Annotated in this window: 58 protein-coding genes and 3 rRNA genes; 46 read left to right on the forward strand and 15 right to left on the reverse strand. The window is 39.8% G+C overall.

The window, feature by feature from the left end; translation table 11 throughout:
- The 4 genes from ATS76_RS06400 to glsB form a co-directional block, all read left to right on the forward strand.
- A 23S ribosomal RNA gene (locus tag ATS76_RS06400) occupies positions 1–497 on the forward strand; the annotation flags it as partial.
- A 211-nt stretch (positions 498–708) separates the two neighbouring features.
- A 5S ribosomal RNA gene (gene rrf / locus ATS76_RS06405) occupies positions 709–823 on the forward strand.
- Between the two features lie 59 nt (positions 824–882).
- Positions 883–997: ribosomal RNA gene (gene rrf, locus ATS76_RS06410) — 5S ribosomal RNA — on the forward strand.
- A gap of 637 nt (positions 998–1634) precedes the next feature.
- Positions 1635–2558 (forward strand): glutaminase B, encoded by a 924-nt coding sequence (gene glsB / locus ATS76_RS06415; RefSeq protein WP_058551500.1) that lies wholly within the window; start codon positions 1635–1637, stop codon positions 2556–2558.
- Positions 2559–2573: 15 nt separating this feature from the next.
- Here the strand turns inward: glsB and ATS76_RS06420 are convergent, their stop codons facing one another.
- On the reverse strand, positions 2574–3878 hold the full coding sequence (locus ATS76_RS06420) for an inosine/guanosine kinase (RefSeq protein WP_006791599.1): 1305 nt from the start codon (positions 3876–3878) through the stop codon (positions 2574–2576).
- Between the two features lie 178 nt (positions 3879–4056).
- Here ATS76_RS06420 and tadA point away from each other — a divergent pair, with 178 nt between their 5' ends.
- A complete protein-coding gene (tadA, locus tag ATS76_RS06425) occupies positions 4057–4554 on the forward strand; it encodes a tRNA adenosine(34) deaminase TadA (RefSeq protein WP_058551501.1) in 498 nt (165 codons plus the stop codon).
- Positions 4555–4564: 10 nt separating this feature from the next.
- Here tadA and ATS76_RS19270 read toward each other — a convergent pair whose 3' ends face one another.
- The gene (locus ATS76_RS19270) at positions 4565–4732 is read right to left on the reverse strand and encodes a hypothetical protein (protein ID WP_201023493.1); all 168 of its coding nucleotides are present in this window, start codon (positions 4730–4732) and stop codon (positions 4565–4567) included.
- Positions 4733–4912: 180 nt separating this feature from the next.
- Positions 4913–6328: a membrane-bound lytic murein transglycosylase MltF gene (mltF, locus tag ATS76_RS06430; protein WP_058551502.1), complete on the reverse strand. Its 1416-nt coding sequence runs from the start codon at positions 6326–6328 to the stop codon at positions 4913–4915.
- Positions 6329–6539: 211 nt separating this feature from the next.
- On the opposite strand from mltF, the gene purL reads away from it, so the two are divergent.
- The 4 genes from purL (at position 6540) to ATS76_RS06450 (ending at position 13564) form a co-directional block, all read left to right on the forward strand.
- Complete coding sequence (gene purL, locus ATS76_RS06435) at positions 6540–10430, forward strand: phosphoribosylformylglycinamidine synthase (protein ID WP_058551559.1); 3891 nt, start codon at positions 6540–6542, stop codon at positions 10428–10430.
- Positions 10431–10567: 137 nt separating this feature from the next.
- A complete protein-coding gene (locus tag ATS76_RS06440) occupies positions 10568–13024 on the forward strand; it encodes a YdbH domain-containing protein (protein ID WP_058551503.1) in 2457 nt (818 codons plus the stop codon).
- A gap of 2 nt (positions 13025–13026) precedes the next feature.
- Entirely contained in the window at positions 13027–13224 is a 198-nt protein-coding gene (locus tag ATS76_RS06445; RefSeq protein WP_033025578.1) for a YnbE family lipoprotein, read from the forward strand.
- 10 nt (positions 13225–13234) lie between these two features.
- Positions 13235–13564, forward strand: a complete 330-nt coding sequence (locus tag ATS76_RS06450; RefSeq protein WP_058551504.1) for a YdbL family protein — start codon at positions 13235–13237, stop codon at positions 13562–13564.
- A gap of 30 nt (positions 13565–13594) precedes the next feature.
- Here the strand turns inward: ATS76_RS06450 and ATS76_RS06455 are convergent, their stop codons facing one another.
- Together ATS76_RS06455 and waaA are read right to left on the reverse strand one after the other, a co-directional pair.
- Positions 13595–14143, reverse strand: a complete 549-nt coding sequence (locus ATS76_RS06455; RefSeq protein ID WP_058551505.1) for a DUF1415 domain-containing protein — start codon at positions 14141–14143, stop codon at positions 13595–13597.
- On the reverse strand, positions 14140–15423 hold the full coding sequence (waaA, locus tag ATS76_RS06460) for a lipid IV(A) 3-deoxy-D-manno-octulosonic acid transferase (RefSeq protein WP_058551506.1): 1284 nt from the start codon (positions 15421–15423) through the stop codon (positions 14140–14142). The genes ATS76_RS06455 and waaA overlap by 4 nt, the downstream gene beginning before the upstream one ends.
- Positions 15424–15605: 182 nt before the next feature.
- Between waaA and ATS76_RS06465 the strand changes: the two genes are divergently transcribed.
- Both ATS76_RS06465 and hldE read left to right on the forward strand, forming a co-directional pair.
- The gene (locus tag ATS76_RS06465; protein ID WP_058548704.1) at positions 15606–16196 is read left to right on the forward strand and encodes a D-sedoheptulose-7-phosphate isomerase; all 591 of its coding nucleotides are present in this window, start codon (positions 15606–15608) and stop codon (positions 16194–16196) included.
- Entirely contained in the window at positions 16196–17635 is a 1440-nt protein-coding gene (hldE, locus tag ATS76_RS06470; protein ID WP_058551507.1) for a bifunctional D-glycero-beta-D-manno-heptose-7-phosphate kinase/D-glycero-beta-D-manno-heptose 1-phosphate adenylyltransferase HldE, read from the forward strand. Before ATS76_RS06465 ends, hldE begins: the two co-directional genes overlap by 1 nt.
- Positions 17636–17704: 69 nt before the next feature.
- On the opposite strand, the gene ATS76_RS06475 is transcribed toward hldE, so the two are convergent.
- Positions 17705–19252: a capsule assembly Wzi family protein gene (locus tag ATS76_RS06475; RefSeq protein WP_058551508.1), complete on the reverse strand. Its 1548-nt coding sequence runs from the start codon at positions 19250–19252 to the stop codon at positions 17705–17707.
- A 169-nt stretch (positions 19253–19421) separates the two neighbouring features.
- Between ATS76_RS06475 and ATS76_RS06480 the strand changes: the two genes are divergently transcribed.
- Both ATS76_RS06480 and ATS76_RS06485 read left to right on the forward strand, forming a co-directional pair.
- Positions 19422–20495, forward strand: a complete 1074-nt coding sequence (locus ATS76_RS06480; RefSeq protein ID WP_058551509.1) for a hypothetical protein — start codon at positions 19422–19424, stop codon at positions 20493–20495.
- Positions 20492–21577: a glycosyltransferase gene (locus tag ATS76_RS06485; RefSeq protein ID WP_058551510.1), complete on the forward strand. Its 1086-nt coding sequence runs from the start codon at positions 20492–20494 to the stop codon at positions 21575–21577. Before ATS76_RS06480 ends, ATS76_RS06485 begins: the two co-directional genes overlap by 4 nt.
- Here the strand turns inward: ATS76_RS06485 and ATS76_RS06490 are convergent.
- Positions 21566–22288, reverse strand: coding sequence for a 3-deoxy-D-manno-octulosonic acid kinase (locus tag ATS76_RS06490; RefSeq protein ID WP_058551511.1), 723 nt, complete (start codon positions 22286–22288; stop codon positions 21566–21568). The genes ATS76_RS06485 and ATS76_RS06490 overlap by 12 nt on opposite strands.
- Before the next feature lie 122 nt (positions 22289–22410).
- Here ATS76_RS06490 and ATS76_RS06495 point away from each other — a divergent pair, with 122 nt between their 5' ends.
- The 6 genes from ATS76_RS06495 (at position 22411) to glpG (ending at position 27680) form a co-directional block, all read left to right on the forward strand.
- Positions 22411–23469, forward strand: coding sequence for a glycosyltransferase family 9 protein (locus tag ATS76_RS06495; RefSeq protein WP_058551512.1), 1059 nt, complete (start codon positions 22411–22413; stop codon positions 23467–23469).
- On the forward strand, positions 23469–24032 hold the full coding sequence (gene gmhB / locus ATS76_RS06500) for a D-glycero-beta-D-manno-heptose 1,7-bisphosphate 7-phosphatase (protein WP_058551513.1): 564 nt from the start codon (positions 23469–23471) through the stop codon (positions 24030–24032). Before ATS76_RS06495 ends, gmhB begins: the two co-directional genes overlap by 1 nt.
- A 168-nt stretch (positions 24033–24200) precedes the next feature.
- Positions 24201–25394: a glycine C-acetyltransferase gene (locus ATS76_RS06505; RefSeq protein ID WP_058551514.1), complete on the forward strand. Its 1194-nt coding sequence runs from the start codon at positions 24201–24203 to the stop codon at positions 25392–25394.
- A gap of 50 nt (positions 25395–25444) precedes the next feature.
- Complete coding sequence (gene tdh, locus ATS76_RS06510; RefSeq protein WP_058551515.1) at positions 25445–26470, forward strand: L-threonine 3-dehydrogenase; 1026 nt, start codon at positions 25445–25447, stop codon at positions 26468–26470.
- Between the two features lie 68 nt (positions 26471–26538).
- The gene (gene glpE / locus ATS76_RS06515; RefSeq protein WP_004588558.1) at positions 26539–26856 is read left to right on the forward strand and encodes a thiosulfate sulfurtransferase GlpE; all 318 of its coding nucleotides are present in this window, start codon (positions 26539–26541) and stop codon (positions 26854–26856) included.
- The gene (glpG, locus tag ATS76_RS06520; RefSeq protein WP_058551516.1) at positions 26853–27680 is read left to right on the forward strand and encodes a rhomboid family intramembrane serine protease GlpG; all 828 of its coding nucleotides are present in this window, start codon (positions 26853–26855) and stop codon (positions 27678–27680) included. The genes glpE and glpG overlap by 4 nt, the downstream gene beginning before the upstream one ends.
- A gap of 2 nt (positions 27681–27682) precedes the next feature.
- Here glpG and ATS76_RS06525 read toward each other — a convergent pair whose 3' ends face one another.
- The gene (locus tag ATS76_RS06525; protein WP_058404929.1) at positions 27683–28081 is read right to left on the reverse strand and encodes a flagellar basal body-associated protein FliL; all 399 of its coding nucleotides are present in this window, start codon (positions 28079–28081) and stop codon (positions 27683–27685) included.
- 167 nt (positions 28082–28248) lie between these two features.
- Here ATS76_RS06525 and ATS76_RS06530 point away from each other — a divergent pair, with 167 nt between their 5' ends.
- Entirely contained in the window at positions 28249–28788 is a 540-nt protein-coding gene (locus ATS76_RS06530; RefSeq protein ID WP_058551517.1) for a chorismate--pyruvate lyase family protein, read from the forward strand.
- Positions 28785–29663, forward strand: coding sequence for a 4-hydroxybenzoate octaprenyltransferase (gene ubiA, locus ATS76_RS06535; RefSeq protein ID WP_058551518.1), 879 nt, complete (start codon positions 28785–28787; stop codon positions 29661–29663). The genes ATS76_RS06530 and ubiA overlap by 4 nt, the downstream gene beginning before the upstream one ends.
- Before the next feature lie 5 nt (positions 29664–29668).
- Here ubiA and ATS76_RS06540 read toward each other — a convergent pair whose 3' ends face one another.
- The 3 genes from ATS76_RS06540 to ATS76_RS06550 form a co-directional block, all read right to left on the reverse strand.
- Complete coding sequence (locus tag ATS76_RS06540; protein WP_058551519.1) at positions 29669–30289, reverse strand: 2OG-Fe(II) oxygenase; 621 nt, start codon at positions 30287–30289, stop codon at positions 29669–29671.
- Positions 30290–30384: 95 nt separating this feature from the next.
- Entirely contained in the window at positions 30385–31269 is an 885-nt protein-coding gene (locus ATS76_RS06545; RefSeq protein ID WP_058551520.1) for a LysR family transcriptional regulator, read from the reverse strand.
- Positions 31270–31618: 349 nt separating this feature from the next.
- Positions 31619–32050 carry a DUF2721 domain-containing protein gene (locus ATS76_RS06550; RefSeq protein ID WP_006791572.1) on the reverse strand — a complete coding sequence of 144 codons (432 nt, stop codon included), beginning with the start codon at positions 32048–32050 and terminating at the stop codon, positions 31619–31621.
- A gap of 81 nt (positions 32051–32131) precedes the next feature.
- Between ATS76_RS06550 and ATS76_RS06555 the strand changes: the two genes are divergently transcribed.
- From ATS76_RS06555 to tsaD, 3 genes are read left to right on the forward strand one after another with little or no spacing between them, the layout of a single operon-like run.
- Complete coding sequence (locus ATS76_RS06555) at positions 32132–32479, forward strand: putative signal transducing protein (protein WP_058404934.1); 348 nt, start codon at positions 32132–32134, stop codon at positions 32477–32479.
- The gene (locus ATS76_RS06560) at positions 32472–33062 is read left to right on the forward strand and encodes a YjaG family protein (protein WP_058551521.1); all 591 of its coding nucleotides are present in this window, start codon (positions 32472–32474) and stop codon (positions 33060–33062) included. Before ATS76_RS06555 ends, ATS76_RS06560 begins: the two co-directional genes overlap by 8 nt.
- Positions 33063–33119: 57 nt before the next feature.
- Positions 33120–34133 carry a tRNA (adenosine(37)-N6)-threonylcarbamoyltransferase complex transferase subunit TsaD gene (gene tsaD, locus ATS76_RS06565; RefSeq protein WP_058404936.1) on the forward strand — a complete coding sequence of 338 codons (1014 nt, stop codon included), beginning with the start codon at positions 33120–33122 and terminating at the stop codon, positions 34131–34133.
- Positions 34134–34142: 9 nt separating this feature from the next.
- Here the strand turns inward: tsaD and plsY are convergent, their stop codons facing one another.
- Positions 34143–34754 carry a glycerol-3-phosphate 1-O-acyltransferase PlsY gene (gene plsY, locus ATS76_RS06570; RefSeq protein WP_058551522.1) on the reverse strand — a complete coding sequence of 204 codons (612 nt, stop codon included), beginning with the start codon at positions 34752–34754 and terminating at the stop codon, positions 34143–34145.
- 244 nt (positions 34755–34998) lie between these two features.
- Here plsY and folB point away from each other — a divergent pair, with 244 nt between their 5' ends.
- From folB to ATS76_RS06585, 3 genes are read left to right on the forward strand one after another with little or no spacing between them, the layout of a single operon-like run.
- Entirely contained in the window at positions 34999–35358 is a 360-nt protein-coding gene (gene folB / locus ATS76_RS06575; protein WP_058404938.1) for a dihydroneopterin aldolase, read from the forward strand.
- Entirely contained in the window at positions 35359–35847 is a 489-nt protein-coding gene (gene folK / locus ATS76_RS06580; protein WP_058551523.1) for a 2-amino-4-hydroxy-6-hydroxymethyldihydropteridine diphosphokinase, read from the forward strand.
- A complete protein-coding gene (locus ATS76_RS06585) occupies positions 35844–36644 on the forward strand; it encodes an undecaprenyl-diphosphate phosphatase (RefSeq protein ID WP_058551524.1) in 801 nt (266 codons plus the stop codon). The genes folK and ATS76_RS06585 overlap by 4 nt, the downstream gene beginning before the upstream one ends.
- A 50-nt stretch (positions 36645–36694) precedes the next feature.
- On the opposite strand, the gene ATS76_RS06590 is transcribed toward ATS76_RS06585, so the two are convergent.
- The gene (locus ATS76_RS06590; RefSeq protein ID WP_058551525.1) at positions 36695–37483 is read right to left on the reverse strand and encodes a hypothetical protein; all 789 of its coding nucleotides are present in this window, start codon (positions 37481–37483) and stop codon (positions 36695–36697) included.
- 247 nt (positions 37484–37730) lie between these two features.
- Between ATS76_RS06590 and mpl the strand changes: the two genes are divergently transcribed.
- The 5 genes from mpl to trmB are packed head-to-tail and all read left to right on the forward strand — an operon-like array spanning position 37731 to position 42073.
- On the forward strand, positions 37731–39086 hold the full coding sequence (mpl, locus tag ATS76_RS06595; protein ID WP_058551526.1) for a UDP-N-acetylmuramate:L-alanyl-gamma-D-glutamyl-meso-diaminopimelate ligase: 1356 nt from the start codon (positions 37731–37733) through the stop codon (positions 39084–39086).
- Between the two features lies 1 nt (position 39087).
- Positions 39088–39708, forward strand: coding sequence for a flavin prenyltransferase UbiX (locus ATS76_RS06600; RefSeq protein ID WP_058405099.1), 621 nt, complete (start codon positions 39088–39090; stop codon positions 39706–39708).
- Entirely contained in the window at positions 39708–40637 is a 930-nt protein-coding gene (locus ATS76_RS06605) for an ABC transporter ATP-binding protein (RefSeq protein WP_058551527.1), read from the forward strand. The genes ATS76_RS06600 and ATS76_RS06605 overlap by 1 nt, the downstream gene beginning before the upstream one ends.
- Entirely contained in the window at positions 40638–41405 is a 768-nt protein-coding gene (locus tag ATS76_RS06610) for an ABC transporter permease (protein WP_058551528.1), read from the forward strand.
- Positions 41405–42073, forward strand: coding sequence for a tRNA (guanine(46)-N(7))-methyltransferase TrmB (trmB, locus tag ATS76_RS06615; RefSeq protein WP_058551529.1), 669 nt, complete (start codon positions 41405–41407; stop codon positions 42071–42073). Before ATS76_RS06610 ends, trmB begins: the two co-directional genes overlap by 1 nt.
- A gap of 33 nt (positions 42074–42106) precedes the next feature.
- Here the strand turns inward: trmB and ATS76_RS06620 are convergent, their stop codons facing one another.
- Positions 42107–43990 carry a bifunctional diguanylate cyclase/phosphodiesterase gene (locus ATS76_RS06620; protein ID WP_058551530.1) on the reverse strand — a complete coding sequence of 628 codons (1884 nt, stop codon included), beginning with the start codon at positions 43988–43990 and terminating at the stop codon, positions 42107–42109.
- Positions 43991–44263: 273 nt separating this feature from the next.
- Between ATS76_RS06620 and panP the strand changes: the two genes are divergently transcribed.
- Positions 44264–45892, forward strand: coding sequence for a pyridoxal-dependent aspartate 1-decarboxylase PanP (panP, locus tag ATS76_RS06625; protein ID WP_058551531.1), 1629 nt, complete (start codon positions 44264–44266; stop codon positions 45890–45892).
- 52 nt (positions 45893–45944) lie between these two features.
- On the opposite strand, the gene argE is transcribed toward panP, so the two are convergent.
- Positions 45945–47090, reverse strand: a complete 1146-nt coding sequence (gene argE / locus ATS76_RS06630) for an acetylornithine deacetylase (RefSeq protein ID WP_058551532.1) — start codon at positions 47088–47090, stop codon at positions 45945–45947.
- 221 nt (positions 47091–47311) lie between these two features.
- Between argE and argC the strand changes: the two genes are divergently transcribed.
- From argC to ATS76_RS06695, 13 genes are all read left to right on the forward strand, one after another.
- Positions 47312–48322 carry an N-acetyl-gamma-glutamyl-phosphate reductase gene (gene argC / locus ATS76_RS06635; protein WP_058551533.1) on the forward strand — a complete coding sequence of 337 codons (1011 nt, stop codon included), beginning with the start codon at positions 47312–47314 and terminating at the stop codon, positions 48320–48322.
- On the forward strand, positions 48322–49089 hold the full coding sequence (gene argB / locus ATS76_RS06640) for an acetylglutamate kinase (RefSeq protein WP_058551534.1): 768 nt from the start codon (positions 48322–48324) through the stop codon (positions 49087–49089). Before argC ends, argB begins: the two co-directional genes overlap by 1 nt.
- A gap of 7 nt (positions 49090–49096) precedes the next feature.
- Positions 49097–50029: an ornithine carbamoyltransferase gene (locus tag ATS76_RS06645; RefSeq protein WP_058551535.1), complete on the forward strand. Its 933-nt coding sequence runs from the start codon at positions 49097–49099 to the stop codon at positions 50027–50029.
- Positions 50026–51228 carry an argininosuccinate synthase gene (locus ATS76_RS06650; RefSeq protein ID WP_058551536.1) on the forward strand — a complete coding sequence of 401 codons (1203 nt, stop codon included), beginning with the start codon at positions 50026–50028 and terminating at the stop codon, positions 51226–51228. The genes ATS76_RS06645 and ATS76_RS06650 overlap by 4 nt, the downstream gene beginning before the upstream one ends.
- 48 nt (positions 51229–51276) lie before the next feature.
- Positions 51277–53142 carry an argininosuccinate lyase gene (gene argH, locus ATS76_RS06655; RefSeq protein ID WP_058551537.1) on the forward strand — a complete coding sequence of 622 codons (1866 nt, stop codon included), beginning with the start codon at positions 51277–51279 and terminating at the stop codon, positions 53140–53142.
- Between the two features lie 259 nt (positions 53143–53401).
- On the forward strand, positions 53402–53608 hold the full coding sequence (locus ATS76_RS06660; protein WP_058551538.1) for a hypothetical protein: 207 nt from the start codon (positions 53402–53404) through the stop codon (positions 53606–53608).
- 16 nt (positions 53609–53624) lie between these two features.
- The gene (locus ATS76_RS06665) at positions 53625–54158 is read left to right on the forward strand and encodes a hypothetical protein (protein WP_058551539.1); all 534 of its coding nucleotides are present in this window, start codon (positions 53625–53627) and stop codon (positions 54156–54158) included.
- Between the two features lie 351 nt (positions 54159–54509).
- On the forward strand, positions 54510–55016 hold the full coding sequence (locus ATS76_RS06670) for a hypothetical protein (protein ID WP_058551540.1): 507 nt from the start codon (positions 54510–54512) through the stop codon (positions 55014–55016).
- A gap of 21 nt (positions 55017–55037) precedes the next feature.
- Positions 55038–55550 (forward strand): hypothetical protein, encoded by a 513-nt coding sequence (locus ATS76_RS06675; protein WP_442960104.1) that lies wholly within the window; start codon positions 55038–55040, stop codon positions 55548–55550.
- Positions 55550–56080 (forward strand): hypothetical protein, encoded by a 531-nt coding sequence (locus tag ATS76_RS06680; protein WP_058551542.1) that lies wholly within the window; start codon positions 55550–55552, stop codon positions 56078–56080. Before ATS76_RS06675 ends, ATS76_RS06680 begins: the two co-directional genes overlap by 1 nt.
- Complete coding sequence (locus tag ATS76_RS06685; protein WP_058551543.1) at positions 56080–56610, forward strand: hypothetical protein; 531 nt, start codon at positions 56080–56082, stop codon at positions 56608–56610. The genes ATS76_RS06680 and ATS76_RS06685 overlap by 1 nt, the downstream gene beginning before the upstream one ends.
- Positions 56610–57140: a hypothetical protein gene (locus ATS76_RS06690; RefSeq protein WP_058551544.1), complete on the forward strand. Its 531-nt coding sequence runs from the start codon at positions 56610–56612 to the stop codon at positions 57138–57140. The genes ATS76_RS06685 and ATS76_RS06690 overlap by 1 nt, the downstream gene beginning before the upstream one ends.
- 29 nt (positions 57141–57169) lie before the next feature.
- Positions 57170–57655 carry a hypothetical protein gene (locus tag ATS76_RS06695; protein WP_082664328.1) on the forward strand — a complete coding sequence of 162 codons (486 nt, stop codon included), beginning with the start codon at positions 57170–57172 and terminating at the stop codon, positions 57653–57655.
- The last annotated feature ends 16 nt before the right edge of the window (positions 57656–57671 follow it).

Here is a 57671-nt window from a genome sequence, read left to right on the forward strand (position 1 = left end):
TGGAAGGGCCATCGCTCAACGGATAAAAGGTACTCCGGGGATAACAGGCTGATACCGCCCAAGAGTTCATATCGACGGCGGTGTTTGGCACCTCGATGTCGGCTCATCACATCCTGGGGCTGAAGTCGGTCCCAAGGGTATGGCTGTTCGCCATTTAAAGTGGTACGCGAGCTGGGTTTAGAACGTCGTGAGACAGTTCGGTCCCTATCTGCCGTGGGCGTTTGAGAATTGAGAGGGGTTGCTCCTAGTACGAGAGGACCGGAGTGAACGAACCGCTGGTGTTCGGGTTGTCATGCCAATGGCATTGCCCGGTAGCTACGTTCGGAACTGATAAGCGCTGAAAGCATCTAAGCGCGAAGCAGGCCTCGAGATGAGTTCTCACTAGACTTTTAAAGTCTCTGAAGGGCCGTTGAAGACTACAACGTTGATAGGCAAGATGTGGAAGTGGTGTGAGCCATTAAGCTAACTTGTACTAATTACCCGTGAGGCTTAACCATACAACGCCAAACGCGTTTTGTGTGATAGTTGAACAAGCGAAGAAGTTAATATAACTAAAGTAGATATTACTTAGAAAGACTTAAAAAATATTATCAGATATTTTCCAAATTTATGAGGTGACTCTTAGCGCGTAGCGTTAACGTTGAGGCACCTTACGCAAAGGAAAAATAAGCACTACGTGCTTGTGATTAATCCTTTGCACCTAATTTGCTTGGTGACAATAGCGTTTTGGACCCACCTGACTCCATGCCGAACTCAGTAGTGAAACGAAACAGCGCCGATGATAGTGTAGCATTTGCTATGTGAAAGTAGGACATTACCAGGCTTCAAATTTAGTCGAAGGACTTTAAACTAAATAAAAATAAGAAAATTGAAAAGAATTTTCTTGGTGACAATAGCGTTTTGGACCCACCTGAATCCATGCCGAACTCAGTAGTGAAACGAAACAGCGCCGATGATAGTGTAGCATTTGCTATGTGAAAGTAGGACATTACCAGGATTTAATTAAGAAAACCCGTTACAGTAATGTGACGGGTTTTTTGCTGTCTGGGGTTTAGTAAATAGCCAAGAGCCAAGAGCTCATGCCGAACTCAGTAGTGAAACAAAACAGCTCGAAGACGAGCCCTGCGGAAGGCCGCCCCGACGCCAAGATAGTATCCAATTTGCTATGTGACTCTCCACCGCTGTGGGCACCAAGACATTACCAGGATTTAATTAAGAAAACCCGTTACAGTAATGTGACGGGTTTTTTGCTGTCTGGGGTTTAGTAAATAGCCAAGAGCCAAGAGCTCATGCCGAACTCAGTAGTCAAACAAAACAGCTCGAAGGCGAGCCCCGCGGAAGGCCGCCCTGGCCAACGATAGTATCCCATTTCACTGTGACTCTTCACCGCTGTGGGCACCACGACATTATCAGGATTTAATTAAGAGAAACCCGTTACAGCAATGTAACGGGTTTTTTGCATCTATGCGCGCGTAAACGCACCAACTTAAAGCGTCAAGCCGAGCCTCACTAACGAGGTTAGCGTCTGGTTTTATCCCCAAAATTTAATAAATATTTTTCATTCAACTAAACTAGCTCGTTTAATCAGAGACATGGTAATATTTTCATTTGCCTAAACCTATTTGAGGTGTTAATTGCCTACTACAGATTACCAACATGTATTAAATGAAATCACTCAAGAAGTTGCCCCTTTATTATCTAAGGGAAAAGTAGCCGATTATATCCCTGCACTTGCTGAGGTTGATCCTGAGCAGTTTTCTATTGCTATATATACTACTGAGGGTGACATAATTTGCGCAGGTGATTGTTCGCAGCGCTTTACTATTCAATCAGTATCTAAAGTGATGACATTAACTATGGCGTTACAGCGTTATGGTGATGAACTTTGGAGTAGAGTAGGTAAAGAGCCTTCAGGTACTGCTTTCAACTCGCTTACTCAGCTTGAATTTGAAAAAGGCATACCGCGTAACCCATTTATAAATGCGGGTGCTATTGTTACCTGTGATGCGCTTTATAGCCGTTTGTCTGCACCTATGCACTCTATGCTCGAAACATTCAGGTTGCTATCAGGTAACCGCGGTATTGTGATTGATAAAAAAGTGGCTAACTCTGAGTATGAATTTAGGCACCGTAATGCTGCTATGGCACATTTAATGAAATCATTTGGTAATTTTGAGAATGAAGTTGATGATGTGCTTTGGTCATACTTTAATTTTTGCTCTATTGAGCTTAATTGTGTTGAACTAGCTAAGGCATATAATTTTTTGGCAAATAAAGGTATTGATCAACTCTCTGGTAAGCGTGTTTTAAGTAGTCGTCAAAATAAACAGCTTAATTCATTATTATTTACCAGTGGTCTGTATGATGCTGCAGGCGATTTTGGATATAGAGTGGGTATGCCCGGAAAGTCAGGGGTTTCAGGTACTATTCTTGCGGTATTACCGAATAAATTTACTGTTGCAGTTTATTCGCCAGGATTAAACTCGTTTGGTAACTCAGTCGCGGGGATAGCAGCATTAGAGCTGCTATCTAAAAAGCTCGATATTTCTATTTTTTAGAAAGGTATAGGGAGCTTATTGCTCCCAATAAACTTGCTCTAAACAATCTTCACGCTCAGGCAAACCACGGGATAACCTCGGCGAGTGTTGCACAAGTACCTCATAACTTGCTCTGTTTGCATATTTACTAATTTGTGCAAGAGATGAATATGTAATGGCTTGTTGATCGTGCTTCGCTGAGTTTGCCACATTAAGTTTGTGATAAACATTTGCTGATAAATCATGTAGTACAGCGGCTAGGGCGCAATCGCCTGCACCATTTGTATTTTTGATTGAGTCAGGTCCGCCCATAAAAGGGGCCGTGTGGCTGTAAGCTCTTATAGGTTTTTCGCAATCAGCTTTACGCATAGCGCGTGAAAATTCATAACGGTTAAAGTCTGCAATAGCGCCTGGCAGTAGTGGATATTCAGTTTCACGTTTAAAGCTGTCATCAACGTGGCCTGCCATAAATAACCCTTTCTCACCTGCGGTACATATAACAAGATCCACCCAGTCTAGTGCTTTGTCTGCAGCTAACAGCGGGTCTTCAAACCCTGTAATAGCAAAGCCTTCTTCTTCGTTCATAGCAAGAATGTCTACATGCTTTTCAACAAAGTTTGCCCACCATGCAGGATCTTGCTCTATTAAAAACTTAGTGCCTAGTGTTAGAACAACAGGAACGCCAGCATCATTAGCATATTTAACAGCTTGCATGGTTGCATCTGTCATGGTTTCGTCATCTTGTGTACGCATAAGGTATGCACTAATGACTAAAGCCGATGAGTTTTCTATTAACGATTTATCTATTGATTCTGGACGTAGGTAATTCATTAAACCCGCACTAATTGCAAAGGTGCGTTCGCCCGTTTCATCAATCAGGGTAAAGCAACGGCCAATCGGTCCGTCAACAGGCTGTAAATAATCTAAATCTACACGGCTTGAGGTATTACATAAAAAGCGATATGCGTAGCTTCCTATTTTAATGTTTTCGCTCATTACACCTAATAAAACAGAGCGATCATCGGCAAGCACAGAGTAGTTGTGCATTGTGTTACCAATGGTTCCACCTGCAAATTCATAATCAACCATGTCGTTTAATTTTAAACGATCGTACAGAGCATTTGTTATATCACTATCAATAACCTGTGACATGCCTCTGCGTAGTTGAAACTCATCAAGGAAAGCTTGATCAACTTTTGCTTCGATATCAACAACGATTTGATCGATACCCGTAATATAGCTACGTTGTAATCTATCTGTTGCGTTAAGTTGATTAGTTAGTGGATCTTTGGCTTCCACTGGAAAATAATGTTTATGCCTGCGGCGTCCAGGAAATTTCATTCGCTACCCGTGTTGTGAGCTAAATAAAAAAAGCGTGAGATTATAACGTAAATCAGCGGCAGTGAGCCATTATTAACAGCTAAATAGTGTTTTATTTTTGCAATAAAGTAATCAATGGCACGCTTTAGGGTTTTAACTAGGTATAATTAAAGCATAAAAGGCAACTGAAGAAGAAATAATGAACAAGCCATTTGACGACGCTTATTGGATGGAGCAAGCGCTTTTATATGCAAAACAAGCAGAGTTGCTTAACGAAATTCCCGTTGGTGCTGTTTTAGTAAAAGATAATCAACTTATAGCGGCGGGATACAATCGTTCTATTACAGATAATGACCCTTCAGCTCATGCTGAAATGATTGCTGTGCGAGAAGCCGGTAAAGTGCTAAATAACTATCGGTTAATTGATTGCACCTTATATGTAACACTTGAGCCATGCTCAATGTGTGCAGGTCTGTTAGTACATGGCAGAATAAAGCGTTTAGTCTTCGGCGCCACAGATGCAAAAACCGGCTCAGCAGGTTCTATTATGAACTTACTGCAAGAACCAAGACTTAACCATCAAGTTGAAGTTGTTAAAGGGGTATTAGCTGATGAATGCGGAAACACTATTTCTGAATTTTTCAAACGAAGAAGAGCACAAATTAAAGCAGCCAAAAAAGCTGCTCGTGAAGCTTAAAAATACCTTATCAATTGCCCGCAGGTAGGGTGTCTGATGCTTCCATTTGCTGCATTGCAAACATTCTGCGACGCCATATTATTTTTTTATGTAAACCACGTAACATGATACGACGACGTGTTGCCGTTGAATAAATAACGTTTCTTTTTAATTTTTGCGTGCGTCTACGTTTTAGCATGTGTTCTCCTAATGCGTGAGAGTGAGAAAGGCACAAGGCATATCTTTGTAAATATTAAGATATACAATTATCACACATTAGTGATCATTTCATGACAAGTAAACAGATATTTTAGTTACTCACTGCTTTAGAGTTGTAATCTTTTATAAATACTAAATTTACTACTAATTCATTGAACCGCTATGGCGATTCACTTTGTTTTATATTGCTGTCGCTATTATGCTCTGTAGTGGTATTTTCTTCTGTCATTGCATTGTTTTCATCAAGCCATACCAGTGCGTCGTAGTATCTGCGAATATTATCAACATAATGAACTGCAACGTCACCACGAGCATAGCCATAGCGTGTTTTACGGTAATAACGTTTTTTGATTAATAGCGGTAAACGCTTTTTCACATCGGCCCATTTATCAGGACTTGCCCCTTGTTGCTGGGTGATAATACGCGCGTCGTTTACATGGCCCCAACCAACATTATAAGCCGCTAAAGCAAGCCACGTTCTGTCTGGCTGAGGTATTCTATCAGGAATACGGGTTATTAATTTGCTTAGATACTGAGCACCACCACGAATGTTTTGTTCTGGCTCAAGGCGATTAGTTACACCAACTTGTTTAGCTGTACTGCGTGTAAGCATCATAATACCACGAACCCCCGTTGGTGATTTAGCGCGAGGGTTCCACATCGACTCTTGGTAACTTAATGCAGCGAGTAAACGCCAATCAAGATCTCCTGCGTATTGTTCAAACCATGGCTGATATGTAGGTAACGTTTCTTTTATTGCTTCTATGTAAGCCAATGTATTTACATAGTTAAACTGGCGCACATGACCAAAATATTTTTCTTCGAGTACATAAAGTTGGTTGTTTTGTTTTACTTCACCAAAAAATGGCACGAGCAAGGCGTATAACGAGTCATCTTTTGACTTGCGAAGTATCCACGCTATTGGATCATTACGGCTGACTGAAAAGCCAATACTTAAATTAGGATGATAGCGCCTAAAAAGCGATAAAGTATGCGAATCGGCTAGGGTATAGTCTATTTCACCATCTATAACAGCTTGAAGTAGTTCCTCTTCATCAAACTCTTCACTCTCGGTCCAGGTGAGTGATGGGTTGTTTTTTTGCGCTTTTTGTAGAGTAAGAGAGTGGCTACTTTTGGCTATAACCGTAAAGTTACCCTCCAAATCTTCAAATTTACGAGGACGAACACGACCTTGTTTGTAGACTAGTTTTTGGCTTATTGTTCTGTAGGTAGGGCCATAGCGGTATTGCTGTGCACGCGTTTTATTGTATGTAAGGCCTGAGGCAATTAGGTCTAAGTCACCACTTTCTAAGCGCTCAAACATATCAGATAAATTAAAAAAAGGGACTATTTCCAGTTCAACACCTAAGTAATCGGCAAACGCTTGAGAAAGCTCATATTCAAAGCCTTGCTCGCCTTGTACTGCTTGATAATAATTACTCGCACTTGCCAACGTGCCCACACGTATTTTGTTTTGCTCTTTAATTTGGGCAAGTTGAGTTGGCTGTTCTTGCATATTACATGCACATAACAGCATAACTAAAGTAATGATTGTTATTAGCTTTTCTTTGAACATTGTGTGCCCCTTTAACACGCTAACACCCGTTATAACAAAACTTAACCATTTCGTCACTTTCCTATTTATTTTATTAGTAGGGAAGAGAATAAATAAAGCGTAAGAAGTTAATTTTATGAAAAGCGTAATTTGGAGTTAAATATGATGGCTAATTGGACTATAATGCGTGCCTAAAATATCGTTCAATCCCTAACCCCGGATGAAATTATCTATGTTGATCCTTCGTGGTGCACCAGCACTGTCAGAGTTCAGAGTTAATAAAATTTTAGCGCGTTGCCAGCAATCGCAACTTCCAGTCACTAACGTATATGCCGAATATGCTCATTTTGCCGATTTAACATCGCCTTTGAGTGTTGATGAGCAGACCAAGCTTGAAAAGCTATTAACTTACGGTCCAACTATTGCCGAGCATACCCCAGCTGGCACATTAGTACTTGTTACACCTCGCCCTGGTACCATTTCGCCTTGGGCATCTAAAGCAACCGATATAGCGCATAACTGTGGCCTTAAACAGGTCCACCGTGTAGAGCGCGGTATTGCTTATTATATAGAAGGTGAGCTAAGTGCAGAGCAACTTGGACAAGTAACGGCGTTATTACACGACCGTATGACCGAAGCTACACACACTGAGCTTGAAGCCGCAGCGCAGTTATTCCGTAATGATTCTCCTCGTGAAATGTCATCAGTTGATATTTTAGGTGGTGGTCGCGAAGCGTTAGCTGCCGCAAATGTTGAGCAAGGTTTTGCTCTTGCCGATGACGAAATAGACTACTTAGTAGAGAACTTTAAAAAGCTAGGTCGTAATCCTAACGACATAGAATTGTTTATGTTTGCCCAAGCAAACTCAGAGCATTGTCGTCATAAAATATTTAATGCTGATTGGACAATTGATGGCATTGAACAGCCAAAATCGCTGTTTAAAATGATCAAAAATACCTTTGAGCACAACCCTGAAAATGTACTGTCTGCTTATAAAGATAATGCAGCCGTAATGAAAGGCTCAAAGGCGGGTCGCTTCTTCCCAAATGCGCAAGGTGAATATGCGTATCATCAAGAAGACATAGAAATACTAATGAAAGTAGAAACGCATAACCATCCAACGGCTATTGCACCGTTTTCGGGCGCGGCTACCGGTTCAGGTGGTGAAATTCGTGATGAAGGCGCAACAGGGCGTGGCTCTAAGCCTAAAGCCGGTTTAGTTGGCTTTACGGTTTCTAACTTACGTATACCAGGTTACGAACAACCATGGGAAAGCGACTTTGGCAAGCCTGGTCGTATAGTCAATGCCCTTGATATTATGATGGATGGCCCACTGGGCGGTGCTGCATTTAATAATGAGTTTGGTCGTCCTAATTTATTAGGTTATTTCCGCACGTACGAAGAAAAAGTAACAAGCCACAATGGTGAAGAGGTGCGTGGTTATCACAAGCCTATTATGCTTGCCGGTGGTTTAGGAAATATTCGCTCTGATCATGTTCAAAAAGGCGATATTCCAGTAGGCGCAAAACTTATTGCACTAGGTGGCCCTGCAATGAACATTGGTTTAGGCGGTGGTGCAGCATCAAGCATGGCATCGGGCCAATCAAACGAAGACTTAGACTTTGCTTCTGTTCAACGTGAAAACCCTGAAATGGAACGTCGTTGCCAAGAAGTAATCGACAAATGTTGGCAGTTAGGCGACGAAAACCCAATTGCATTTATTCATGATGTAGGCGCTGGTGGTTTATCAAATGCATTCCCAGAACTGGTAAACGATGGTGGCCGTGGTGGTAAATTCCAACTACGCGATATTCCTAACGATGAGCCAGGCATGGCACCTCATGAAATTTGGTGTAATGAATCGCAAGAGCGCTATGTACTTGCTGTAGCTGTTGAAGACTTTGATCGTTTTGAAGCCATTTGTAAGCGCGAACGCGCACAGTACGCAGTAATTGGTGAAGCCACAGAAGAGCGCCATTTAACCGTAGCAGATAGCCATTTTGATAACAGCCCTGTTGATTTACCGCTAGATGTATTATTAGGTAAAGCGCCTAAAATGCACCGCAATGTAACATCACAGCAAGTAACAGGCACAGCCATTGATGCAAACGCTATTGACGTAGCAGATGCTGCGCAGCGCTTATTACGCTTACCTACAATTGCAGAAAAAACGTTCTTAATTACCATTGGCGACCGCTCAGTTACCGGTTTAGTTGCACGGGATCAAATGGTTGGCCCTTGGCAAGTCCCTGTTGCTAACTGTGCAGTGACCGCGGCAACGTACGATACTTACCACGGTGAAGCTATGTCACTCGGGGAACGTACTCCGGCGGCACTATTAAATTTCGGTGCTTCGGCGCGTTTAGCGGTGGCTGAATCGTTAACTAATATTGCCTGTGCAAACATTGGCAGCCTTGAGAACATTAAGCTATCTGCTAACTGGATGGCCGCAGCGGGTCACCCAGGTGAAGACGCAGGCCTTTACGAAGCCGTAAAAGCGGTTGGCGAAGAGCTTTGCCCTGCACTTGGTTTAACTATACCTGTAGGTAAAGATTCTATGTCGATGAAAACGACATGGAAAAATGAAGACGATAGTGCTGAGCAATCAGTAACGTCGCCGTTATCGCTTATTATTACAGCCTTTGGCCGTGTTGACGATGTACGTAAAACAGTAACGCCACAGTTACGCACTGATAAAGGCGACACATCGCTTATTTTAGTTGATTTAGGTGCTGGCAAAAACCGCATGGGTGCATCAAGCCTTGCACAGGTTTACAAGCAGCTTGGTGATGTTACACCAGATGTAGATAGCCCTGAGTTACTTAAAGGCTTTTATAATGCTATGCAGGCACTTGTAGCAGATAGCAAACTACTTGCTTATCATGACCGTTCAGACGGTGGTTTATTTACTACCGTAACTGAAATGGCATTTGCAGGGCACACAGGTGTAACCGTTGATTTAGCCGGTTTAACAGGCTCAGACTTAGAAGCACTTTATAACGAAGAGCTTGGTGCAGTAATTCAAGTTGCTAACAGCGACTTAGAGGCCGTAAATGCAGTGTTTGAACAACACGGTGTAGCTGCAATTAGTCACGTGATTGGCTCGCTTAATAGCGACGATAGCATTGTATTTAACCGTGGCGAACAAACAGTACTTAATCATACTCGTACTGAATTGCGTACTATTTGGGCTGAAACAACGTACCAAATGCAAGCACGTCGTGATAACCCTGATTGTGCTAAGCAAGAGTTTGATGCCAAGTTTGATGCAAATGATCCAGGCTTAAACGTAAAACTTAACTTTGACTTAAACGAAGATATAGCCGCACCGTACATTGCAACGGGCGCTAAGCCGCAAATGGCTATTTTGCGTGAGCAAGGCGTTAACTCGCACCTAGAAATGGCTGCTGCGTTTAACCGTGCTGGTTTTGCCGCTGTTGATGTACACATGAGCGATATCCTCGAAGGGCGTTTAACACTTGAGCAGTTTAAAGGCTTAGTGGCATGTGGTGGTTTCTCTTACGGTGACGTATTAGGTGCCGGTGAAGGTTGGGCTAAGTCTATATTGTTTAACGATATGGCACGCGATCAGTTCCAAAATTTCTTCCACCGTGAAGACACCTTTAGTTTAGGTGTGTGTAATGGTTGCCAAATGTTATCAACGCTTAAAGAGTTAATTCCAGGTACTGAGCATTGGCCTCGTTTTGTCACTAATAAGTCTGAGCGTTTTGAAGCACGCTTTAGCTTAGTCGAAATACAAGAGAATCCATCTGTGTTCTTCAGTGGTATGGCTGGGTCGCGTATGCCGATTGCTGTATCTCATGGTGAAGGCCATGCTGAGTTTGCAAATGATGCTGCCACTCAAGTTGCGCTTGAAAGCGGCACTGTCGCGGTTAAATTTGTAGATAACTACGGTAACCCTACAACGCAATACCCGGCTAACCCTAATGGTTCACCAGAAGGTATTACCGGTATTACTTCTACTGATGGTCGTGCCACTGTAATGATGCCGCACCCTGAGCGTGTATTCCGCGCTGTTGCTAACTCGTGGCACCCTGATGAGTGGCAAGAAGATAGCCCGTGGATGCGCATGTTCCGCAACGCACGTAAAAATGTAGGCTAGTGATCACAATCACCCCCTATACAAGCTAGATTCATAATCTAGCTGTAAAATAAAAAAGGCTGCCTGTGCAGCCTTTTTTGATTGCGTAGATTTAAAATTACGGTAGTTTGTTAGGTATGAAGCTTATTAAGGATAGTATGTTAAAGCGCATTGGTTTAATTGTTGGGACTGTATTACTAAGCTTAATATTGCTTGGTTATGTATTTCGTTTGCCATTATTACAATGGACTGTAGCGCCTGCGCTTGAAAAAGCGGGCATTACTTTAAGTTGTTTAGACTTTTCGCTTACCAGCAAGCTAAATGTGCATGTACAAAAAGCGTGCTTGAGTTACCAAAACCAAGAGCTTGTTGTTACAGGTATTACCGCAAATACTCGCCATGTTGAAATTAAGCATGCGGCGCTTAATGTCAATCCACTTCCTCAAAGTAATAAAGCAAGTAGCCCTGCAACAATTTTAGATTTAGCCCTTCCCGAAAAAAGGCCAACAATTACAGTTGAGCAACTAAGTATAAACAGTGAGTTTTTAAATCAGCCTTTAATGCTAAACATTAACGAGCCAAAGCTTAACCAGTTTGTAGTTAGTGGTGATTTAAGTGCCAGCGCAACGCTTTACAATAATAAGGTACAGGGGCTGCTTAAAGTTAGTGATGAATTGCTTAAACAATTACTTAAAACCGATAACGCGTTATTTAGTGGCCTTAGGTTTAATACATCGCAAGCATTTAGCTTTAATGGGATAGAGGGAAGCTCCACTGGGAGTTTGCAGGCGCGGTATGACTATAAATTAAAAAACTGCGACATTAGTAATAATACTAAAGGGGTGCTAAGCACTGCGTATAATTTAAATACCCAAAAGCTTTCACTTGACCCAAGCAAGCTTAAAAATAACGTAATGCTTAGTAATAATTGCCAATCTCTTATTCCTGAAGGTGATTACAAGGCCTTTGCAGTTAAGCAACTTCCCCTTAATTGGCACTGGGCTTTACCTAAACCAATAAGCCTAGTAGATAATAACTTAACCTTGCCGTTAATAACGCTTACAAGCGATGAGCAAACAGAGCAAGACATAGACATAACCTTTACAGATACGTTCGTTAATACTGCTACAGCGTTGCAAAGTGCGCGCACGCAGCTTAAAGCGCAGCTACGCACTAATGATATAAAGGCTGTAGTGCTAAATACGCAGCTTGAAAACGCACAACTAAGTGGTAATTACGATTTTGCGCTTACCGCTTTGCCTGAATTTTTACCGGCTGAGGTTAATAATGTAAAAGCCCACGGCGACTTTACACTTACTCAACTTATTGACTCTAAACCCATAGGTAAAGTAAGTACTACATTTAGCTTTAATAAAGCCGTTGCTTATGGCACTACTATTAACGATTACACAGGTAAACTAATGGCAAATATGAGTGAAAAGCTCGATGCAAACGTGGTTTTGAAAAGCGAGTTTAAAAGCGCTCAATACGATGAGTATAAGCTCACTGGTATCAACAATACCCTCAGTGCAAAGGCAAACTTAGGCGTGGGTGAGTTATTTGCTCATTTATCAGCGAATACTCAAATAAGTACACTGACAAGCCCGAGCATTGATTTAGAAAATATAAACGTAGATTCAAAAGGCTTGCAAAGCCGAGCGCTTAAAGCGTCTCATCATGTATTTGTAAACGGTATAGAGCTTGTGGCTAATCACCATATTTCTAAAGTAGAACACCCGTTTGAAGTAATAGTCCCGCAGCAAAATGTACTTTTGCTAAATTCAATTGTTAGCCAATTTGAGCCGTTAGCTCAACTCACTCAAGGCGAGTTTGGTGGGCGTATTAGTGGCGATGTTAACTTACAAAAAGCTAATTTTAATTTAACTATTGATGATACCAGTGCGCTTTATAACGATTACTTAGCTAACCAGTTTAGTGCGCAACTTAGTGGGCAATATGATTCAGGGCAGCTTAATGTTGAGCCTACTACCTTTAACCTCAATGAATTAAGAGCTGGCGCAGTAGTTAATAATATCAACGGTAAAATAAAAGTGGTTAACAATAGCGCGCAAGTATTTGATATAAGCGGTAATGTGTTTGATGGGGTTTTTGAATTAGATAAATACACGCTTTTAAAATCGCAGCAAACAGCTAATGTTACTTTTAAAGATATTGATGCGAGTAAGCTTATTACCCTTGATGACAAGTCGGGAATTACCTTAACGGGCCGATTAAAAGGGTGGCTGCCACTTCATTTTAGTGACAGTGGCGTAGAGGTTACAAACGGCAGCTTATTAAACCAAGGTGAAGGTAAGCTTATTATTAACAATAACGAAGCGTTTGACGCTGTTATTCAACAGCAACAAGAATTACAACCTGTACTGGGCTTACTTAAAAACCTTGATATACAAAAACTTAATAGTACAGTGGCACTTAAAAGTGATGGTTGGTTAAATTTAGGTGTTAACTTACAAGGCTTTAATGCGCCACAACAGCAGCAAGTTAATTTTAACTATAACCACGAAGAAAACGTGTTTACGCTACTTAGAGCGCTAAGATTAAGTGACGAAATAACACAAAAAGTTGAGCAGCAATATTCTCAAAAAGGAAACTAATGATGAAAAATTCGTTAAGCATTAAGGCAATCATAGCCTTTGCTGCTATTAGCGCTTTAAGCGCATGTACTCACAGAGTAGAGGTGGCAGCGAAAGAGCCAATAACTATCAATCTAAATGTAAAAGTAGATCACGAAATTCGAGTAAAAGTAGATAAAGAACTCGATACCCTGTTCAGTGACGACAGTGAATTATTTTAGGAGCTAAATGATGACTATAAAAAATAAATTAAGTATTGCCACTCTAGTAAGTTCGGTATGTTTGTCGTTTTCGGCGTGGGCGATTAGTTTAGATGATGCTAAAAGCCAAGGGTTAGTGGGTGAGAACAATTCGGGTTATTTAGGCTTAGTAGTACAAAATAGCGAAGCTAAAGCTGTTGTTGAAGAAATTAACGCAAAGCGTAAAGCTCAGTATTTAAAACTAGCTAAAAAGAACAATTTATCGCTCGCCCAAGTAGAAGCACTCGCAGCGGCTAAAACAATCGAAAAAACCCAAAGTGGTCATTATGTTGAAGTAAATGGCAGCTGGGTTAAAAAGTAATATTGAATTTGATACCTAAAAACCGAACGGTTATGCGATCGGTTTTTTTATACCTTCTAAAAGCTGCTGCCAAAAGTCGATGCCTTTGCGCCTTGCAAGTTTTATATTGTGCTCAGGGATAGATTCTGGCTCGTTATAGTTATCAAGTGCTTCGCTCATACTTAGTTCGCGAATTAAATGCAGTGTAGGGTAGGGTGATCTGTTTGTGTAATTTGCGGCATCATCTTCATCGCTGTCGGCAAAAACGTAGTCAGGGTGGAAATTAGCAATTTGATATTTACCTTCAAAGCCTTGTGCAACCAGTAGCGCATTGGCTAAATCAACTAAATCTAAAAAGTCTTCAAAATCACTAAAGCCGTTATCAAACAATATTAATGTGGTTTCGCGCTCTGGATTTTGATCAAGCTGAGTGCATTGCTCAAGCATATCCATTACCGCATCATCAATTTTTACTGCTGGGCTAAGCACATAATGAATGCAGTTGTTCTCAACTTCTTTGCGGGCAAATGGGCAAAAGTTATATTTTACAATAACCGACGATACCCACTCACGGGTTTGAGTAATAGCTAAATTGGTCATGCTTGTGGCTCTAAATACTGATTAATTATGGTTAATGTTTTTTTAATGGCGCCTTGGTTTTTTAATACGCACTGCTGCGCTTTATTCCCTAAAGTTTGGCAGGCTTTAGTGTTTTGGCTTAAATTAATTAACTGTGTAGCAAGCTCATCAGTGTTTTCAACAACCACAGCCCCCTTTAACTTTATAAGTTCAGGGTAGATATGGTCAAAGTTATACGTATGTGGACCAGTTATAACACCAACTGAAAAAGCTGCAGATTCAAGTGGGTTATGCCCGCCGCGGCGAATTAAACTACCGCCTACATAACTTACATTACCAGCGCCATATAAACATTGTAGCTCGCCAAGTGTATCGGCCAATAGTACGTGCTCGTTTTGGTAGTTATTGTTGCTTCGAAGGCTAAAGCTAAGTGGGCTTTGAGCTAACGTGTCGGCCACTTTATCAAATTGCTCAGGGTGTCGAGGGGCAATAACTAAAAGTGCATTTGGGTACTTTTTTAATAGTTGCTGGTGGGCATTTAATATCATTTCGTGCTCAAGTGGGTGAGTCGAGCCTGCCACCCATACAAAACGCTCTTGAGTTTTATACACGGCTTTAAGATTTGCCACTTTAGTCAGTTGTTCGTCGGTTGGCGTAATGTCGAACTTTATTGAGCCTGTAACATGGCTTTTTGCAGAAGGTAAACCAAGTTCAATAAAACGCTTCGCATCATTTTCATTATGGCTTGCGAGCACTGAAATTGAACGCATAATTATATGCGTTAACCCTGCCACCTTCTTATACCCTTGCTGCGACTTTTCGCTTAGTCGAGCATTAAGTACCAGTACCGGAATGTTCTTTTTATGGCTTATTGCCATTAAGTTTGGCCAAAGCTCGGTTTCTAATATGCATAGTGCTTGTGGGTTTATACGTTTTAAAAATCGGGCGGTCGAAAACGCAAAGTCCATAGGTAAATAACTACACGCCACGGTATTTTTAAACTGATTAATTATTTGCTCGCGCCCTGTAGGGGTATTGCAGGTAATAAGTATATTAAGCTGGGGGTGTTGTTTTTGCAGCGCTTTAATAAGTGGTGCAGCTGCAAGCACCTCACCTACAGAGGCGCAGTGCACAACTAACGGTTTGCCTTTACTTGTAAATAAGCTTTTGCTCACAAAGCCAAAACGCTCTTTAAAGTGTGCTCGGTAGCCTTTGTTTTTTTTACCTCTTAATACATATAAGTAAAATACAATCAGCGGGCTAATTAAAATTAAAGCGAATGAGTAAAAAATGCGTGCCATACTGAACTTTTATTGAGGTAAGTCCCCTTAGTTTAACGCGAAAGTGATAATTTCTGAACATGTGAAGCACTAAATTATGTTCCAGTTCAGCTATATTCCTATAAAATGCACACAACTAAATAAAACTGTGGAATAATGGATTTAATTTTTTCCTGCCATTTCAGTTCCTAGAGGAATTTTTCATGTCAATTATCGATTCTGTGGCAACAAGCTACGTTGAAAGTTTAAACCGTCATCAAGCCTTATTTGAAACGATGGAGGCTTATCATCAAGAGTCTATGCAGTTATTAGAAGCATGCCATAGTGCATTACAAGCTGGTGGTAAGGTTATTTGGTTTGGTAATGGCGGAAGTGCGGCTGATGCCCAGCATTTAGCGGCCGAATTTGTAGTACGTTATAAATTAGAGCGCGGACCGCTTGCGTCTATGGCGCTGACAACCGATACGTCAATTCTGACTGCGCACAGTAACGATTACCACTTTGATACCGTGTTTGAGCGCCAAGTTCAGGCGCTTTGTAAACCAGAAGATTTAGTCATAGGTTTAACAACCTCAGGTACCAGTGCAAATATTAATTTAGCACTTGAAGCTGCAAATAAAATTGGCGCGTTTACTGTTGCATTAACAGGCCGTGATGGTGGAAAAGTAAAAAACATTGCCAAGCTGCCAATTATTATCAAAAACGATGAAACAGCCCGCATTCAAGAAGCGCATATGTTTATTGGCCACTGGTTATGTGAAGCCATAGATATGGTTGTTGCGGAGCAGCAGTAATGGATTTATCGCTATTAAAAAATTTATCTAAAGCGCGTATTTTAGTGGTGGGCGATGTAATGCTCGATCGCTACTGGTACGGTGACACTGGGCGTATCTCGCCAGAAGCGCCAGTCCCTGTAGTAAAAGTAAGCAAGTTTGAAGACAAAGCCGGTGGAGCTGCCAATGTTGCTAAAAACATTGCTAGGCTTGATGCCAAAGTAGGGTTACTTGGCTTAATTGGGGAAGATGAATGCGGGCAAATTTTAGAAACAATTTTAAAAGGTGAAAAAATAAGTTCACAACTTGTGAGTGTATGTGATTTACCTACTATTTCTAAAATGCGTGTTATTAGCCGCCATCAACAACTTGTACGCCTTGATTTAGAAGAGACCTTTAGCGAACAACATAGCCAACTGTTATTAAATCGCTTAGAGCTGGTGCTTGATGAATACGATTTTGTGGTATTTTCTGATTACAGCAAAGGCTCGCTCAGTTTAATTAAAGAGATGGTGAGTATTGCCAAAGCGGCGGGTAAAACCGTGCTTATCGATCCTAAATCGCCTGACTTACATTTGTACGAGGGCGCAGATTACATTACGCCTAACTTGCATGAGTTTAATTTAGCAGGTGGAAAAACCGGCTCTGAAGAAATTTTAGCGCAAAGTGCCCGTGAGCTTATTAGTAAAAATGGTATTAAAGCCATGCTACTTACACGCTCAGAGCAAGGTATGTCGTTAATTAATGCCGATGAAAAACACGACTTTGCAGCTCAGCAGCTGGAAGTTAGCGATGTAACTGGCGCAGGTGATACCGTTATTGCAACTTTAGCTGTAATGCTTGGAGCAGGTATGGCCCCTAAAGATGCAGTAGAAATTGCTAATTTAGCCGCCGGTATTGTAGTAAGTAAACTGGGGGCAGCCACAGTGTCACCAGAAGAGCTAAGCCAAAAGCTAGGCCAATACTTACACACTAATGGTGAGCACTACCAAACCCCATTTGATGATGTGCTACAACATATTGAGTTTGCAAAACAAAACGGCGAAACCATTGTATTTACCAATGGTTGTTTTGATATTTTACACGCAGGCCACGTGCGCTATTTAGCACAAGCTAAAGCGCGCGGAGATAGACTCGTTGTTGGGTTAAATAACGATGAATCTATTACCCGTTTAAAAGGCCCTGAGCGCCCAATAAATCCACTTGATGAGCGCGCAATGGTATTAAGTGCACTTGCCTCTGTTGATTGGGTTATTCCGTTTGGCAGCGCTGAGGAAAACGACACACCTGCTAAATTAATCGAGCAAATTAGCCCTGATATTTTAGTTAAAGGTGGCGATTACACCATAGAGCAAATAGCCGGTGCCGATCATGTACTGCGCCATGGCGGCAAAGTAGAAGTGCTGACATTTTTAGATGGCTGCTCTACATCAAAAGTGATTAGTAAAATAAAGCAGTAATATAAATACTCATAATAAAAAGGGTTGAAAACTGCGTTTTCAACCCTTTCTATTATCACTCTACAACTTTTAAAAGTTATATTCGTATTTAGCAAAGGCAGATGTATCGTTTTCAGGATCGTCATTTTGAGATGCAAAAGCACCTAATGTTAAACGCCCACCCATGGTGATTTTTCTATAGCGAAGTTCAAGCTGTTTGGAATTGTAGCCTGTTTTGGTTATTGAGTTACCAATGTCGGGGTTATTAGGGTATAAATCACTGTTATCGCTGTTGTAATCCACGCTACGTAATTTTACCTGCCAGTCATCTCCGTTTGAAAGTTGCCCTAATATGGTTAAGACTACCGATTGTGCGTCATTATCAAACGTTGAACCTATAGTTCTGCTGTGGTAGCGGTAACCTGATTTATAATCGGAGTGCTCGTAATAACAGTTTTCATTGGTTGATTCAGCTGAGCACGAAACACCCGTATCTATGTATTCTACATTCACTAATACATTTTGATCATAAATGTGTTGGGTCGTTTGCACCCCAAATAAGTAAGCTCGGTCAGCAGGTTTAAATTGTGAGCTGGCATCCTCACCTATAGTACTGGCATAAATAGCGTATGGGTGGCTAAACAATATATCAGACCAACGAATATCGAGGCCTGCAAGTTGATTTCCAATTTTAGACTCTAGCTGACTGTCGCAATTTTCATTACCATTAATACAAGTTGTTTGCCCAGTAATAACATCAATAAAGTCACCGGCAGAGCTTGGTTGCCCTTCGCCAGCCCATTGTGCAGACCAGCTTACCGCTATTTCCAACTGTTGAACTGGGCGAATATTTAAACGGCTGCTCCAAAGTAATGCATCAGGAATTACGCGGGTTGATTCGAGCTTTGCCATTTGTGCTGTAAAACTCCATTGCCCTATCCAGCTTAACCATGGGGTTTCAAACGCAGTGCTTTGCTCACGCGTTACACTCAGTGCAGGCAAAGGCTTGGCATTACCTGACATAATTAAACTGTTATCAACACCAGGTCCCCAAAATTGCTCTACGGCGCCGGCTCTAAAAATCCAATTACCTAGCCTGTAAGCTAAGTAACTATCATCAAGTGACGTATCACCACAGTCAGTTAATGCTTGCTCATTTTTTACAATGTCATCGTTAGTTTTTCCGCTAATGAAGCATTTTTTACCGTCTTTTCTGGAGCTTAGTGCAACTTTGGCGGCAAAATTATCTCCCAGGTAGGCATAGGCTGCCGAAAGCGCTGATTTTTGAGTGTTGGTCGCGCCAAAGCTCGTTGTATTTATTGGATCTGTGGCTGCATAAGCTGATAATTGCACACTATGTGAACTTGCGTTTTCAGATTTATAACGATGCTTCACACGCAATAATGCGTCTTGCAAGCTTGGAGATAATTGCTCGATGGGCATACTGCTAACATCATTAATAAAGCTTTTCCACATTAACGGGTATGTTGTTACGGGCGCTAAAATAACGCCAGCATCAGCAAGCTGTTGAATATCGGTTCTGAGTCCGTAGTCGTCTGGTTTAACCCATGGTTCAGCATTAACAGACAAACTGATAGCACTAAATAATGTTGAAAGAATAAAAATTCTGTGTCGCAAAGTTCAGGTCCTTGTGATTAAGATTGCTGGCAAGTTTACCAATCTAAGTATGTTATTGCAGTAAATATTCAAATTTATAGGGTCAATTAAATGTATAAAAATGTAACCTATCTATCGTAACAAAGGCCTGATTGATATACTAAAGATCAAATAGGAAATTGAGAATGCAATGAGCAACAAACGACTTTTATTTATTCCAGTATCGTCACCAGAAGGAATTGGTGAATATATGCGCTCGTTGTCGTTGGCTAATGGGTTACTCGCCGAATTTGCTGGGATGCTTGATATTCATTTTATTTTAAATAAGTATACAGCCTACGCTGATAATTGCCCCTTTGATACCACCTTACTTGAGACTTCAGCAACCAAAGAAGTTACATTAGTGTGCGACTTTATTACTGCATACAAACCAGACGTTGTTGTATTTGATTGCGCTGGGCGCGCAGCACACATGAAAGCGGCAAAAGAAGTGGGCGCTAAAGTTGTTTTTATCTCTCAACATGAAAAAAAGCGCGCAAAAGGGTTAAAGCTTAACCGTGCAAATTTAATTGATGCGCATTGGGTTGTACAGCCAGATTATTGCATTGCGCCTTTAAGTTGGGTGGAAAATACAAAGCTAGATATGTTTCCCCTAGCTCACCCGCATAATGTTGGCCCTTTCGTTGCACACGCTTCAGTTGAGCAAAAAAAGCAAGTTTTGAACAAATATGGGCTTGAAGAGAATAACTACTTATTAGTAAATGCTGGCTCTGGTGGACATACATTTAATAATTTAAATTGTGCAGACACCTACTTCGAGACCGCGCTTAAAGCGGGTAAAAAAACAGGTTTAAAAACAGTGGTCGTGTTTGGTTCTAATTATACAAAAAGAATACCAAAAACACGCGAGCTTATTTGTTTAACAAGTTTAGAGGGAACTGATTTTTTAGCTTTATTGAGTCAAGCAAAGTTGGCTCTATTGAGTGCTGGTGATACTTTGTTGCAGGCTATTGCATTGCAAACTCCTGTTATAGCTTGTGCCATTTCAAAAGACCAACACACTCGCCTAGAAAATTGTGTTAATACAGGCGTAGTTATTAAAGCAAGCCTTAATGCTGATGATATAGTCTCTAAAATTGAACACGCAATAGAAGACAGTCGCTACAAATCCCTCTTAATTAAATACCATAAATTAGAGAACCCTCAAAGCTATAGCGTAATTACCAGTGCTGTAAAAAATATGCTCGTAGGAAGCCATGCATGAACATTGTGATAGTAATTGACTCTCTTGTTGGCGGTGGCGCAGAAAAAGTGATGCTTACTTTGGCTGCGCAGCTTGTTGAACTTGAGCATCATGTTACTTTATTATCACTTGCAAGCTCCATTGAATACGATATTCCTGAATGCGTTAAAGTCGATAGTTTATTTTCTGATAGGGCTTCAAAAGTAGACCGCTTTTGGAACATAAATAAAAGCGTTGCAATGTTAGAGGCCTGGTTTAACAAAAAGCAACAAGATATAGGCGCGATAGATTTAGTACTTTCAAATCTTGATAGAAGCAATAATTTACTCGCTAAAAGCGCGGTTAAAAATGTGCATTTTGTTGTGCATAACTCAGTAAATGCAGAGCTTGCGAGGCAAAAAAAATTAGGGCCACTTTCATATCGCTATCTTAAAAAATCAAAACAAAACCTAAATGGTAAGTCACTCGTTTGTGTATCCAAAGGGGTAGAGCAAGAAATCACTCAAGGCGATTTAATTACGCCAAGCGCAATAACTACTATTTATAATCCATTTAACTTAGCTGAAATAAAACGCCAATCAGATGAAATTAATACGGCTATCCTGCAGTCTCCTTATTTAATTCATGTTGGTCGCTTAGCTAAGCAAAAGCGCCACGATATTTTATTTGCAGCATTTGCCAAACTTGATAAAAAATACAAATTAGTGCTTTTGTGTAATAAGCCAGCAAAAGCGTTTAAGCTTGCAAAAGAGTATGGCATTGCAGAGCGATTAGTTGTCCCCGGGTTTGAACAAAACCCGTATAATTGGATTAAACACGCGCAGGCATTAGTTTTAAGCTCTGACTTTGAGGGGTTGCCAACAGTGTTAATTGAAGCGTTAGCAGTGGGTACACCTGTAGTGAGTACTGATTGTACCTTCGGGCCGAGTGAAATATTAACAGGCGAGCTGGCTAATTACTTAGTACCTGTAGGAAATAGCGAAGAGCTAACGGCTAAAATAAAACAAGTTTTAGCAAATAAGCCGAGCGTGGAAAGCGCCGATATTTTGCAAAAAGTGAGTGCTGAGCAAGTTTCTCAGCAGTATTTAGCGCTAAGCAGATAGCTTTTGCTTATAAATAGTATGCAAAGTTTTCCAGTCGTTAACTTGCCAATAAAAGCTATTGTTCCGGCCTTGTTCTTTTAAAAATGAACGTGCAAGGCGAGCCATATTAGCTTGCTGCCACTGTGCGTTTGGCTGCTTAATTTCACCCCGGTCAAAGTCGATAATATATACGTCGCCGTCTTCATTAAATAAAATATTATTGATATTCAAATCGGCGTGGTACACCCCTTTAATATGAAATAACGCAAGAGTGCTGGCTATATTTTCAAGCTCATCATTATTTAAAGGGCGCTCAATTAAAATGTCGAGCAGGCTTTTAGCGCCGCTTACCGCTTGTGTAATAATATCACCACGATAAATTAATCCGCTGCGGGTTACTTTAGCTGCAATAGGGGTGGGTACGTTTAAACCAAGCTCTAAAAGTTTACTCATTAAGCTAAACTCTTTATACACGCGGGTTTGTTCAAGCCCAGGGTATAAATATTGATCGCTTAGTAATTTACCGACTAAACCACCACGCCAATAATGCCTCAGCACGGCTGTTAATTTGTCTTGTTTAAAAAACCATGCTGTTGCTCTGCCTTTTTTAGCACCCACAATTTTATTTTGTTGTTGCCAATAATTTGCATCAAACCAATCGAGGGTAATTTGGCTTGTGTATTTAGGATGGCTTAATACAGTGTGATTGCCTTGCACGTGTTGTTTAAACATAGCTCTGTGTAATTGCTAAATAATGTGTCTATATTAGCGCGTTTTAAAGCGCAGGATAAGTGCTTGCAATAGCGTGATTATAATTTAAGATCGGCTTTTGTATTTAATACCTAAGGGAATGCGTGACTCAAGCTCCTAATTATTCATCTATTTGTATATTAAGACTCTCAGCCATTGGTGACGTATGTCATGGTGTGAGTGCAGTACAAGCTATTCAAAAAGCACACCCTAATGCAAAAATCACCTGGGTTATTGGAAAAATAGAAGCCATGTTACTTGCTGACTTACCTGGCGTTGAGCTGGTGGTATTTGATAAAAAGCAAGGCAAAGCCGCACTTAAAAGCTTAAAACAACGCTTTAAAGATCAACAGTTTGATGTGTTACTTAATATGCAAGTTGCACTAAGGGCTGGGTTTGTAGCGCGCTGTATTCCGGCAAAAATAAAAATTGGTTTTGACTGGGCACGTTCAAAAGAATTGCACAGTTTATTTATTAATAAACGAATAGAGCCACAAGCTCAGGCGCACGTTCTTGAAGGCTTTAAAGGTTTTGCAAAAGCCATTGGTGTTGCTGATTATAAACCGAGTTGGAACATGCCATATACAGAGCAAGACCAAGCGGTTGCAGATGAGTTACTAACATCAGAATACCTAACTAATAAACTATTTGTAATATCGCCCGCAGCTAGTAAAGCGCAGCGTAATTGGCTCGCTGAACGTTATGCCACATTGGCTGATTATGCAAGCGAGCAAGGCTTTAAGGTGGTATTGACGGGTGGCCCAACAGAGCTTGAAATTAACCTAGCAAATAGCATTATTGAGCATGGCAACACGCCTATTTTAAATTTAATAGGTAAAACAAAACTCAAAGAGTTGTTGTGCGTGTTAAAGCGTGGCAGCTTAGTGCTTGCGCCCGACACGGGTCCTGCGCATATGGCAGTAACAGTTGGTACGCCGGTTATTGGTTTATATGCACATTCAAACCCAGCACGCACAGGTCCTTATTTATATCAAGACTACGTGGTAGAGGTTTATCATCAAAACTTGTTTAAGCAAACAGGTAAAACGGCTGAGCAAGTACCGTGGGGAACACGCGTAAAAGGCGATGATTTAATGAGCCAAATTACAGTTGATGATGTAAAAGCGATGTTTAACCATGTCGTACAAAAAGAGTCTTTGTAATGAATGTACAACAAAAAAATAAAGCACTTTTTTTAGACCGAGATGGCGTGGTAAACGTTGATCATGGTTATGTGTATCAAAGCGATAAATTTGAATTTATTGAAGGTGTTTTTAGCACCTGTAAAACATTTTACGATGCAGGCTATAAAATCATAATCGTCACTAATCAATCAGGAATTGGTCGAGGTTATTATAGTGAGATTGATTTTTTAGCACTGACCGAGTGGATGAAAGACCAGTTTAGTGCTCACAGCATTGAAGTTACCGATGTGTATTTTTGCCCACATCACCCAAAAAAAGCGCACCCTGAATATTTGAAAGAGTGCAGTTGCAGAAAGCCTGCGCCAGGTATGTTGCTTGAGGGTATTGATACCCATAGCATCGACCCAAAAAAAAGTATTATGGTGGGCGACAAGCTTAGTGATATGCAAGCGGCCAGTAACGCCTGTATTGGCGTAAAAGTATTAGTAAGGTCTGGTAAAAATTTACCGAGCGATGCACCTCAACATGCTGATTTAGTTATTGATTCAATCAATGAGTTAACTGCACTTTTAAGCAGGTAAATAACCCTACCCTAATTGGCTGTAAACTGGCAGGAATTCCTGCCAGTTAGCCACTTTGCGACGAACTGCAAACCGTGCATTTTCTTCGCTAAACTTTTACAATACCCCCCATATTAAACAGTAACTAAAATGTTGTTGTTTACCCGTTCAATTAAATGGAGAACACAGATGAGAGCATCTGCTTTTTTTAGCCAGCTACAACAGCAAATTGAAGACGTAAAATCAGAAGGTTTGTACAAAAACGAACGTATTATTAAGTCCCAGCAGCAAGCTCAAATCGAAGTTGCATCAGGTAAAGTAATCAACTTTTGTGCTAATAACTACTTAGGTTTAGCTAATAGCCCAGAGCTAATTGAAGCTGCGCAAAACGGTTTAAATAATCATGGTTTTGGTGTTGCGTCTGTTCGTTTTATTTGTGGCACGCAAGATATCCATAAAACGTTAGAGCAAAAAATCAGTGCGTTTTTAGAAACAGAGGATACGATTTTATATTCTTCATGTTTTGACGCAAATACAGGTTTGTTTGAAACTATTTTAGGCGCAGAAGACGCTATTATTTCTGATTCATTAAATCATGCATCAATTATCGACGGTGTACGTTTATGTAAAGCTAAGCGTTTTCGCTATGCAAATAACGACATGGCTGATCTTGAGAAGCAACTTATTGCAGCAGATGAAGCAGGCGCTAAAACTAAACTAATTGCTACCGATGGCGTTTTTTCTATGGACGGCGTAATTTGTAATTTAGAAGCTGTGTGCGACTTAGCCGATAAATACGATGCTCTTGTTATGGTTGATGACTCTCACGCAGTTGGTTTTGTTGGCGAAAACGGTAAAGGTACACCAGAGTATTGTAATGTACTTGACCGAGTAGATATTATTACTGGTACATTAGGTAAGGCGCTCGGCGGTGCTTCAGGTGGTTATACATCAGGTAAAAAAGAAATTGTTGAATGGTTACGTCAGCGTTCACGCCCATACTTGTTCTCAAACTCATTAGCGCCTTCAATTGTTACTGCATCAATTAAAGTACTTGAAATGCTTGAAAATGGCGGCGAGCTTCGCGCTAAACTTTGGTCAAATGCTAAATATTTCCGTGAGCAAATGGAAGCTGCTGGTTTTACATGTGCAGGTAAAGATCATGCAATTATCCCTGTAATGCTAGGAGATGCCAAAGTAGCCTCGTTAATGGCTGATAAGCTACTTGCTGAAGGCATTTACGTAACCGGTTTTTCATTCCCTGTAGTACCAAAAGGGCAAGCGCGTATTCGTACACAAATTTCAGCGGCACATAGTATTGATCAACTCGATACAGCTATCGATGCATTTACCCGTATTGCTAAAGAAATGGGCGTTATTTAATTTTATTTTAAACCGAAGCCTCGCTTTGGTTTTTTAGTTGAGTGTGGATTATGAAAGCATTATCTAAATTAAAAGCAGAACCGGGCATTTGGATGACAGATGCACCAAAGCCAGAAGTAGGTCATAACGACTTACTGATTAAAATTCGCAAAACAGCTATTTGTGGTACCGACGTACATATTTACAAGTGGGACGAATGGGCAAGTAAAACCATTCCAACGCCTATGGTTGTTGGTCATGAATATGTTGGTGAAGTCGTTGATATGGGACAAGAAGTTCGTGGCTTTCAGGTTGGCGACCGCGTATCCGGCGAAGGGCATATTACGTGTGGTCACTGTCGAAATTGTCGTGCAGGGCGTGTACATTTATGCCGTAATACAACGGGTGTAGGTGTAAACCGTGAAGGTGCGTTTGCCGAATATTTAGTTATTCCTGCATTTAACGCATTTAAAATTCCAGATAATATTTCTGACGAACTCGCTTCTATTTTCGACCCATTTGGTAACGCAGTTCATACCGCACTATCGTTTGACTTAGTTGGCGAAGATGTACTTATCACTGGTGCAGGCCCAATTGGTATTATGGCAGCAGCTGTTGCAAAACATGTTGGAGCTCGCCACGTTGTAATTACCGACGTAAACGAATATCGCCTAGATTTAGCTCGTAAAATGGGGGCTTCACGGGCTGTAAACGTTGCCAATGAAAAGCTTGAAGATGTAATGAAAGAGCTAGGTATGACAGAGGGTTTTGATATTGGCCTTGAAATGTCAGGTGTGCCAAGCGCGTTTAATTCAATGCTTAATAATATGAACCACGGTGGTAAAATTGCCATGTTAGGTATTCCGCCATCAGATATGGCGGTAGATTGGAACCAAGTTATTTTTAAAGGTTTAGTGATTAAAGGTATTTATGGTCGCGAAATGTTTGAAACCTGGTACAAAATGGCAAGTTTGATTCAGTCAGGTCTTAATTTAAGCCCAATCATAACGCATCAGTATTCTGTAGATGACTTCCAAGCTGGCTTTGATATGATGATTTCAGGTCAGTCAGGAAAAGTAATTTTAAATTGGGATTAATTCCATAAAAAATTACAAGAAGGGCGGCTATGGCCGCCTTTTTTATTTTATTTATTAAAGAGAGTTCAATGGCATTTAAACATATATCGATTGCGCAAACGCATGAGTTATTAGACAAAGAAGACGTAGTAATTGCAGATATACGCGATCCTAACTCATATCAAGCGGGCCATATCCCAGGCTCTGAGGCATTATCAAATGCCAATATTGCACAGTTTATGATGGAAAAAGAGTTCGATCAGCCCATTATTATTGTGTGTTACCACGGTATGAGCTCGCAAGGTGCTGCAAGTTATTTAGTTGAGCAAGGTTTTGAGGATGTATATAGCATGGATGGCGGTTTTACAGCTTGGGAAGCAGCCTACAGCGAGAAAGTAGAACGATGATAGAACTTGGCAGTTTAAATAACCCGCGTGCCGCACAAGGCTTCATAGATTATTTAAAAAGCCAAGGTTTAGATGGGCGCCTTCATTCAACCGATGGTAGCCATGTTGTTATTAGTGTATCTGAAGAGCATTTTCACCAGGTACAACCGCTTTGGGTTGAGTTTACTCAAAATCCCTCTCATCCACGATATCAGCAAGCTTCTTGGCATGTAGGTAGTACGCAATCGCCCCTAAAGTATCAAGGGCAATCGCTAAATCTCATAGCGCGATTTAAAGCGCTGAGTTGGCTTAATCAGTCAGTCAGTGTATTTAGTATTGTTATTTATGTTGCGTTTTTATTGGGTGGGTTTGAGAGTATTTATTCTGCATTACAATTTGATCCTTCGTCTCCTATAACTTGGTTAACGCCGGCCTTGGTTCACTTTAGCGCAATCCACATAGTGTTTAATTTAATATGGTGGGTATCACTTGGAGACAATATTGAAAAGCAATGTGGAAAATTGAGTCTAATAGGGCTGTTTTTTGTTACTGCTTTAATCAGTAGCTGGGCGCAATATTTAATTGTTGGGCCTAATTTTGGCGGTTTAAGTGGCGTGGTATACGGCTTGCTAGGTTATTGTTGGATTCATAGTTTTTTAAACCCGCATAAACCGGCATTAGTGAGTACCTCAATTGTAGGTTTTATGCTTGTTTGGTTAGTGCTTGGCTTTGCTGATGTGTTGTTTTTTGGAATGGCTAATTGGGCACACTTAGGTGGACTTGTGAGCGGAATGGCGTTTGCCTATACCGCCCAACTATTTACTAATGAGCCTAAAGGTAGTTGAACTTAGTGGTACAAATACTTAGTAAATAATACTTCACGAATAATCTCTTGGCCTGTTTCTTCTTTTAACAGGCTTTTTAATTTTTCTATGCATTTTGCGCGAATTTCTTCGCGACCAGTTAATGACTTTATTTTTTCTTCAGGCTCTTTCGATAAAATTTCTACAATAGCGTCTCTTAATAAAGGGGTGTGATGTTCAACAACAGCGATGTCTGAATTATCACTTAGCATTAAGTCAACGGTAACGCGCACATAACCCATTTTTTTACTTGATGCGCCAATATAATTAGTGATTATGTCAGGTTCAAAACCAAAGTAACCAACCGTTGACTCTGCTCGGGCACTCAGGCTCACTAAACTCATAATTAATGTAAAAAGACCCACGTATACTATTTTTTTCATATTTAAAGCGTTTCCGAAAACCTGTTGTAAATAGTTTATACTTAATAATAGGTAATAAACAGCGCCAAGCGATTATTTATATTAGTTACTTGGGTTAGTGAATAGGCACTTTTTCAAATGCTTAGGCAATGTTATCATTTACTTGGATTATATTTTATTGAGTTATTGTGGCAACTTTTCCTTTATCTTTATCAGCTAACTGGCTATCGGCTATACAAACCGATGACTTAACACCTACAGAGCGAGAATGGCTTTTTGAGCCGCGCTCTTTAACCGCTAAACTAAAAAGTAAAGCAACTTCTTTTAGTGTAAAAGTACTCAGCGAACAGACATTTAAATTAAACCATGAACAGCAGCAATTACTAGACTGCAAAACGTCATCGGCGTTAAACAGAGAAGTGCTTTTATTATGCGATAATCACCCCATGGTTTATGCTCAAAGTTGGCTGCCGAATAACCAAACTCACAATTCGCTTCATAATATGGGAGAGCGTCCCTTAGGCGATGTTATTTTTCAACAGCCCGAGCTTGTTCGTCAAAATATTGAAATAGCCCGTTTCGATAACAACCATTCAATACAAAATTTAGTGGCACAGCAAAATTTGCCAATACAAACATTATTAGGTCGCCGCAGTGTGTTTTCGTTAAGTGAGTATCAATTTTTGGTGGCGGAAGTATTTTTACCTGGAGCGTATCTTTACTTATGAAATTAGCAGCTTTAAAAGCTAAGCACTTTTCTTATTATTTACAGCTTATGCGTGTTGATAAGCCAATAGGTACTTTATTGCTTTTATGGCCAACATATTGGGCTTTATGGCTTGCTAATAGCGGTACGCCGAGCTTAATTAATTTTATAGTGTTTACTTTGGGTGTTGTAGTAATGCGCAGTGCAGGCTGTGTGATAAATGATTTTGCAGATAGAAAAGTAGATGGCTCTGTAAAACGTACAGCTCAACGTCCTCTTGCATCTGGTACGGTAGCAAGCGGAGAAGCACTAAGTTTATTTTTATTACTGATCTTTGTAGCGTTTATTTTGGTTTTAATGCTGAGTGTTAACACCATTTTATTGTCTTTTGGTGCGCTTGCGCTCGCGTTTTGCTATCCGTTTATGAAGCGCTACACCCAATTGCCGCAAGTCGTGCTTGGGGCCGCATTTGGTTGGGCAATTCCTATGGCTTATATGGCATCTATTGATGCATTACCTATACAGGCTTGGTTGCTGTTTTTCGCTAATATATGCTGGACGGTTGCGTACGATACTATGTATGCCATGGTTGATAGAGATGATGATGTAAAAATTGGTGTTAAATCGACCGCTATTTTATTTGGTCGCTTCGACCGCCATATCATTTTTGTATTAAATGCTTTATTTATCGCACTTATAACTTATATAGGTTCGATTAATCATTTAGGTATGCCGTTTTGGGGCGGACTACTAATTGCAGTTACGTTGCTTATTTATCAACACGTATTAATTTTAAGGCGAGATAGAGACGCATGCTTTAAAGCATTTTTAAACAACCATTATGTTGGTATGGCTATTTTTGCTGGTTTACTATTCTCGTACCCCATTAACATTTAGTTATATTAACGAGGGGGATCAATAATTCCGCTAATTGATGCGTTTTTTCTAAACCAGCCAGCAATTGAATACCGATTATCTACTGCTGGTAATACTTCGTGGACAAAGCGCTCGCTTTCAAATAAGACTAACGTTCCCGCCTCTGGCGCAATAGTCACTTCAATGTCTTTGCTTTTTGGCTTGTAAATTACAAGTTCACCGCCCTCGCCTGGTGTATTTAAATAAAAAACGCTGGTAAATACTCTATTTGAGCGTCCTTTAAAGGCATCGACATGCTTTTTATAAAAGTCACCCTGAGTGTATTTTGCATAGTGACATTCATAATCAAATAGCCCCATAAAAAAAGTGCGATTGAGCGTTGTGCGAATACTCTCCATAACAGCTAGGTAGGTTAATTGTGCTTGGGATGACCCATCAAACCAATAAGTTTTATCTTTTCGAATATTATCGTCAATTTGTAAATGATTTAAACGACCAATACCAGCAAGGCTAAAGTGCGGATTTATACGATAACAATCAGCCATTAAATCAGCTATCAGTTCTTTGTTTATGGCATTGGGTATAACTGTATAACCGCGGTTTTCAATATCGTTATAAAACGCACCATCGGTTGAAAAGTTGATCATTTATGTGGTTCTTTTTTTGAAGGTGCGCCAGTTTAGCCGAAAAAGAGTAAAAAGCTATTGTTTTGTGCTGCACCTATTTCAAAAATAACAATGGATTAATTAATTGTTGTGGCTGCTTTTTTTATGAGTGAAAGTAAATGTGCCAAGTGTTCAGTAACAGCTGTTTGTTGATTTGTTTGAACAACTAACTGCTCATGGCTTAGGTCTTTATTTGTTTTTAACTGAACCAGGTCGGTGTGCTCTGCCACTGTGTTTGCATGTTCAATACTGGCGATTGCAAAACTATCTGATTTAGTAATGCCAGATATAACCTGTTCAATACTGCCCATTTTAATAGTTGATGATTTATTTAAAGAATCAATGGCTTCATTTAGCATGGTTTGAACTTGTTTTGACTGAGAGAAACAGCCAAAGGCTGAATAGGAGTCTAGTTCGAGTTTGCTTATGTCACTTTTTTGGGCAAGCGGGTGATGTTTAGATACAAATAAAATAAGTTGATCAGGCAGATGAATATCACTACCAATACTATTTATAGCTTGAGAATAAACACTAATGTCTATTTCACCTTCTTGAAGCTTACGCGTTAATTCATGCTGTTCTTGTAATTGCATTTCAATTTTTACATGTGGGTACTGCGCTAAAAATTGCCCACATGAAATAGGCACAATATTACTCGCCTTATTTGTGTAACCAATAATAAGTTTTTCATCGGCATTGCCATGAACAGATTGAAACAGGCGCTTTTTGGTGTTTTCTAATTCGCTAAGTGTATTTTTGGCGTAATCAAGAAAAAGTTCGCCTTCAGGAGTCAGTTTTACTGAGCGGGTTGAGCGCGTAACTAGCTCATAGCCCATTTCATCTTCTAGGGTTTGAATACTACGGGTAAGCGCAGAAGTACTAATTTGCGTTTTTTCTGCGGCCTGTCTGAAGTGACGTAACACACCAAGTGCTACAAATTGTTCTAATTGCTCAAATCTCACTTTATAGTCCCTTTTTATAAGTAAGTTGTGATGTAATGCTACATCAATATTCTGTTTGTTTTACCTGTCTAAACTATTAAAAAATATATGTAAATTTATAACCGATAGATCACACAATATATCTGTTTGCACAATAATAAAAGTGTAAAAATGTTAAAAAGTATTAACCTTTAGACTAAAGGCTAATAATTTAGTATTCACCTAACATCCCTATCTGGCAAAGTTAAAATAATAAGCAGGTATAAATAAAATATTAGATAACTTTATTATGCTAATTAATAAAAAAGTATGCCACAAAGTAGAGCATTGATTAAGCAATAATTAAAATATTTGCACGAATTTTAGTCTTTTAGCTTGTTTTATTGTCAAAGTTTTTGTTTGCTCTGTTACTTAATGGTTTGTTTTCAATATTCTGAAGTTCAATTTCTATTGCATCACATGAAATATGAATTTCAAATAAAGACGTTAATAAAGATAAACTTAAGCAGGTTAAGCTTACGCCAAACAAAATAATACCCGTGGTGTTAAACTCAATAAAAAGAGCGAACATAGACAAAGTACACAATAAAAAGGAGCCTACACCGTAAACTTGCATCGTTCTTATTAGTTTTATACGTTTTCTTAAATTGGTAATTTGCGCAACAACGACAGGGCGAATTGACTCGCCTTCTCTGGCATTTAATTCTCTGATTAATTGCGCAAGCACTAAAAATCGGTTTGTATAAGCAAGAAGTAATAAAGATATCGCTGGAAAAAGTAGACCCGGGGTTGTAAGTGTCATGCTTGCGCCTTTTTTGAATATTGTTTAATAACGTTCTCAATACCTTAAAGTATTGTACACACAAAATAATCGAGGTCGATATTGCAAACTCATAAAAACACAACAGATAGTGCATTTAATTGGATAACAATTTACCAAGCAGCCAACACCTTAGAAGCTAATATTGTTAAGGGGTTAATTCAAGCAGGCGGGATAGAGTGTAAAGTTGCAGGAGAAATGCTTCAAGGCGCACTTGGAGAAATTCCTTTCGATCAGGCACAAGTTAGAGTGCAGGTTTATGCGATAAAAGAGCGCCATGCGCGACAAATATTGGTAAACTATCAGCAAGTAAAACAATCCGCTCCAGATTGGGTATGTCCTAACTGTAATGAGCATAATGGGTCAACATTTGATTTTTGTTGGTCATGTGAGACGTTAAAGAATGACTAAAGCAAATAATTTTCAGCGTATTAGAGAGCTAAACTATTTACAAAAAGCGGTATTAGCAAGTGCGCTAATTGAACGTATGTTGCCAAATTACGGCTTATTTAGTGAAGCTACGGGGTTTGGTGATGAAACGTTACTTCGTAATGCGCTTAATGTTTGTTGGGAAAAAATCTTGCTACCAAAAAGTAAGATTGATTTAGAAAAGCAAGTTGAAAAAGTGGAACCGAATGTTCCAGAGCTGGCTGATTTTGATATGTTTGGTACATACCCAGCTATTGATGCGGCTACGTCATTACTGAGCTTGATGCATGGTTTAATGGCACAAGACGATAAAGAATTTGTAAGCGTTAGTAAAATTTCGCAAGCAACCGTTGCGCGCTTTATTGAATACCAAATGACAGTAGACGGTCAAATTGCAGACAATACCGCTGTTAGGGAACACCCTTTGATGCAGTATGAAATTGAAGTGTTAGCTGAGCTTATTGATTTTGTTGAAAATATGGGGCGTATTACTTCAGAAAGTGTAAAGGCGCTGAAAAAATTTGCTGTTGTTGATGGTCAAACAAATATTGGTTTGGCGTTATAAACAAATTAAGTAACTTGAACTTTGGTTAAGTAGTGATAAAAAAGCGGGAGAAGTACAATGCGAATTTTAGGCATTGAATCGTCATGTGATGAGACTGGTATTGCAATTTATGATGATGAAAAAGGTTTATTAGCCCATCAATTATACAGCCAAGTAAAAGTGCATGCTGACTACGGTGGTGTGGTTCCTGAGCTTGCGTCACGCGATCATGTGCGTAAAACTCTACCTCTTATTGATGCCGCGTTTGCTCAAGCGGGTTGTGGCCCTGAAGATTTAGATGGTATTGCTTATACCGCTGGCCCAGGCTTGGTTGGGGCGCTGTTAGTGGGTACTTCAATTGGCCGCTCTTTGGCTTATGGTTGGGATATTCCTGCTGTAGCGGTACATCATATGGAGGGGCACTTACTTGCTCCTATGCTTGAAGAAAACGTACCTGAATTTCCGTTCATTGCGTTACTTGTTTCTGGTGGCCATACCATGATGGTAAAAGTTGAAGGCATTGGTCAATACGAAGTACTGGGTGAATCTGTTGATGATGCTGCAGGTGAAGCGTTTGACAAAACAGCTAAGTTATTAGGTCTTGATTACCCAGGAGGTCCTCGCTTAGCTAAATTAGCAGAGCAGGGTGTGCCAAAGCGATTTATCTTTCCTCGTCCAATGACTGACAAGCCAGGCCTTGATTTTAGCTTTAGTGGCTTAAAAACTGCCGCGTCGATTACCATTCGTGAAAATGACGAAGACGAGCAAACTAAAGCTGACATAGCTCATGCATTTCAAACCGCCGTTATTGATACGTTAGTTATCAAATGTAAGCGAGCGCTTAAGCAAACAGGTATCAAACGTTTAGTTATTGCAGGTGGAGTAAGCGCAAATACCCAGCTTAGGCTTCAGCTTGAGCGCGTGATGCAAGGGATGAAAGGTGAGGTTTATTATCCGCGCACAGAGTTTTGCACAGATAACGGCGCAATGATTGCTTATGCCGGAATGCAGCGTTTAAAAGCAGGTCAGTTTGCAACTCTCGATATGAAAACCAAGCCACGTTGGCCAATAGACAGCCTCGAGCCCATTTAATTTAACGGGTTATGTTGGTTTATTTTTATCGGTGGGGGCGTTTTTAGCCCCCACTTTTGGTTCTTCGCCCGTAAATAACCTAACTATATTTGTTCTGTGGCGAAAAATAATGAGCACCGTGATAAACACCACAGGAAATGTATATAGGGGCTTAATTAACCATGTATAAAGCGGTGCGAGTAAAACGGTAATTAGGGCGGCAAGTGAAGAGTAGCGACTTACCGCAACTATAATTAGCCAAGTAGCAATTAATAACCCTGCCAGGGATAACCCTATTGGAAGTAAAGCACCAAATGCGGTTGCAACGGCCTTGCCTCCTTTAAAATTAAAAAACACGGGGTACATGTGCCCTAAACAGGCGCCGACGGCAACAACGCCCAGAATTAAAGGCTCAAGTTGTAAAAAATAGGCCCCCCACACTGGAATTGTGCCTTTTAAAATATCAAAAACAAGAACTAAAACAGCAGGAAAAGCGCCACCTAAGCGGTAAACATTAGTTGCGCCTGGGTTATTTGAGCCATGTGTGCGGGGATCTTGGAGTTTAAATAGGCGCGACACTAAAATAGCCGACGAAATCGACCCAAGCAGGTACGCTAAAACAAACATCAAAATGGCTAACACATAGTTCCTTATTTTTTTATCGTTATACCCGTTACATTTAATGCAATTAACATCGTTTTTGGGCTATTATTGGCGGCAAAATTTATCGTAAAAAGTATTATACTTCTATCAATTTTAGCTCAACGCGTAATTTTGTTATTGTAGAAGGAATTTTTACATATTTAAACACTGATTAAAGCATATACAATATTAATTTTTAATTTGTTTATGCAGTTAGAACAGTTGTTGGTCTTTTGGAGTATCAATGGATAAGGTATTTATATCTCAATTGCACGTCGACACGATTATTGGAGTGTACGACTTTGAAAAAGAAAGTAAACAGAGCCTTTATTTTGATATTGAAATGCTAAGTGATATTAAACCCGCTGCCGCAAATGATGACATTAATTTAGCACTTGATTACGCAAAAGTAAGCGAGCGCGTCATTGCACATAGCACTGCTAAGCCTGTTGAGTTACTTGAAACACTTGTTGAGCAATTGGCTGACATTATTTTAACGGAATTTAATACAACTCAAGTGAAAATTAGAGTGAGTAAACCTGCAGCAGTGCCGCAAGCACAAACTGTTGGAGTAGAAATAACTCGCAATAAGGCAAGCGTTTAAATGGCGCAAATATTTATTAGTCTTGGGTCAAATATTAACAAAGTGCACTATATGCAAAGTGCCTTAAAAGCGCTTAAAACGCATTTTAAAAATATAGAGCATTCGTCTGTTTTTGAAAGCGAAGCCGTAGGTTTCGTAGGTAATAACTTTTATAATTCGGTCGTTGGGGCAAAAACAGATAGGCCGCTAGATGAAGTGTGTGCGTTACTAAAAGAAATAGAGCGCGATAATGGTCGTACACCTAATGATAAAAAGTTCAGCCCACGAACACTAGATTTAGATTTATTGTTTTACGACGATGTTATTTGCGACAGCCCTGCGCAATTACCGCGCGATGAAATCACTAAAAATGCATTTGTACTACAGCCTCTCAGTGAGGTTGCCCCCGGTTTTTATCACCCTGTAGCTAAGCAAACAATTGCTCAATTATGGAATGACTATAATAACCCTCAACAAAAACTATGGAAGGTGGAGTTTTCTAACCCATGAGTATTTTAGAAATAATAATTTTAGCGCTAATTCAAGGTTTTACTGAGTTTTTACCCATATCTAGCTCGGCTCATTTAATTTTACCCTCACAAATATTAGGGTGGGAAGATCAAGGACTCGCTTTTGATGTTGCAGTGCATGTGGGCACTTTAATAGCGGTTGTCATTTATTTTCGTAAAGAAGTGGCTGATATTCTCAGTGCGTGGTTTAAATCGTTTGGCGCACAAGGTAAAACAGACGACAGTAAACTCGGCTGGTGGATTATCTTAGGGACAATACCTGCTGCAGTATTTGGTTTGTTACTTAAGGATTTTGTTGAGTTATACCTTCGAAGTGCATGGGTCATTGCTGCCACCACCATTATTTTTGGTTTGCTGCTTTGGTACGCTGATGCCAAAGGAAAACAAGTTAAAACAATTTATCAACTTAACTGGAAGTCGGCTTTAATGATTGGCTTGGCGCAAGCCGTTGCTATGATCCCAGGTACCTCTCGTTCAGGTATCACAATGACAGCGGGTTTAATGCTAGGTATGAATAAGCAAAGCGCAGCGCGCTTTTCGTTTTTACTCGCCATTCCTGTTATATCAATGATGGGTCTTTATTACACAATAGAGCTTGCATTGGGCGACCACGTTGTTGAATGGGGCACATTGTTACTAGGGGTGGTACTGTCCTTTTTATCTGCTTATGCGTGTATTTATTTATTCTTAAAAGTGATTGAACGAATGGGAATGTTACCTTTTGTAATTTACCGATTAGTTTTAGGCTTAGGTTTAATCGTTTTTTTAAGTATGTAATTTAATAGCCTCAGTCTAATGTAAAAAGCACCGTAAGGTGCTTTTTTTACTTATAAGTTAAGTAAGTAAGCTTCAATAAACTGACTCTGATTAGGCGCTTTAGGTGATGTTTTAAACGTGAGTACACCGGAGCTTTGGCGAAGTTTTAGTTTATCGCTAAATTGACAGTTGATTGTGTTTAAATGCGCTATGTCGTTTTTAAAATTTATATCTTTTTTACACATATCAACCATTTCATCAGCTACTTGGGCACAAAAAGAGCCAACCGCATAAGACTGCAAAACAGTGTCATCAATTGAATCCCATTTGATAGTCGTTTTAATGCTTAGGCCGCACTGATTTACTACTGAATCGTTTGCGGTATCTATTTTTGATTGTTGATAATTTAAATGCTTTTGACGGTTAAAACGAGCAAGTTTGGCTTGAGTCCCTTTTTTAATATGCTGTTGATACTGAGCCTTCAAATCTTCAACAATAGCAGGGTTAGCCCCTTCTTTTTTTGCTAAATAAATACCGTCTCTCGTGTCTGGTATGTATAGAGTATAGCTGCAACAACGGTAACCCTTATCAATGCTTATTAAGCTTCGCTCAGTTCCATCGTACGTAAATTTATAAGCTTTATTACTCCCTTGAGGTTTTAGATCCATTAAAAATGTGATGCCATCAATGTCGTGGTTGATCCCGGTAACTTTAACAAGTGCTTGTTTTTGATCTTTAGTAGGAGCTATAACAACACTGTAGCCTTCTTGAGAGGTAAGCTCTATTGGGTATTTTGCAAGATCGAGGGCAAAACTCTGTGACGATATAAATAGGTAAGCCAAAAATAATAATTTTTTCATAGTAAATCCTTTTAAATATTTAAAAACGTTTGTGCTTTTGATTTTATAGCATTGATAATATTTGATTAAAAGTGAATATTGTAAACTAAGTTGAACGGATAATATTTAAAAGTTTAAAGTGGTGTTGTACGCCTTTTAACCCCATCGAAATACCTACATATAATGGTAAGTAAGCGCGAAATTTGGCATTATAGCGCCATTAAACTTTGCACAGCTGCAAAGTGAGCATACGGTTTAAGGAAAGTATATGCATATTCATATTTTGGGCATTTGCGGTACGTTTATGGGCGGTATTGCAGCCATTGCTAAGTCACTTGGCCATCAAGTGACAGGTTCAGACCAAAACGTTTACCCACCTATGAGCACCCAGCTTGAAGATCTTGGTATTGAGCTCACTCAAGGTTACGACGTATCTCAATTGGAGCCAAAACCCGATATGGTGGTGATTGGTAATGCCATGAGCCGAGGTAACCCATGTGTTGAATATGTGTTAGATAACAGCTTACCTTATACCTCAGGCCCTGAGTGGTTAAAGCATAACTTATTGCAAAACTCTTGGGTGCTTGCGGTAGCTGGTACGCATGGTAAAACCACCACAGCCAGTATGCTTGCGTGGATACTTGAATATGCGGGCCTTAAGCCTGGCTTTTTAATTGGCGGCGTAGTACAAAATTTTGGTGTGTCGGCTAAAGTGGGTGAAACGCCATTTTTTGTTATTGAAGCCGATGAATACGACACCGCCTTTTTTGATAAACGCAGTAAGTTTGTGCATTACCTGCCACGTACACTTATTTTGAATAACTTAGAGTTTGATCACGCCGATATTTTTGATGATTTGAACGCAATTAAAAAACAATTTCACCACTTAATGCGTACACTACCTCACAGCGGTAAAGTCATTTGGCCAAAACAAGACAAAGCGCTTGAAGACGTTATATCGCAAGGGCTATGGAGTGAAAGCGAAACGTTAGATGGCGATTGGGGCTATAAACTAATTAAAGCTGATGGCAGCGAGTTTAATGTACTTTTGAATAATGAGCAGCAAGGTACGGTTAACTGGGGCGCAATTGGCGAGCATAATGTAAAAAATGCGATTATGGCAATTGCAGCTGCGCGCCATGTGGGAATTGCTGTGAGTCACAGTATTGAGGCACTTGCCAAGTTTATAAGCCCGAAAAGGCGAATGGAACTCAAGGCCGACATAAATAGTATTAAGGTGTATGACGATTTTGCTCATCACCCAACAGCGATTAAAACAACTTTAGCGGGTTTACGCGCTAAAGTTGGCGATGAAAAAATTATTGCTATTTTAGAGCCTCGCTCAAACACCATGAAAATGGGTGTGCATCAACACACGTTACTCGCTTCATTGGCTGAGGCTGATGAGGTGCTTTTGTTTGAACCCGAAAACTTAGGTTGGTCGCTTAAAGAACAAGCACAAAAAGCGGGTATGCAATGCTTTAACAGCACACAGTCGATTATTAATACGGTGCTTGAAAATGTGCAGCCTAATCAACACATTCTAATCATGAGCAATGGCGGTTTTAATGGCCTCCATCAGCAGCTTGTTGATGGATTGGCTGATAAATACAGCGGAGAATAATTTGCAATTTAAAGATAAAATAACCTTAGCGTTTAGCGGTGCCTCTGGTGCGCCATATGGATTAAAATTGCTTGAAGTACTGCTTGAGCAGCAGTATCAAGTGTATGTACTTATTTCGAGTGCGGCTCGAGTTGTGCTTGATACTGAGTCAAACATAAAGCTCTCTGCAAATGAAGATAAAGCCACTGAGCAATTAAATGCGCTATTTGATGCAAAACCACAGCAATTACAAGTGTTTGGTAAAGATAACTGGTTTAGCCCTGTAGCCTCTGGTTCTGCAGCGCCGAAAAAAATGGTTGTTTGTCCATGCAGTGCAGGATCGGTATCAGCGATTGCGGTAGGCGCATCTGATAATTTACTAGAACGTGCGGCTGATGTGGTGATTAAAGAGCGTGGCCAGCTTATTTTAGTGCCGCGCGAAACGCCTTTTAGCGAGATCCATTTAGAGAATATGCTAAAGCTATCGCGATTGGGTGTAACCATTATGCCCGCAGCCCCTGGCTTTTATCATAAACCGCAAAGCATAGAAGATTTAGTCGATTTTATGGTGGCACGCATTTTAGATCATTTAAACATTGAGCATGCTCTAACAAAACGTTGGGGCTATGGTGAGGGTAAGTAATGAGTAAGCAAAGTATTGCATTAAATATCGAAGGCCTTACCAAGGTATACAAAAACGGCGTAGAGGCTGTTAAAGGTGTTGACTTACAAGTAGAAGAAGGCGATTTTTTTGCGTTGCTTGGGCCTAATGGCGCAGGTAAATCAACAACCATTGGTGTTATTTCGTCCTTGGTTAATAAAACTGAAGGTAAAGTGGAGGTATTTGGTTGCGACATCGATACCCATCTTGAGGCTGCCAAGGCACATTTAGGCTTAGTGCCACAAGAATTTAACTTTAGTCAGTTTGAAACGTTAACCCAAATATTAGTAAATCAAGCGGGTTATTACGGTGTGCCGCGCAGTGAAGCACATAAGCGCGCAGATAAATATTTAGCTCAGCTTGGGTTACTTGAGAAAAAAGATAAACAAGCGCGCACTTTGTCAGGTGGGATGAAGCGCCGTTTAATGATTGCACGCGCACTGATGCACGAGCCTAAACTACTTATTCTAGATGAACCAACAGCGGGAGTAGATATAGAGCTACGCCGCTCTATGTGGGAGTTTTTACGCCAAATTAATGAGCAAGGCGTCACAATTATTTTAACCACGCACTATCTTGAAGAAGCAGAGTTACTGTGTAAAAACATCGCTATTATCGATAGTGGGCGCATCGTAGAAAATACCACCATAAAAGCGTTATTAGCAAAGCTTGATAAAGAAACCTTTGTGCTTGATTTAAAAATGCCAGCAAAGCCCGTCACATTACCAGGGTATACCTACACCATGACGGACGATCATACCATTGAGGTTGAAGTGGCAAAATCGCAAGGATTAAATGCGGTATTTACCGAGCTTACAGCACAAGGTAATACAGTATTGAGTATGCGTAACAAAGCCAATAGATTAGAAGAGTTATTTGTAGGATTACTAGAGCAAGGGCGGGGCGAATAAATGTTAAAATATGGCGTAGCCTTAAAAAGTATATGGATTAAAGAGTGTATTCGTTTTTTACGTATTTGGGTGCAAACCTTAGTACCACCGGCTATTACAATGAGTTTGTATTTTGTTATTTTTGGTAACTTAATTGGCTCGCGTATTGGCCAAATGGGCGGATTTAGTTACATGGAGTTTATTGTACCGGGCTTAATTATGATGTCGGTTATAACTAATTCATACTCTAATGTCGCCTCTAGTTTTTATTCAACCAAGTTTCAAAAAAGTATTGAAGAGCTACTCGTTGCACCGGTGCCGAATTATATAATTGTATTAGGTTACATGGGAGGCGGTATGACGCGCGGTATGATGGTAGGCTTTATTGTTACCTGTGTGTCGCTATTGTTTGTTGATATTCAAATACATAACATTTTTGTAATTATGGCGACGGTTATTTTAACGTCGGCTGTATTTGCATTAGGTGGGTTAATAAACGCGATTTACGCAAATAGCTTTGACGATATTAGTATTATTCCCACATTTATACTTACTCCGCTAACGTATCTAGGTGGTGTATTTTATTCAATTACGTTACTACCTGAGTTTTGGCAGAACGTATCGCAAATAAACCCAATCATTTATATGGTTAACGCATTTAGGTATGGCTTTTTAGGTGTGTCGGATGTTGATTTAACGGTCGCATTGGGTGTTATTTTAGTGTTCATTACAGTGTTATTTTCTGTTGCGCTTACATTAATCAAAAAAGGTGTGGGGCTAAGACATTAATGAGTGATGCAAATTCTCGAAGTATTGTATCTAATCAGGCTGGCATTCATGAAAAGCTTGATGAAATAGTAAATAAGCATTTAAGCGCCGAGTTTAAAAAGCCCATTGCTGCACACACGCAAGCGGCATTTGACGAGGTTAATGAAAAGGTGCAGGCATTTGATGGCCCACTTATTTTAGACTCATGCTGTGGTGTGGGTGAAAGTAGCGCGAACTTAGCTAAACGGCACCCTGATGCGTTGGTGATTGGTATTGATAAATCATCTCATCGACTTGATAAGCACGACGTAGAATACAAGCAAACTGATAGCGGGCAGTATATTTTAGTGCAAGCCGATTTAAACGATTTTTGGCGTTTAGCCGTGGCTGCTAATTGGCAGCCTACGCATCATTATTTGCTTTACCCAAATCCATGGCCTAAATCTAAGCATATTCAGCGCAGATGGCATGGTGCGGCTATTTTTCCGTTTATTGTTAAATTAGGTGGGCAATTAGAGGTTCGCAGTAATTGGGATATTTACGTAAAGGAGTTTGCCAGAGCGCTTGCGCTTACAGGTAATCACTGCGAAGTGACACTTTATGAGTCAGATGATGCAATCACTCCGTTTGAGCGTAAGTATTGGGCTAGCGGTCAGCAAAGTCATCGGCTTATCATTAATTTAACCTAAGTATGGCTAGAATATTTAGTCGTTACAGTTTACTCAGCTGGCTAAATTAGTATCTTCAGATATAGCGAATTGTGGCGCGGGATAAGCAAAGTAATTACCTTGCATAAGTGTCACATTTGCTTTTTGTAGCGCATTAACTATGGCTGCGTTTTCTACAGATTCAGCAATTAGCTGTAAATCTAATTGGTTAGCAAATGCTGCTATATGCTCAATAAATAAGTAAATGTCTTTATCGTTTATTATTTGTTTTATCAATCCACCATCTAATTTAATTCCATCTACTTCTAGCTTAAGTACATTTGAAATATTTGAATAGCCACTTCCAAAATCATCAATAATGACTTTTACCCCTTTACTTTTTACCATAGAAATAAAGGCTTTCACTTCTGAATAATTAGCAATGGCTTGCGTTTCGATTAATTCTAAAGTGATATTGCTTGGGTGAGGGTAACGTTTAAGTTCGTTAGTAATATATTCGTTTAAACTTGGGTCTAACATATCTTGCGCTGTTATATTTAAGCTCCAGCAAATGTTTGTCTTTCTAAAGCGGCTAATACACTGTGAAAATATAGTGCGGGTTAATAACCCGTCCATTCTGGAGCGAGTAACTACATTTAAAAAAGCATCGGGTTTTAAGATCTCTCCGCTTGCGGTCACCATCCGAGCCAAGCATTCGTACTGCACTATCTGATTAGTTTTGGTATCTATTATTGGTTGAAAGTAGGGCACAATACGGTTGTTATTAAATGCATCATGCACTTCTTTAGCCATTTCTACATTGTATTGATATTGAGTTTTAACATCATGTAGGGCTTTTGAATAATTAATAACCGTATGTCTGCCTTGTTTTGCTTGCAGGGCAGCAATATGAGCATTTTCAAGTAATAGTGACTTATTGCCAGTTGCAGTGCCCGCACATAAAGTGATGTATATAAATGGATCAGTTAATAAAGGCGTATTGGCATTATAGGTTTCAATTAAGTCGTTAAGTTCTTCATAAGGTGTTTCTTTGGGGGAAAGCAGTACCAGTTTATTCGTTGCTAAGCGATATAAATGACAGTGAGTAGAGCAACGGCTTTTAAAATGCATAAGTAGATTTTTTATTACTCGGTCGCCAATTTCAGTGCCGTAAAAACTATTTATATCCTCAATTTCGTTCACCCATACAACGGCTAGTTGCATATGGTGGTTATTACTTTTTTTGAGAAAATATTCCAAAGCAATGTGGTTATCAAAGCCGGTACTGGAGTCAGTTGCTAATGAACGCTTGAGTAAATAAACATAAATAGCGGCAACAAGCGCTGCTATAAAGAAGAAGAAGCTTGCCATAGCAGCTGCTTTAGAAACGCTTTCACTCAGCTTTTGGTTTAGGTCGTTAATCGTTATATCGGCGCCGGTAAGGTAAGTGGTACCTGTTCGAGTATCTACGTAAGGAATAAATATCGTTTTAAAATGACCCCACTGATCCGCTGAAACTTCAAATACTGGTTCTGTGGAGTAAAAAGCACTTATGTTGAGATTGGTTGCTTCAGGGTATATATCTAAATATTGCGTTATTTTGCCATTACTCATATCGTCTTGAGTATAGCTAGAAGCAGTAAAGTATACGCGGTTGTTTTTTAATATCATCGCGTATACATATTCAACATCCAGTGCTTGTGCAAACTCTGAAAGCTGTCTGCTTTTGACTTCATAATCAATAAAATTAATTTGGCCGTTTTGATTCATGGTATTTAGGTAATCATCACCTAGTATATGCTTTACAGTGGCTGCGGCATTAAGTAGACGAGCATCGACAGACTCCATAATTTCAGCGCGAGTTGTTTGGTAGGTGTAATAGATATAGACAACTAAACTGACTAAAAATAAAGCAAAACCAGCGACTAACCAGCTCACTTTTACTCTTCCCTTAAGCATGTCTGTCCCTTTTTTGTTATTTTTTTTATTATACTTAAAATACAAAATTGCCCAATAAATAATTAGTATTTATTCGATTAAATAAAATTTTAATTAAATTAACACTTTTTTGTCATGCGTGTTGTTGCTTTTAAGGCTTTTAACGAGACATTTTACTTATATTGCAGTACAGTTAGCGCAATTATTTAGAAACACTATTGCTTAACTTACCGCCATATTTGGGCGTTTTTACTAGTTAAACAGGTGTTTTAGCAACACACACTAGGTATTAAGATGGATCAAAAGCGTTGTGCCGTCGCCTCTAAAGAAAGCCTCAAGCGTATATTCACTGTACCTGAAGCACCAGACTCAACTTTAAGCAAAATTGAGCTTGAGATATCGAGTAATTTAGCAGGTTTTTTGAACGAAAATATAGCGGCAATTGAAAAACCCTTACATGAAATTGAAAAAGACTTTCAATCTGCGGTGATCCCGGAAGATCCAACATTTGTATCTGCTTATGCTCAAGACATAATGGAGCAGCTTGTTGCGCATTCTGTGCATACTGCTGCACCAAGTTTTATTGGCCATATGACCTCTGCACTGCCACATTTTTTATTACCCCTATCAAAATTGATGGTGGGACTAAATCAAAATTTAGTAAAAATAGAGACATCCAAGGCATTTACCCCCTTAGAGCGCCAAGTACTTGGTATGATGCATCATTTAGCCTATGGCCAAAATGATGCGTTCTACTCTAAATGGATGCACAGCGCTAAAACCTCACTTGGCGCATTTTGCTCAGGTGGCACGGTTGCAAACATTACTGCGCTTTGGATTGCTCGAAACCGTTTATTAAAGCCAGATGGCGAGTTCACAGGTATTGCAGCCCAAGGGCTAGTGGCTGGTATGCTTCATTATGGGTATAAAGGGCTCGCTGTTTTAATTTCAGAGCGAGGCCATTACTCACTAGGGAAATCGGTTGATTTATTAGGGCTAGGGCGCGACAACTTGATTGGTATCAAAACAACGGATGACAATAAAGTCGATGTAAATGCCATGCGAGATAAAGCTCGCGAGCTAGAGTCTAAAGGCATTAAAGTGATGGCGATTATTGGTGTTGCTGGTACAACTGAAACCGGTAATATCGATCCGCTTAATGAAATGGCTGATTTAGCGCAAGAAATTAACTGTCATTTTCATGTTGATGCAGCATGGGGTGGGGCAACGTTGTTATCGAACACGTACCGTCCTTTGTTGAATGGCATTGAGCGAGCAGACTCAATTACAATTGATGCCCATAAACAAATGTATGTCCCGATGGGCGCAGGTTTAGTGTTGTTTAAAGACCCCGCTGCAACCGATGCAATAGAGCACCATGCTGAATATATATTGCGTAAGGGCTCTAAAGATTTAGGTAGCCACACACTCGAAGGTAGTCGCCCTGGTATGGCTATGTTAGTGCATGCTTGCTTACGTGTTATTGGCCGTAAAGGCTATGAAATGCTAATCGATAGAAGCATTAAAAAAGCAAAATACTTTGCTGATTTAATAAAAGCAGATGAAGATTTTGAGCTTATTTCAGAACCTGAACTGTGCTTGCTCACTTATCGTTATGTGCCAAAACAAATAAAACAAGCGATTGCTGAGGCAGATGAAAAAACACGGATTGATATTTTTGCCTCACTAAATCGTTTTACAGCCAGTATGCAAAAACGCCAGCGTGAGTCTGGACGCTCGTTTGTATCGCGTACTCGTTTGACCCCAGCTCAATACGATAATCAACCTACGGTTGTGTTTAGGGTTGTACTGGCTAACCCGCTTACCTCGGGTGTGATTTTAAAAGAGATATTAGCTGAGCAAAAAGAGCTTGCTAAAACAGACCCTGTATTTAAAAAGTATTTAAGCAAATACATGAAATAGTAAATGCCGCATTTATAAAAAAGACGCTATTTCGCGTCTTTTTTTTGCTTAGTTAAAAGCAACAGGCTTTTATAATATTGCTAATGATGTGCTGTGAGGGCTTTATTTTTTCCATTGCTAAAAATTCGTCAGGTTGATGCGCTTGGTTAATTGAACCCGGCCCCATAACAATGGTTTCACAGCCTAATTGTTGAATAAACGGGGCTTCTGTACAGTAATTAACAGCAATGGCTTTTTGGCCAGCTATTTTTTCTGCAAGTTGAACTAGCGCACTGTCGGTGTGGCCTGTAAATGCCGGTATTGGGTCGTGCAGGTCAATTACACTCACTGAGTTAGGATATTGTTCGTTAATCTCTTTTGTTGCATCAAGAAGCAAAGCTTGCAACTCTTGCACGCTAAGCCCTGGCAGTGGGCGCATATCAATATGCATTTCACAACACCCACATATTCTATTTGCGTTGTCGCCACCATGAATATTACCTAAATTTAAAGTAGGGTAAGGTATTTCAAAGTGATTTAGTGAATACTTATTCTTTAATTGCTCTTTCAAGATCAGTAATTTTGAAGTCACTTTATGCATAACTTCAATGGCGTTTAGACCACGCTCGGGATCGGAGCTATGCCCAGAGCGACCAACGACCCTTATAGCTGTACTCATATGGCCTTTATGTGTAAATACCGGTGTCATATCAGTAGGCTCACCAATAATACAGCGCGCTGGTTTTAAATTTGGGTGCTGACAAATTTGTTGAGCACCTGCCATTGTTGTTTCTTCATCGGCGGTAGCAAGTATTAAAATAGGCTGTGTTTGTTGTTTTTCATCCAACTCGCTTATAGCTTGCAGCACAAAAGCAAAAAATCCTTTCATATCAATGCTGCCTAAACCATAGAGTTTGTTATTGAGTTCGGTTAATTTAAACGGATCATGATTCCAGCGGCTGTCATCAAACGGCACTGTATCGGTATGCCCAGCAAGCATTAAACCGCCATCGCCAATGCCGCGTTTTGCTAATAAGTTATAACGCCCTTTTTTACCTTCAAGTTCTATTATTTCACACGTAAAGCCAAGAGTTTCACACCATTGTGCAAGTAACTCGATAACACTTTTATTGCTCATACATTGACTGTCTTCAATCGCACTAATAGAAGGGGCTGCAATTAATTGCTGATACATAGAAATAAACGAAGGCAGAGACATAAAAATTCCCAAAATAATTATTCAATTTAATTGCATAACAATATAAAAGTATTTATGATGAATATCAATTCACTTTTTAAGCATAAATATATTAAGTAACACCATGAAGATAATGCGACGATAATCAAAATTCATTAATAAATAAGACTTAATTAGCACCTAAGCTAGTGTAAGCGAACACATAAGTAAGTAGTAATAAATTTTAAGATAACGAGTAAATAATGAATGTAGTGATTATTGGCGCAAGTGGTTACAGCGGCGCAGAACTAGCAAGCCTTATTGCTAAACATCCAAATTTAACTTTATCAGGTTGTTATGTATCTGAAGGTAGCCTAGACAAACATAAATTACTGAGTGATTTATACCCAGAACACTCAGGCTTACTTGATATTCCTTTACTTCCTCTTACAAAATCGGCGTTTGACGACATTAAAGCGAATACAGATTACGTATGCCTGTGTACCGACCATAAAGTAAGTGTAGATTTAGCGCCGCAATTTTTAGCGATGGGCAAAAAGGTGTTTGACCTATCGGGTGGTTACCGCCTAGCAAATAATGACGATTACGTTACTTATTATGGCTTTGAACATAAGCACCCTGAGCTATTAAATGAATCGGCATACGGTTTAGCTGAGTGGAATAGCAATGCCATTGCAGATGCAAAGTTAGTGGCTGTTGCGGGTTGTTACCCTACTGCGGCACTCAATGCGTTAAAGCCACTACAGCAAGCCGGTTTGTTAAGCGACGACAAAATTATTATTAATGCAGTGTCGGGTGTAACAGGCGCAGGGCGTAAAGCCAGTGTAGGTACTCATTTTTGTGAAGTATCGCTAGCGCCATATGGTTTATTTAACCATCGTCACGGACCAGAAATAGAACAGCACCTGGGCCATAAGGTTTTATTTACGCCTCATTTAGGTAACTTTGCTCGCGGTATTTTAGAAACGATTTACGTGCAACTAAAACCTGAGGTGACAAGTGGGCAAGTAGCAACGGCTTATGATGTGCTTTCAAAAGAGCCTTTAATTCGTTTATTAGGCAATAAAATTCCATCAATCAAAGGGGTTGCAAAGCAGCCCTACGTTGATATTGGGTGGCAACAGCAAGGCTCGCAATTAATTGTTGTTGCGGCAATCGATAACCTACTTAAAGGTGCTGCGGGGCAAGCTCTGCAATGTATTAATTTATCTATGGGTTTAAACCATACCACAGGCTTAAAAGGAGCGTTTTAATGAGAAAAAAAACGTGGGTAATTAAGCTTGGCGGTGCTGTACTCAATACTGAAAATGCAGCTCACGCGTTATTTGAAGTGTTATCTAATCAGCCAAACCATAACTTTGTAATTGTGCACGGTGGTGGGGCATTAGTCGATACATGGTTAAAAGAGGCTGGTTTTGTTAGTGCTAAACATCAAGGTTTACGTATTAGCCCTGCTGAACAAATGCCGCATATAGTCGGTGCACTTGCAGGGTGTGCAAACAAGCAGCTAATGGCTCAAGCTATTTCTGCTGGCCACAAGCCTGTTGGCTTAAGCCTTTATGAAGCAGGCGTAACCGCATCGCAAAAGCTCAAAGCATTGTGTTTAGTAGGTAAGTGCGAAAGCAACGATGACTCTATTATTAACGATTTACTAAACGTCGGGCGTCTACCTATTGTTAGCTCAATAGGATTTGATGAACAAGGACTTTGGTACAACGTTAATGCTGACGAGGCTGCGGCAGCTATTGCTAATAATTTAAATGCAGAGCTTATTTTTATGACCGATGTAGAGGCCGTACTTGACGCTAATAAACAGCCGTTACATCACCTTGACACAAAACACATTGAGACTTTAATTGCAGAGGGAGTAATTGTGGGCGGGATGGAGGTCAAAGTTAAGACCAGTCTTCACGCTGCCCTACACTTACGACGCGGTGTGTATATTTCCAGCTGGCAAAAGCCAGAAAATTTAACTGCTTTGCTACAAGGCGAGCATGTCGGAACAAAGATTACACCATAGGGTTACCATGTTAGAGAATTTTTTAACGGGTCTAGAGTTAGACCAACAAGGCGCACTTAATTTATTAAAGCTAGCGCGTGATTTAAAAGCAAATCCCGAGAAATACAGCCAAGTACTAGCGGGTAAGTCAGTTGTTACACTATTTGAAAAGCAAAGCTTACGTACACGTTTATCGTTTGATATTGGTATTAATCGTTTAGGTGGTCATGCGGTTTATTTAGATCAGCAAAATGGCGCTATGGGCGCACGTGAATCGGTAAAAGATTTTGCTCTTAATATATCAACGTGGGCCGACGGTATTGTAGCGCGTGTTAATCAGCACAGCACATTAACAACGTTAGGTGAATACTCCTCTGTGCCTGTGGTTAATAGCTTATGTGACTTGTACCACCCGTGCCAAGCACTGGCAGATTTTTTAACCCTTCAAGAAGTGCATGGCGATGTGAGCGAACTTAAAGTGGCTTACCTCGGCGAGGGTAACAATGTGACTCATTCACTTATGTTACTTGCCGCAACACTGGGCACCGATTTTGTAGCGGTAACGCCAAAAGGGTGTTCGCCTGATTCGCAAATTCTTAAAAAGGCTGAGCAAATCGCAGCAATGAATGGTGCATCTGTCATGGTAAGTGACCGTGTAGAAGCGGCAGTTGGCGCAAACGTTGTTTATGCCGATACATGGGTTTCAATGGGGGATGATACCCCGCTTGAGCAAGTTAAAGAAAAATACATGCCTTATCAGCTAAACCAAGCATTGCTAGATCAAACAGGGGCGACTACGGTATTACATTGCCAACCGGCACACCGTGAGTTTGAAATTACCTCTGAGGTAATGGACGGCCCAGCATCAAAAATTATTCAACAAGCAGAAAATCGCATGCATGCGCAAAATGCTCTGCTAGTTACATTACTAAATCCAAATTTTGTTAAGGAACACCTATGAGTTCAATTAAAAAAGTCGTTTTAGCCTATTCAGGTGGTCTAGATACATCGGCTATCGTGCCATGGTTAAAAGAAAACTACGGTTGTGAAGTAATCGCGTTTGTTGCCGATGTAGGCCAAGGCGCAGAAGAGCTTGAAGGCGTAGAGGCAAAAGCAATCGCATCAGGTGCATCTGAGTGTTACGTAGTTGACTTAAAAGACGAAATGGTAAGTGACTACATTTACCCAACGCTTAAAACGGGTTCTATTTACGAAGGTACGTATTTACTTGGTACCTCTATGGCGCGCCCAATTATTGCTAAGGCGCAAGTAGAGATTGCACGTAAAGTAGGTGCCGATGCCCTTTCTCATGGCTGTACGGGTAAAGGTAACGACCAAGTACGTTTTGAATCGTGCTTTGCAGCGCTTGCACCTGAGCTAAAAGTTATTGCGCCATGGCGTGAGTGGGACTTATCAAGCCGTGAATCACTATTAGATTACTTAGCTGAGCGTGACATTCCGTGCTCTGCCTCTGCAACAAAAATTTACAGCCGTGACGCAAACGCATGGCACATTTCGCACGAAGGTGGCGAGCTTGAAGATCCATGGTGTGAGCCTAGCGATCAAGTATGGACCTGGACTAACTCTCCTGAGCAAGCACCCGATAAAGCCGAAATTGTAACATTAAAAGTAGTTGAAGGTGAAGTAGTTGCTGTAAATGGCGAAGAGCTTAAACCTTATGATTGTTTAGTTAAATTAAACGACATTGCATCACCGCATGGTGTTGGTCGTGTTGATATAGTAGAAAACCGTTTAGTCGGTATGAAATCTCGCGGTTGTTACGAAACCCCAGGTGGTACCGTGATCATGGCGGCGCTTCAAGCAATAGACGAGCTAGTACTTGATAAATCAAGCCGTAAGTGGAAAGAAGTATTAGGCGGCGAATTTTCGCACTTAGTGTACGACGGACGTTGGTTTACGCCGCTTAAAGACTCTATCTTAGCGGGCGCTGAGGCACTGTCTACATTAGCAACGGGTGAAGTGGTGCTTAAGCTTTATAAAGGCCAAGTGACAGCTGTTCAGAAAAAATCACCTAACAGCCTATACAGCGAAGACTTTGCAACCTTTGGCGAAGACGATGTGTATGACCAATCACATGCTGAAGGCTTTATTCGTTTATTCTCGCTTTCAAGCAGAATTTCGGCGTTGTCTAAAAAGTAAATTTTACGCCCATTGTAAAAGGGGCATTACAGGGTTTGGAGATATTTCATGGCATTATGGGGCGGACGTTTTTCTACGGGTCCAGACGAGGCGTTTAAGCAATTTAACGACTCTCTTCCATTTGACTACCAATTAGCAGAGCAAGATATTATTGGCTCTGTGGCATGGGCTGGCGCACTTGAACAAGTGAACGTGTTATCAAGCGATGAGCACAAAGAATTAGTATCGGCATTATACGAGTTACTCGAAGAGGTAAAAGCAGATCCAACCGCTGTAGCTACCTCAGGTGCCGAAGATATTCATTCACATGTTGAAGCCGCTTTAATCGAAAAAGTAGGTGATCTAGCTAAAAAGTTACACACAGGCCGAAGTCGAAATGACCAAGTAGCCACCGACTTTAGATTATGGTGCCGTGATACTGCCGATCATATTTTAAAAGCTATTGCCCAATTAAAAGCAGAATTTGTTGCGTTAGCCGAACGCGAACTGGGGACTATTTTACCAGGTTATACTCATTTACAACGCGCACAACCTGTATTATTTAGCCACTGGTGTATGGCATACGTTGAAATGCTTGAACGTGACGAAAGCCGTTTGCAAGACGCTAAAGCCCGTATGAACTATTGCCCGTTAGGCAGTGGCGCATTGGCTGGCACTGCTTACCCAATTGACCGCCAAACACTTGCACAAGGCTTAGGCTTTACAGGGACGACAAAAAATAGCCTTGATGGCGTTTCAGACCGTGACTTTGTTGTTGAGCTATTAAGTTGTGCTTCAATTTCAATGATTCATTTATCACGTATGTCTGAAGATTTAATTTTTTATAACTCAGGTGAAGCGGGTTTTATTGAACTTGCCGACAATGTTACATCTGGCTCGTCTTTAATGCCGCAAAAAAAGAACCCAGATGCACTTGAGCTTATTCGTGGTAAAACAGGTCGTGTATTTGGTGCCTTTAGTGCCATGATGATGACCCTTAAAGCACTCCCTCTTGCTTACAACAAAGATATGCAAGAAGACAAAGAAGGCATTTTTGATGCGATGCCAACATGGCTTGCGTGTATTCACATGGCACAAGCGTGTATTAAAGGCGTAAAAGTTAAAGGTGAGCGTACATTGGCTGCGGCAAAAGGCGGTCATGCAAATGCAACCGAGCTTGCTGATTACTTAGTGGCTAAAGGGGTACCTTTTAGAGAAGGCCATCATATTGTGGGGGTGTTAGTACAGCTCGCAATAAGTGAGGATAAAACGCTTGAGGAGCTCTCACTTAAGCAATATAAATCAGTAAATGATGTGTTTGAAGACGATGTTTATCCGGTACTTGAAATAGACGCCTGTATTAAAGCGCGTCAAGCAATTGGCGGCACCTCTATTGAGCAAGTTACTAGCGCAATTAAAGCAGCCAAAAAAAAACAGCAGATAACGGTTCGTGATGCCAATCTAGACGACGTTGAATCAATTGCAAAACTTATTCAACATTGGGCAACCGTCGGCGAAAATTTGCCGCGTGCAAAAAGTGATATGGTGCATTCAATTAATGAATTTGCTGTGACCGAAATAGACGGCAAAGTGTCGGGCTGTGCATCGCTGTATATATACGATACAGGCCTTGCAGAAATACGCTCTTTGGGTATTGACCCGCAAAGTGCGGTAACTGGGCAAGGGCGGCAATTAGTTGACCATTTACTAATAAAAGCCAAAAAATTGGCACTTAATCGCGTAATTGTACTTACTCGCGTGCCAGACTTTTTTGAAAAACAAGATTTTGTTTTTTGCAGCAAAGACAGCCTGCCTGAAAAAGTGATGAAAGATTGTGAATTGTGCCTTCGTAAAGAAAACTGCGACGAAGTAGCAATGGAATACATTTTAAAGCCAAGTAACAAAGCGGCGATCCCGTGTAAATTCGTGGCTTAAACTCCCTGGATACAAAAAACGTACGGTTACCCCTGTGCGTTTTTTTATGTCTGAGTTTATCTGGTCTGATGTGTTTCGATTGTTTCAATTACCAGTAATTTACTTAAAAATAAAATTTAAATAAAAGTTGGTATATAGCTTGCTAATAGTTACGTAGTTATAAAATAGCAACTACCACTATGAGTAGTGCATATACCTACACAATGGTGTGATTTAGTTTTACGCCAATTAAATTTAAACTTTTATAAGGATCAATTACATGCAAATTTCAGCTAATAGCCAAGTGCAAATGCAAGCATACAACAAAACACAACAATTACAGCCTTTGACTCAACAAACTACTAGCACTAAAACCCTACAATCTGATACAGTGAGTTTCTCGCAAGAAGGTTTGAGTGCAGCGAGTGCTGATTTAAGCCGTTCTGCCATTTTGTTACCAGAATTAGTTCCTAAAAAACCAAAGTGATAATTTAAGGCGTTAGATGTTATTACAAGATTTGTTTGGGCTGTTTTCACTCTCTGCTTTTTTTATGTGGGGATTTTTAATGGCTTTTTTTTTTAATGCATTTGTTTATTCACTGGATGTGAAAAGAGGCACAACCCTCTTACTAAGCTCTTTGGTTATGATGTGTTCATACACCCTATCAGATTACTTTTTTACTTGGCTTTCCCTAAAAAATTCACTCTACTTAAATTTCGCCTTATATGATATTGCTACAATTACCGCTCTTCTGTGCTTATATAAAATAGTAAAAAAAACCACGCCATCTTTTTTATATTTAATATTAGGTCTCAGTATCAATACCGTCTTCTTTGCGTTAATGCACATCGATATATACATTTATGAAAACAAACAACATTGGTGGTTGTGGGAGGCATTCTTATACACTGTAAACCTAGTTGATATTACAATGATTGTTGCATTAATAGTTGATAGAGATATTTTAGGGCTGCATAAGCTTAAAAATACAATCTGCACATTACTAAATCCAAGCGCTAATTCAAGAGTACCCTAGCTTAACATTAATTTTTATTTTTACGCTGAACAAACGTCAAAGCATAAATTTAAGGGCGGTAACTTTACTTCAAGTGACTATGGTACGACTGCCATGCATTTCAAAGTATTAAGCCACACCTCACTAAGCTTTAGACTGTAAAATAAAAGTATACCTCCAAACTTGGTAGACAACTAAACCATGAATAGCTTTAAATCTAGTCCCAATCATCTATGTTTATTAGCGCACTTGTAAAATAGGGCTTTTAAATGTCTTTTTTGTCCAGCTTGGCTTCAAGCGTATGCAAACCTGTCAAATTAAACGTGCACTTACCGACCAGAATGATCTGCTCTTATTACATAAGCGATTGCCATGTCAGATGACCTGATGTTAAGCCCAGATGTTAGTTTCTATATTGGAGCATTGGTACAGTGGGGGTTTTTAATGGCCTTTTTGTACTCATTCGTTTCTAGCATTAATAAGCCTGACAAAAAGGGTGTTTGGTTATCTCTAGTGATGACTGTTTCATATCTATCAAGCCTTTTTATAGATATTCAAACAATACGGTACCTCGATTTTTTTTATTTTGATATGGCCACTATTTTTGCCCTAGTGGTACTTAATTTAATTATTAAAGAGAGGCTTATATTTGCCTATTTATTAGCGGGGCTCTCAGTGAATGCCATCCTATTTTTAGGAATGCATTTGGATACCGTGGTTTATAATAACTACGAGCCTTGGCTTTTTACAATAGTTTATTCTTGGCTAGTTAACTTTAACGACTTTGCCATGGTTGCCGTTTTCTTCATTAAAAAAGACTTCTTAGGTTTGGTTAAAGCAAAATCATACATATATAAAAAATTGAGTCGAAGTGTATAAATGCTTGAACACGCAACATTAATGCTTGGTTCAATCAACGCCCATTTGAGTATTTTTATCACATGGTTTTTTGCTGTTGCATTTCTTTATAATTTAACAATAAGCATAAATGTTAAAAACAAAAGCGTTATGTTTCTGTCTTTGATGATGATGGTGTCGTATACGCTGACCTTAATAATGGGAAAAGCGCAAGTAATGATTACGACTTCGTTTTATTTAGATTTTGCTCTATCTGACGTGGTTGCTATTTTTGCAATCGTGACCTTTTCACACTTTTACAAAGCGCCTTACTCAATTGCATATTATTATCTTACTCTTGGTTTGAGTCTTAACGCTATGCTGTTTTTGGTTATGCATTACGATTATGCTGTTTTGGCTAATTATGATTATTGGTGGGTTTGGGGGTTGTATGCTATTGGACAGGTTTCTAGTGATATAATAATGGCTTTAGTACTCATTATTAACAAAGATATTTTAGGTTTGGTTAAATTGAAAAATGTTGTGTTGAATCGTAAAACACCGGTGGCTAGGTAATGGGTAGTTTTTTGGAGGACTTTTTTTGGAGTCTCGCTGAAATTAGCGAGCTCTTAGGCATACTTATTACATGGTTATTTGTTTTTACATTTTTATATAACTTGTCGGCGGCCATTAATAAATCAGACAATAGCCGAACTCAACTGTCATTCATTATGATGGTTTCTTACACGTTGAGTTTGTACATAAATATATATACACCACTACGGTACCTACAATTATTTGCCTTTGATATCGTTACTATTGCCGTTATTTTGATTTGGCGATTGTGCTTAGGTAAAGTTATCCCTATTGGCTTTTATTATTTAATCGTAGGGCTGTGTATTAATGCAGCGCTTTTTATGGCCATGCATATTGATCGAATAGTAAGCACAAATTATGAGTTTTGGTGGTTGTGGATGCTTTATGGCTTTTCAACACTTATTGTTGATTTCATAATGGCTGTAGTACTTATTGCTAATAAAGATATTTTAGGGTTGGTCAAATTAAAAAATATTTTACTGAATCGTAAAATACCGGTGGCTATGTAATGGGGAGTTTTTTGGAGGACTTCTTTTGGAGTCTCGCTGCAATTAGCAACCTCTTAGGTATACCTATTACGTGCTTATTTGTTTTTGCATTTTTATATAACCTGTCTACGGCCATTAATAAAAACGACAATAGTCGCACTCAACTGTCATTAATTATGGTGGCTTCTTATACGTTGAGTTTGTACATAGACATGTATACTCCATTACTGTTCCTAAAATTATTTGCTTTTGATGTTGTAACCATTACCGTTATTTTTGTCTGGCGGCTGTGCTTAGGTAAAGTTATTCCTATTGGCTTTTATTATTTAATTGTAGGGCTGTGCATTAACGCATCGCTTTTTATGGCCATGCATATCGATAGTATAGTAAATCCAACACATGAATTTTGGTGGTTATGGATGCTTTATAGCTTTTCAGCACCTATTGTTGATTTTATAATGGCTGCTGTACTTATTATTAATAAGGATATTTTAGGCTTGGTTAAATTGAAAAATGTTGTCTTGAATCGTAAAACACCGGCAGCTATTTAATGGGTAGTAATTTAGAAAGTATTTTTTTAAGCCTAGCTGAAATTGGTGAGCTACTTGGTATTTTTATTACGTGGCTATTTGTTTTTACTTTTTTATATAATTTATCTGCGGCTATTAATAAACCTGATAATAGCCGAACTCAATTGTCATTCATTATGATGATTTCCTATACGTTGACACTTTACATATATGCATATACGCCATCGGTGTACTTGCAATTATTTGCCTTTGATGTCGCTACCATTATCGTTATTTTTATTTGGCGAAAATGCTTTGGTAAAGTTATCCCGATTAGTTTTTATTATTTAATAGTAGGGCTCACTATTAATGCAATATTTTTTATGGCTATGCATATTGATACAATAATACAGCCTTATGGTGGATATTGGCGGTTGTGGGGGATATACGGGATAGTGGTGCCACTTGTTGATATAACTATGGCTTTGGTACTTATTATCAATAAAGATATTTTAGGATTGGTTAAATTAAAAAACAGCGTACTAAATCGTAAAAAACAGGTTGCTGTTTAACGGGGAGTTTTTTGGAAGATCACTTTTGGATGATGGTTTCAATAGCTGAACCTTTTGGTATTTTTATAACGTGGCTATTTGTTTTCACTTTTTTATATAACTTGTCTGCGGCTATTAATAAAACCGATAATAGCCGAACTTACCTGTCATTCATTATGATGGTTTCGTACACCTTGTGTCTATACATAGACATGTATACACCACTTAGGCATTTACAGTTATTTATTTTTGATGCGGTTACTATCGCGGCTATTATCATTTGGCGTTACAGCCTAGGGAGAGTGATCCCAGTTAGCTTTTATTACTTGGTCGGGGGGTTGTCTGTTAACGCAACGCTTTTTTTGGCAATGCATTTTGATTTTATAGTAAACCCATATTGCGGTTATTGGTGGCTATGGGGAGTTTACGGGTCAGTAATGCCGCTTGTTGATATAACAATGGCCGTTGTACTTGTTACAAATAAAGATTTATTAAAACTGGTGTGGTTAACTAAAAAACTAACCACACGTAGTTAATGTATCGCTAGAGGCT

It is taken from the genome of Pseudoalteromonas sp. 10-33, from assembly GCF_001469195.1.
Lineage (GTDB): Bacteria > Pseudomonadota > Gammaproteobacteria > Enterobacterales > Alteromonadaceae > Pseudoalteromonas.

Coding starts and splice junctions, on each gene's coding strand:
- ATS76_RS06420 (WP_006791599.1), bottom strand. CDS start 3,878: ATGAAATTTCCTGGACGCCGCAGGCATAAACATTATTTTCCAGTGGAA.
- tadA (WP_058551501.1), top strand. CDS start 4,057: ATGAACAAGCCATTTGACGACGCTTATTGGATGGAGCAAGCGCTTTTA.
- ATS76_RS19270 (WP_201023493.1), bottom strand. CDS start 4,732: ATGCTAAAACGTAGACGCACGCAAAAATTAAAAAGAAACGTTATTTAT.
- mltF (WP_058551502.1), bottom strand. CDS start 6,328: ATGTTCAAAGAAAAGCTAATAACAATCATTACTTTAGTTATGCTGTTA.
- purL (WP_058551559.1), top strand. CDS start 6,540: ATGTTGATCCTTCGTGGTGCACCAGCACTGTCAGAGTTCAGAGTTAAT.
- ATS76_RS06440 (WP_058551503.1), top strand. CDS start 10,568: ATGTTAAAGCGCATTGGTTTAATTGTTGGGACTGTATTACTAAGCTTA.
- ATS76_RS06445 (WP_033025578.1), top strand. CDS start 13,027: ATGAAAAATTCGTTAAGCATTAAGGCAATCATAGCCTTTGCTGCTATT.
- ATS76_RS06450 (WP_058551504.1), top strand. CDS start 13,235: ATGACTATAAAAAATAAATTAAGTATTGCCACTCTAGTAAGTTCGGTA.
- ATS76_RS06455 (WP_058551505.1), bottom strand. CDS start 14,143: ATGACCAATTTAGCTATTACTCAAACCCGTGAGTGGGTATCGTCGGTT.
- waaA (WP_058551506.1), bottom strand. CDS start 15,423: ATGGCACGCATTTTTTACTCATTCGCTTTAATTTTAATTAGCCCGCTG.
- ATS76_RS06465 (WP_058548704.1), top strand. CDS start 15,606: ATGTCAATTATCGATTCTGTGGCAACAAGCTACGTTGAAAGTTTAAAC.
- hldE (WP_058551507.1), top strand. CDS start 16,196: ATGGATTTATCGCTATTAAAAAATTTATCTAAAGCGCGTATTTTAGTG.
- ATS76_RS06480 (WP_058551509.1), top strand. CDS start 19,422: ATGAGCAACAAACGACTTTTATTTATTCCAGTATCGTCACCAGAAGGA.
- ATS76_RS06485 (WP_058551510.1), top strand. CDS start 20,492: ATGAACATTGTGATAGTAATTGACTCTCTTGTTGGCGGTGGCGCAGAA.
- ATS76_RS06490 (WP_058551511.1), bottom strand. CDS start 22,288: ATGTTTAAACAACACGTGCAAGGCAATCACACTGTATTAAGCCATCCT.
- gmhB (WP_058551513.1), top strand. CDS start 23,469: ATGAATGTACAACAAAAAAATAAAGCACTTTTTTTAGACCGAGATGGC.
- ATS76_RS06505 (WP_058551514.1), top strand. CDS start 24,201: ATGAGAGCATCTGCTTTTTTTAGCCAGCTACAACAGCAAATTGAAGAC.
- tdh (WP_058551515.1), top strand. CDS start 25,445: ATGAAAGCATTATCTAAATTAAAAGCAGAACCGGGCATTTGGATGACA.
- glpE (WP_004588558.1), top strand. CDS start 26,539: ATGGCATTTAAACATATATCGATTGCGCAAACGCATGAGTTATTAGAC.
- glpG (WP_058551516.1), top strand. CDS start 26,853: ATGATAGAACTTGGCAGTTTAAATAACCCGCGTGCCGCACAAGGCTTC.
- ATS76_RS06525 (WP_058404929.1), bottom strand. CDS start 28,081: ATGAAAAAAATAGTATACGTGGGTCTTTTTACATTAATTATGAGTTTA.
- ubiA (WP_058551518.1), top strand. CDS start 28,785: ATGAAATTAGCAGCTTTAAAAGCTAAGCACTTTTCTTATTATTTACAG.
- ATS76_RS06540 (WP_058551519.1), bottom strand. CDS start 30,289: ATGATCAACTTTTCAACCGATGGTGCGTTTTATAACGATATTGAAAAC.
- ATS76_RS06550 (WP_006791572.1), bottom strand. CDS start 32,050: ATGACACTTACAACCCCGGGTCTACTTTTTCCAGCGATATCTTTATTA.
- ATS76_RS06560 (WP_058551521.1), top strand. CDS start 32,472: ATGACTAAAGCAAATAATTTTCAGCGTATTAGAGAGCTAAACTATTTA.
- tsaD (WP_058404936.1), top strand. CDS start 33,120: ATGCGAATTTTAGGCATTGAATCGTCATGTGATGAGACTGGTATTGCA.
- folB (WP_058404938.1), top strand. CDS start 34,999: ATGGATAAGGTATTTATATCTCAATTGCACGTCGACACGATTATTGGA.
- folK (WP_058551523.1), top strand. CDS start 35,359: ATGGCGCAAATATTTATTAGTCTTGGGTCAAATATTAACAAAGTGCAC.
- ATS76_RS06585 (WP_058551524.1), top strand. CDS start 35,844: ATGAGTATTTTAGAAATAATAATTTTAGCGCTAATTCAAGGTTTTACT.
- ATS76_RS06590 (WP_058551525.1), bottom strand. CDS start 37,483: ATGAAAAAATTATTATTTTTGGCTTACCTATTTATATCGTCACAGAGT.
- mpl (WP_058551526.1), top strand. CDS start 37,731: ATGCATATTCATATTTTGGGCATTTGCGGTACGTTTATGGGCGGTATT.
- ATS76_RS06605 (WP_058551527.1), top strand. CDS start 39,708: ATGAGTAAGCAAAGTATTGCATTAAATATCGAAGGCCTTACCAAGGTA.
- ATS76_RS06610 (WP_058551528.1), top strand. CDS start 40,638: ATGTTAAAATATGGCGTAGCCTTAAAAAGTATATGGATTAAAGAGTGT.
- trmB (WP_058551529.1), top strand. CDS start 41,405: ATGAGTGATGCAAATTCTCGAAGTATTGTATCTAATCAGGCTGGCATT.
- ATS76_RS06620 (WP_058551530.1), bottom strand. CDS start 43,990: ATGCTTAAGGGAAGAGTAAAAGTGAGCTGGTTAGTCGCTGGTTTTGCT.
- panP (WP_058551531.1), top strand. CDS start 44,264: ATGGATCAAAAGCGTTGTGCCGTCGCCTCTAAAGAAAGCCTCAAGCGT.
- argE (WP_058551532.1), bottom strand. CDS start 47,090: ATGTCTCTGCCTTCGTTTATTTCTATGTATCAGCAATTAATTGCAGCC.
- argC (WP_058551533.1), top strand. CDS start 47,312: ATGAATGTAGTGATTATTGGCGCAAGTGGTTACAGCGGCGCAGAACTA.
- argB (WP_058551534.1), top strand. CDS start 48,322: ATGAGAAAAAAAACGTGGGTAATTAAGCTTGGCGGTGCTGTACTCAAT.
- ATS76_RS06645 (WP_058551535.1), top strand. CDS start 49,097: ATGTTAGAGAATTTTTTAACGGGTCTAGAGTTAGACCAACAAGGCGCA.
- ATS76_RS06650 (WP_058551536.1), top strand. CDS start 50,026: ATGAGTTCAATTAAAAAAGTCGTTTTAGCCTATTCAGGTGGTCTAGAT.
- argH (WP_058551537.1), top strand. CDS start 51,277: ATGGCATTATGGGGCGGACGTTTTTCTACGGGTCCAGACGAGGCGTTT.
- ATS76_RS06660 (WP_058551538.1), top strand. CDS start 53,402: ATGCAAATTTCAGCTAATAGCCAAGTGCAAATGCAAGCATACAACAAA.
- ATS76_RS06665 (WP_058551539.1), top strand. CDS start 53,625: ATGTTATTACAAGATTTGTTTGGGCTGTTTTCACTCTCTGCTTTTTTT.
- ATS76_RS06670 (WP_058551540.1), top strand. CDS start 54,510: ATGTCAGATGACCTGATGTTAAGCCCAGATGTTAGTTTCTATATTGGA.
- ATS76_RS06675 (WP_442960104.1), top strand. CDS start 55,038: ATGCTTGGTTCAATCAACGCCCATTTGAGTATTTTTATCACATGGTTT.
- ATS76_RS06680 (WP_058551542.1), top strand. CDS start 55,550: ATGGGTAGTTTTTTGGAGGACTTTTTTTGGAGTCTCGCTGAAATTAGC.
- ATS76_RS06685 (WP_058551543.1), top strand. CDS start 56,080: ATGGGGAGTTTTTTGGAGGACTTCTTTTGGAGTCTCGCTGCAATTAGC.
- ATS76_RS06690 (WP_058551544.1), top strand. CDS start 56,610: ATGGGTAGTAATTTAGAAAGTATTTTTTTAAGCCTAGCTGAAATTGGT.
- ATS76_RS06695 (WP_082664328.1), top strand. CDS start 57,170: ATGATGGTTTCAATAGCTGAACCTTTTGGTATTTTTATAACGTGGCTA.